This window comes from Exiguobacterium sp. s89 (assembly GCF_018617735.1).
GTDB lineage: Bacteria > Bacillota > Bacilli > Exiguobacteriales > Exiguobacteriaceae > Exiguobacterium > Exiguobacterium marinum.
On sequence record NZ_JACSKS010000001.1, the window covers coordinates 516530 to 574022 of the forward strand.

A 57493-nucleotide genomic window follows, 5' to 3' on the forward strand; every position below is an offset into this window, starting at 1 on the left:
GTTCCTCTTCCTTACCCGATGTCCGGATCGAAGGATTTCCTTATGATGACCCACGTGAAGCGAAAGACATCGCTACACAACTCCTATTTTTTGACGGAGTGTTCTTTTCCGGTTCATTCCCTTATACGTACGCGACAGAGGAGGCGACCCTTCCATACGCCCACCATGTCGTTCAAGATGATGTCGTGTTATTGACGTCACTCTTATACGTGACGTTGACTGAGCAGCTCCGGATCGAAAATCTCTCCATCGATCTCGTCGACACGTCACGACTTGAATCGATTTTAACATCATTTCCAAGTCACATGTCGCCATCGCAAGTGAAAGAGCTCAGTCCGTATATGAATTTCGAAGAGTTGATTGCGTTTCATGAACAGCTTCAACAAAACGGGACGACACGATTCGCCTTGACGAGTGTCGAGCGAGTCCATCGTCACTTAGTGGAAAATGGTTTTGCTAGTCAACTCATGATTGAGCCAAAAGAAAGGATTCTCCACCACTTCCATAATTTTATTCAACAGATTCGTTTGAACAAATCAGATCAGTCACAATTTGCTGTGCTCTGCTACTCGGATGCAAGTAAAGATACGCTCAACCATGTGAGAAAACATCACTGTTTCGGTGGCAAATTGATGGGGACCGCCCAAGACAGTATCGTCCTTCTATCGAATAAAGGAAAGATTGAATCCGCCATTTCAAACGGTTTCATCTTGTCAGAGGACACTCCTGGTCATGTCGGCATCGGGTATGGATCCGATTATCAACGTGCCTTTGACCATGCCGAACTTGCCCTTCATACGACAAGCGATGCCACTATTCGAATCGTCGATGATTCAAAACGAATGACGTTCACCGATCAACCCGCACCGATTCATTTCCGCGTCACGCAAACGCATGTCTATGACATGATGAAACAGACCGGTATGAGTCCGACTAATATCGAAAAGCTCATTCACTTTTCAACGGACCATCTCGAGTTTACAGCGAAAGAGTTGACCGACCATTTAAACGTGACACGTCGTACGACAGAACGACTCATCAAAAAATTGGTTGATGCAAAACTCGTTCATCGGATTGGCGAAGAGAAGAGTTACAGTCAAGGTCGACCGCGCACTGTCTATAAATTTCAATTCCCGGTCGATTGACGACCGGGAATCTTTTATTGAGCCGCTTGTTCCGCGACGGGTTCTTCCTGTTGGATGACCGCCATGCGTTCAATCGTATATCCTGTGAAGGCATATACAATCGAAATGACCGGTACGATGAAGTTCAAGACGGCGTACGGTGCATATTCGAAAGCCCCGACTCCGAGTGTGCCGAGGATGAATACCCCACACGTGTTCCACGGGATAAACACGGATGTCAACGTCCCTCCATCCTCGAGGGCACGAGATAAGTTTTTCGACTGCAGTCCCATTTTTTCATACGCCCCGGCAAACATGCGTGACGGGACGACGATTGAGATGTACTGCTCGGAGCACGTCGCATTCGTCGCAATCCCCGCTAGAATCGTCGAAGCGATCAGCGAACCTGCTGTTTTTGCCAACTTAAGAATTTGATTCATGATTGATTGAAGCATTCCCGAATATTCTAAAATGCCCCCGAACGTCATCGCGACGATGGTCATCGAAACTGTATACATCATCGCATCAAGACCTCCTCGGCTGAAGAGGTTATCGACCAGCTCATTTCCGGTATCAATGACATAGCCACTTTGGAGTGCGCCTACGCTGTCTGCGAGCGTGCCCCCTTGGATGAACACTTGAGCCAAGAAACCGAGTGCAATCCCGACGACGAGTGCCGGAATCGCCGGCACCTTCTTTACAACGAGCAAAATGACAGCGAGTGGCACGACGAGTAACCATGGTGAGATGACAAAACTGTCCTCTAAAATCGTTAGTGTCTGTGTGATTTCGGACGAGTCTGTCGTCGAATCCGCAAATCGTCTACCGAGCCATGCGTAGACCCCTAGCGCAATGATGAGTCCTGGAATCGTCGTATATAACATGTGCCGGATATGTACGAATAAATTAGTATGAGTCAAGCCGGCCGCCAAGTTTGTCGTGTCTGACAATGGTGACATCTTGTCCCCAAAATATGCACCCGAGATGACAGCCCCCGCTACCATCGGCGCTGGTATCCCCATACTCAGCCCGATGCCCATCCCCGCTACTCCAATCGTCCCCATCGTCGACCATGAGCTCCCGATCGAAAGGGCGACGACCGCACAGATGAGGCAAATCGTTAACAAAAAGTATGCCGGCGAAATGATCTTCAGTCCGAAATAGATCATCGTTGCGACAATCCCTCCACCGATCCATGCTCCAATCGTCAACCCGACCAAAATGATGATGACGACTGCCGGCAAGGCGAGTCGAATCCCCTTATACATCATCTCTTCAATTTCTTTCCACTTGAACCCGTGACGCCAGGCGACGATCGAGGCGACTGCCGTCCCAACGATGAGCGGGATATGTGGTCCTTGACCGAGTTGGACGATCGAGATGAGCATGACGACAATCATCACACTGAGTGGCAACAGTGCCCATCCTAGTTTCATGTCTTTTTTGTTCCCCATTGTTTCCATCTAGTTTCCTCCCCTTATAGCGAAAATTCAGAATTGTCGTTATATTGTCGCTAATAACGTTATGATAGCGCTTACAATGGACTGATGCAATAAAAAAATGAGTGGACAGACATCTGTCTATCCCACTCATCCTGATTTATGTCGCTGCAATCCGGAGTGCATCCGCGAGCAGGAGTGCCCCGTCTTCCAAGGCGTCACGGTCAAACGTCATATGAGGATGATGAAGACCTGGACCTAAATCAGCCCCGATTCCAATCATCGTCGCATCCAGCGTCGGTTTCTCAACGGTATAAAAATGAAAATCATCACTACCTGACGTGACAATCCGTTCGACGAGAGCCGACTCACCGAAGCGTTTCTCAATCGCTCGCTTGACGATTTGGCTAGATTCTTCCCCGACAACAGCTCCCGGTGTGAAGTCTTGCCACTCCCATTCCAGTTTCACGTGATGGAGTTGACCGACGTGATGTAGCATGTCTTCGACACGATTGCGCAGTTCGTGCAATTCTTCATTTTGTTGAGCGCGGACATCAATCGAGAACGTCGCATTTCCTGGAATGATGTTCATGTTGTCACTCCCAGCATGGACTTTTGTCAACTTGACGGAATGTGGCTCAAAAGGCGACAAGTAAATGCTTTTTAACATGTGTTGAATCGTAAAGATGACATCGAGTGCGTTCTGCCCTTGATGTGGTCTCGCACCATGAGCATCATCTCCAAGCACTTCTCCCTTCAGGAAGAAGGCAGCCCCATGTTGAATCGCTGCCGCGTATTGTCCCTTTTTCAACTCTTCTTGTGGACGCAAATGGATTCCGAACAGTTGCGTCACGTCTTCTAACGCACCGCGTTCGATCATGGCGAGGGAACCGTTTCCTTGCTCTTCGGCAGGTTGGAAGATGAAACGGATTCGCTTTTGTAACGCTTCGTCTTTCAACTGTTCGAGCGCACCGAGTACCATGCTGATGTTCGCGTCGTGCCCACATGAATGGTTCGCTCGAAACGTACCGTCCACTTGTTGCCATAACGCGTCGATATCGGCTCGGACCGCAATCACCTCTTCTCCCGATCCAATCTCCGCAATCACCCCGGTCACGTCCTCAAACGTTCGATGGGGAATCGACCAGTCTGATAAGATGGATGCGATTGTTCGAGTCGTCTCGACTTCTTTCCAACTGATTTCTGGATGAGCATGGAAATGCTCAAACCACTTGAGTACGCTTGTCATATGTATCTCCACACCTTTATATTTTTTTGACACCTTTGATCAAAACCCATTGAAGCGGGAGTCGTCCCCATGTGATCCATTTCGGAATGACCTTCCCACCGATTTTAGAAGGTTTTACAGCCATGTTGATATTTGCCGGGAAGACGGCGATAAAAAATGCCGGCAACGTCCGTTTTACGAACGACGTCCCCTTGTTCAGTAAGAGCATCGCTCCGAATGTGACTTCAACGACTCCGCTCAGTTGCACCATCAGTCGACGGAACGGCCAAGACTTCGGAATAATCGACATGAACGCCTTCTCTCTGACAAAATGTAACATCCCTGCCCCGAAGAGTAGCACCCCATATAAGTTTCGTACCATATCTCATCCTCCTTTTGTATTAGCATAGCAAAAAAGGCGGGCTTATTGCCCACCTTTTACAATGCAGAACCGTTCGCATTTTGAATCTCGACTTGAACCGTCTCCGTTTTTCCGTCACGGACATATTCGATGTCGACCGTTCCGTCTGTATCTCGAATCAATTCACTACGGAGATCAATGAACGAGCTGACGTCTTTGTCATTGATTTTTACGATGACGTCACGTGCCTCAAGACCCGCTTTCGCAGCTGAACTATTTTGTTGCACTTCCACGATGATCGTTCCGGCAGTCACCGATTCAGGTAAATTAATTTGTTCCGTCAAGTAACCTGGAGGGAACTCTGACACGTCACGAAGCGATACGCCGAGCGAAGGATGATTCACTTCTCCCGTCTGTTCGATTTGATTGATGAGCGGAAGCGCGATGTCGACCGGGATTGAGAATCCGACTCCTTCGACTTCTGCCGTCGCAATCTTCATCGAGTTGATCCCGACGAGTTGTCCTTCTTCGTTGATTAACGCACCACCTGAGTTACCTGGGTTGATGGCCGCATCCGTTTGAATGACCTCGGCGTTGAAATCGGCCTGTCCGTTCTCATCCGTATCGACCGGTACGAGACGTGACGTCGAGGAGACGACACCGCGTGTCACGGAGTTTTCGAATTGTCCGAGCGGATTCCCGATGGCAATAACGGTTTGTCCCGGTTTCAACTCACTCGATTTACCGATTGAGATAACGGCCGGTACCTTATCAGCGTCAACTTTTAAGACGGCCAAGTCATACGTCGCGTCACTTCCCATGAGTGTCGCTTCCGCTGTCGTTCCGTCATTAAAGGTGACCGTCAGCTTGTCCGCTCCATTGACGACGTGGTGGTTCGTTGCGATATATGCCGAGTCGCCTTCTTTTTTATAGATGACGCCCGACCCGACTCCAGCCTCGACGGCTTCACTTGAGAATCCGGTTTGGGCGAAATTGTTCACGGTCACGACGGCAGGTTGGGCGGTCGCGACGGCATTCGTGACCGAAGAATCGGACACGTTTGATGACGTCTGGACCGGAGTCCCTTGCGAGGTCACGTTCGTGTCACTGACACTCGTTGCAGGTTGGTCGATAAACGGGTAAGCAATTGCGCCCGTCAGCAATGCCCCGATGACTCCGCCCACAAGTCCTGGGAACATGCGGCTGACGAATGACGGTTTTGTTTGTGTTCGTACCATTGTCTCTTCTCGGTTGGATGAACCGAGTTCTGTATCTAACCAATCTTTTTGTTGTTCTGATTCATGTAATTGATCGCGTTCATTTGATTGATCGTGACGATCCATAATGATTCATCTCCTCTGTGTTATCTTCTACCCTTACTATAACGAAGAGGAACACTCATTTATAAAATGATAAATGAATTACAAGATTCTTCACATTTTGCGTCATTTCATTCAGACAATCACATTTCTTAACGTACCGAGACCTTCAATCGCCACTTCGACGGTGTCTCCCGTTTGAAGATACGTCGGTGGCGTCATCCCATGCCCGACCCCTGCAGGCGTACCCGTCGCGATGATGTCACCCGCTTCGAGCGTCATGCCTTTCGACAATGTACGAATGAGCTCGTCAATCGGACGAATCATATCGGCTGTCGTCCCGTTTTGACGCGTCTCCCCGTTAACACTTGTTTTGATTTGGAGAGGGAACTGGAGCTCGTCAGGTGTCAAGATGAACGGTCCCATCGGACAAAACGTATCGAACGACTTACCACGGAAGAATTGGACATGTTCTTTTTGTACGTCCCGTGCCGTCACGTCATTTAAAATCGTATACCCGAAAATGTGTTCCTCGACCGCTTCGATGTCTCGTCCCGACTTTCCGATGATGACGGCGAGCTCACCCTCATAGTCTAGTTTATCCGTCAATTCCGGATGACGCTCAATGACAGCCTCCGGACCGACGACCGAGGTCGGCGCTTTCGTGAAGATGACGAGTTTCCCCGCTCCCGCTGTATCCATCTCTTTCACGTGTTCTTCGTAGTTCTTGCCGATACAAATCACGTTTTTTAGCGGACGGTATGGGGCGAGCAATTTCACCTCCGTCACTCGGTATGAGGGCGCCACGTCCAAATCGATATCCGGCTCGAATTCACGCGCGATGACTTCGAGTAAGTTTGTCGTATGTACTTGATTGCTGACATCGTAGACGAAATCACCCTCGACAATTCCCACTCCTTGTTCTTCCTGCATCTCAAAACTACACCATTTCATCAATACTCCCCCTTTTTCATCATTATACAAAAAATCGAGACATCTCTGCCTCGATTACACTTTATTCAAAAAGATGATCCGTTGATTACTCGATCCCCGAAAGCGGAGTCCCATGTCTCGTAGCGACTGCTCAAAGCGACCGTCAACGAGCACATCGGCGTAGTCTAACACGGTTTGAACCGCTTCGTCGTGCATCGCTTCCAACTGTTCAAGCGTATAACCGGTATACACCCACACATTTTTACCGAGCGACTTACATGCCATGACGAGTTCCGCTAACGCTGACGATTGAATAAACGGTTCACCCCCTGAGACAGTCACACCGTCCCAGCCGCTCACCTTGATGCGTTGAACGAGTTCCTCCACTTCGACTTCCTCACCACCGGCTGGATTCCAGGAAGACGGATTGTGACAACCTTTACAGCGATGGGGACAGCCTGCAGTAAAGATGACCGTCCGAATCCCCGGTCCATCGACCACAGACTCTTCAACGACGGATAGAATGCGCATCATGTTTCACCCTCGCTCGTTCTTCTTCTCGCTTTGCCGTATTCCAGCGATCCATCGTCCCGACTAAATAACCGGTGATCCGACGGATTCGTTCGATGTCTTCATCCTCGCCACAAGTCGGACAGGCCGCATCAATCAATCCCTCTAACCCGCAATTCCCGCAACGGTCGACCGGATGATTGATGGAACCATAGCCGATGTCATGCTGACGCATCAAGCGGACAATCGATTCTACCGCTTCCGCATTGTGGGCGAGAGAACCGTCGACCTCGACATATGAAATATGCCCAGCGTCACATAACGCGTGATACGGTGCCTCAATCCGAATTTTCTCACGGATGGATACAGACTGATAGACCGGCACATGGAACGAATTCGTATAGAAGGCACGATTGGTGACACCTTCAATCATCCCGAACTCTTCCTGGTCTCGCGTCACAAATTTACCTGACAGTCCTTCTGCCGGTGTCGCAAGCAACGAAAAATTTAAATCGTACGCTTCGGCTGCCACACGCATTCGATTGGCTAGATGGGTGACGATGTCGAGACCGATTCGTTCCGCCTCACGCGACTCGGCATGTGTACTACCTGTCAACACCTTCAGCGTTTCGGCGAGCCCGATGAAGCCGAGTGAGAGCGTTCCTTGTTTCAATACGTCTCGGACTTCATCTTGCATATGTAACTGCTCACTTCCACGCCAGACACCTTGTGTGTAGAGGAATCGGAATTCTTCAGCGCGACGCGTGCATTGATAGTCGAAACGTTCGACCAACTGTTCGATGCCGATGTCGATATATCGGTTGAGAATGCGGTAAAAGTCAGTGAGCGACTCCGAGACAAGCGCCATTTTCACTAAGTTGAGTGTGGAGAAGGAAAGATTGCCACGTCCGATTGACGTCTCCTCCCCGTGCCGGTTTCCCATGACCCGAGTGCGGCAGCCCATATACGCCACCTCTGATTCATGCGTCCCATCGTAGTATGACGCGTTGAACGGGGCATCGATGAAAGAAAAGTTCGGGAAAAGCCGTTTGCCCGTGACGCGACACGCTTCACGGAAAAGATCGACGTTCGGATCGTCCTCGTGGAAGTTGATGCCTTCTTTTACTTTAAAGATTTGAATGGGAAAAATCGGGGTCTCTCCATTCCCTAACCCACGTTCCGTGGCACGTAGCAACTCCCGAATGAGGATGCGTCCCCACTTTGAGGTGTCCGTCCCGTAATTGATTGAGACGAAGGGCACTTGCCCGCCACCTCGTGAATGCATCGAGTTCGCATTGTGGATGAACGCTTCACACGCCTGATACGTCGCAGAGTTCGTTTCTTCTTCCGCGAGTTGCTCCAATTGCGCATCGTCCCAGTCAACAGGCAATGATTGGAGTCGGCTCAGTTGGCGCTCATATGTCTTCTCGACATACGGTGCCAAATCGACGTCAAACATCGGGAACGCCTGTCCCCCATGCTGCATATTTTGATTCGCTTGAAGGATGATGGACGCGAGTGCCATGGCGGAGCGAATGTCTTTTGGTGACCGAATCGTTCCATGCCCCGTATGGAATCCATCTTTTAATAATTGACCGAGTGGAATTTGACAACATGTCGTTGAGCCTGTGATGTAATAGTCGGCGTCGTGCACGTATAGATAGTTCTCACTTACGGCCTGTTTTGATCGCTCCGACATTAAATACGTCTGCGACAGTTCTTTAGACACTTCTGAAGAGAGTCGTGCTAATTTCCCGAGCGGGGACTTTCCGTCCACGTTCGCATTTTCCTGCACTAAGTCTTGGTCTGGTAAGACGCAGACGTCCTCATACAACTGCAATAATTTCAAAACCTATCACCTCACTATATATGGATTTTAAACATTTAAAATTGTTTTTAAAATCCTATATATAGATTATGACACGTGTTTTTCTCGATGGTCACGAGTCGATATTGTGACAGTTTACCTGTGCCTTTACGACAAAAAAGAACCTCGTCTTCGATAAGACAAGGCTCTACGTTATATGTGATAAACGTCATTTATTTAGCAGCTTTTACGACTTTTAATTCGACTTCTTCCTCGAGTTCTTGTGCCTCACGGAGACCTTTCGAGTTAAGCCATGTATAGATGGCTCCCATGAAGAGCGCTCCACCGATAATGTTACCGAACGTCGCAGGAATCAAGTTGTGAATCGCACCTGCCATGCTGATCGTCTCAGGGTGTGGGACGACGAGCGTCAAGGCGAACAAGACGAAGTTGGCAATGACGTGGTCGAATCCTGAAGCGAAGAAGACCGCGACAAGAAAGATCATCGAGAAGATTTGAGCGAACTCATTTTTCATTTGTTTCGGTAAGAAAATAGCGAGACAGACCATCCAGTTACAGAAGATGGCGCGGAAGAAAATTTCGACCGTCGTATGATGCATTTTTCCCTCGACGACAGCGAACAACCAGTTGTTCATGCCAAGTTCTTGGATGACGCCAGTCGGTGCTAGTAATAATGCGAAAAGGATGCCCCCGAGTGCGTTCCCAACGAAGCAGAGCAACCAGACGAGCATCGTATCACTGAGCGTCGTATAGCCGCGCAATGTGGACGTCGTAAAATACATCGTATTCCCTGTGAACAACTCGGCTCCCCCATAGATGATCATGACGAGCGCGATCCCGAACGAGAAGCCCCCGATGAGTGTCGTGAACGGAGATTCCGCTAAATACATACCGTTAACGACTTTCAACGTAAAGATTGAAGCAAAGCCGATGAAGATCCCGGCTAACATTGCCCGTAAAAAGTATTCCATTGGACGATAATGAATCATTTGCGAGGAAGCCTGTGCTTTTTTCCGTAATGATTCGAGTGCATGGATTTCCATTGATGCCATGTCACAAACCCTTCTTTCTGAATAGTTAAATAGGAAAGTATCAGTTCTAATATGTGAAATCATTAACAATATAAACTGTACAGTCTCTGTTGACAATCACTTCTAGAAGGAATTGACAGAGTGTTCACATCGTAATCGTTTACATATGGCGGATTTGTGACAAACAAAAATGTTAGTGCAATTTGGAATCTGAAAATCGGGTGATGAAAATACTAATAACAACAGAAAGGGTTTTGTTGGAAAGTGTTAAAAGCTAAATCTACATTCAATTTTAAGATGTTTTCTCTAAGCTTTATTATTGTAATGATCCTTTCTTTCATTCCTCAAATCGGGATTAAAGAAGAGGGGCCCTACACATACTATGGATTTCCAGCCCGCTGGTTAGGGAACTTAGGAGAGGGAGATTACAGCTTTGAACTATTTGGACTGTTGTTTAATTTAGCTCTTCTATATTTTTTATTAATTTTCTTCAAAAAAATGATTGGAGCATGTGAACTACTCGCCACTTATTTGCTTCGCAAATTGAAGTGGGAGCTTCTTGGGAAGACCGCACTTTTACTAGCCACGGTTGTTTACCAAGCTCGTCGGATGGTTCCCACCCTGAAGGAATTCGTTTTAGTTTGCCAACATCAACAGGTTGATGCTCGCATTAATGTCGCGGTCATGATGAGCGCCACACGTACACGTCCATTCGCGTACATCCACTGTTTTCTTCTCGCCTTTTTCGCCGCAGGAAGAGCAGATTTGCGTCGATGCGTACCATTGATCCGCCTTGATGAGCGTCCGTCCGTAGAACTTACACTTGTATTCTAGCTGTCGAACGAACTCATACCAACTGACGTCGGCGATCGATTTGGCGACCTTGTGGTTCTTCATCATGTTGTTCGATTTCAATGTCTCCACGACGATGACTTGGTTCTCGTCAACGATTCGTTTCGACAATTTATGAAGAAAGTCTTTGCGTTGGTTTGCGATTTTCTCGTGTCTCCTGGCGAGAATCAGCCTGGCCTTCTCTCGGTTCTTGCTCCCGATCTTCTTTCGTGACAAAGCGCGCTGCGCCTTCTTGACCTTCTCTTCCGACTTGCGAAGGAAGCGAGGATTGTCAATCTTGTTTGAAACCATCTCGTCATTTGTCATGATGGCGAAGTGTTCAAGGCCGAGATCGATACCGATTTTACTTTTGGCAGGAATCCAATTTTTCTCATCTTGATCGACGAGGATGGAGACGAAGAACTTGCCCGTCTTCGTCATCGAGACCGTCACGGACTTGATGATCCCCTCGAAAGGACGATGTTGGTTGAACTTCACGAAGCCGATCTTAGGGAGTTTCACCTTCCCGTCCTCGATCCGGACGCTACCGTTCTGATTGTTGGTCGTGTAGGAGGCGCGGTCACTGTGCTTCGATTTGAACTTCGGGAAACCGACAGACCTGTCCCGGAAGAAGTTGGCGTATGCCTTGTTCAGATCCATCTGGGCGTTGGCAAGGGACAGACTGTCGACCTCTTTCAAGAAAGGGAATTCGGGCTTGTACTTCGCCGGGGTCGGGAGCTTCTGTTTCGCGTCAGGGTTCAGCTTCGACTCTTCATGCAGCCGGATACGCTCTTCGAGCATCTTGTTGTACACGAAACGGACGCAACCGAACGTCTTTATGAAGTATTCTTGTTGTAGCTTTGTCGGATATAGTCGAAACTTGTACGCCTTCAGCAACGTGATCACTCCTTCCCTTGTTTTTCGATGTATTGCCTGATGACGTCGATCGTCACACCGCCGGTCGTCACGAGGCAGTAGCTTCGAGACCAGAACATTTCTTTCCACAGTCGTCTCTTGACGTGTGGAAAGTCTCGTTTGATCAGTCGGCTGCTGGCGCTCTTGTAGGCGTTCAGAAACTTCGACATCTCTGTGTTCGGGTGGGCTTTGAACAACACATGGACATGATCACCGTCATGATTCCATTCGGTCAGTGTGATATGGTATGACGCGCCGATCCGTTCGAACGTTCGTCTCGCGAACTCCGAGACGTCGTCGTCAATCACCTTGCGTCTATATTTGACTACCAAGACGAGGTGATAATTCAGAAGAAAGACTGAATGTTTATTTGTATCCATTTTCATTGATATATCAGTCCTTTTGATTGGTTACACTGATTATATCAAGCCAATACAATTTTGCCAAGACGGGCGATTCATCTCCCACCTACGCTGGGCTTCGCCCCCAGACGCTTAGAGGAAGGAGAATTCTCGCCTACTATTGTTAAAAGGAAATAATAAAAATGGTTTCGACACCTGAAAATCGGTTGCTCAAAAAATGTTCAGTAAACAGAGCTGCTTCATAAACAGAGGAGCATCGCCCCATCTCGGGACGATGCTCCTCTCAATTGAGTCGTGTCATTATTACAGACACAGACGTAACTTTTATTCTTTATCCTCAGTCGATTCTTCTGTTTCTTCAGAAGATCCTTCTGAAGCTTCCCCTTCAGTTGAAGCTTCTTCCGTCTCTTCTTCCTCAGAAGCAACCGGCTCATTCACTGATGCGATATGCATGTCTGACTCTGAGACAATCGTGTACGATTTGTCTTTCGGAAGGTCTGCTACCGTCACCGAATCACCGATTTCGAGGTCTGACACGTCAAGTTCGATGCGTTCAGGAATGTTGGCAGGTGTCGCTGCGACCGTCACTTTATAGAGTGACTGGGCGAGGTATCCGCCTTCTTTGACGCCTTTCGCGTCACCAACAAGGATGATATCCGCTTCGACTTCTGTCTCTTCATCCATCTTCACAGCCATGAACTCAACGTGTTGATAGAAGTTTGTGAACGGGTTCGTTTCCGATCCGTGCACGAGCGTGTTGATTTTGTTTCCATCGTAATGGAGTTCAATCAAGGCATTGTCACCATGGTCTCGAAGAATTTTACGAAGATCCATCTCGTCAAACACGATTGGCGTACTGTCTACTTTATAGCCGTAGACGACGCCTAACGCTTTTCCTTCGTTACGCAACTTCGTGCGTAGTGAGCGTGGGCGTAATTCTCGTTTTGATACTTGAAGTTTGTTCGTCATTTTCTTTTCCTCCTACATGGATATACATTTCATGTCGACATCTTGAGGGTGAGGCAGTGAAAAAGCCACCTCTCAACCTCGATGCGTTGCGTGACATGTGTATAGTTTTCCCATGTGGACTGTTGAATAAACGTTACAGCGTATTAAAAAGAAGTAACAAGACGATTACATGACGCGTTTAAACAACTTCTCGAGTTCATACGTACTCCACTTCACGAGAATCGGTCGACCGTGAGGACATGTGAAAGGAGACGTTGTTCGGCTTAAATCATCAATCAATTGTCGCATCATCTCCATATTAAGTGGATGATTCGCTTTGATCGATCGTTTACACGCCATGAGAATTGATGCTTCCTCACGATATTTCGCAATATCAATCGAACGCTGTTGAATCGCCATCTCTACTAAATCACGAATCGTACCTTCTAAGTCATGTTGCGGATACCATGTCGGAATCTCGCGCACGAGGAACGTGTTGCCGCCAAACGGTTCTAACGTGATGCCGGCATCCGCTAGGAGCGGGAGTACTTCTTCGATGGCGAGCGTCTCTTCTTGTGTGAATTCTAACGTCAACGGAATCAATAGGAGCTGATACTCTTTTTCCGGACGTCCTAACTGCTCATAGAACAACTCATACTTGATGCGTTCCTGGGCGGCATGTTGGTCCATCACGTACATCCCGTCTTCCGCTCCACAGATGATATAACTTGAATGCAGTTGTCCGATGACGTCTAACGCCGGTAAACGCTCCGACTGATGTACAGGCTTTTCGACCTGTTTTGGTTCAATCATCTCTGGCTCCGGTTCATGAACGAGCGGCGCCGGATTCCACTGGGAAGGAGACGTGAGCGTCTCCTTCCGTTCTCTCGGAATCGGATAGTTCCACTCGACCGGATCTGCCTGTTTAGGTTGCGGCTCCATCGAAAAGTCGAGTTTCGACTGTTCAGACGGTGTCTCTCGTTTTGGCTTTAATTCTTGTTTCACAGACGGAATGAGACGTTGCTCACGGAGCGTCAATTGAACGGTCTCTCTGATGAGCTGGCATAGTTCTTTTTCTTTTGACAACCGCACTTCACGTTTCGTCGGATGGACGTTCACGTCAATCAACATCGGGTCCATCTTCACCTCGAGCACGGCAATCGGATAGCGACCGATCGGTAAGAGCGTATGGTAGCCCTCAAGCACACTTTGTGTCAGGGCAAAGTTCTTGATGCTTCGCCCATTTAGAATGAGAGTCACGTATTGTTTGTTCGAACGGGTCACTTCTGGGCGCACGAGATGTGCGCTCAGCGTATAGTCATTCGTCTTACTCGATGCCGTCACGATTTGTGCGGCGACTTGACGACCATAGATGGCGAGCATGACTTGTTTCAAGTCGCCATTCCCGTTCGTTCGCAACAATTCTTTCTCTTCATGGAAGACCGTGAAGCGAATCTCTGGATGAGACAGTGCCAAACGGTTCAACGTATCGGTAATGCTCGCAAGCTCTGTTGCTGACGTCTTCAAATATTTCAGACGGGCCGGTGTGTTGAAGAAGAGCTGGCTGACCGTAATTTCAGTCCCGACGTTCGTCGCTGCCGGATTCGTCGCCTTGACGACACCACCTTCAAGCGTCATTTCAAAACCGTCCTCGTCCGCACGTTTTGACTTCAATGAGACTTGACTGACCGAAGCGATCGAGGCGAGCGCTTCCCCGCGGAAACCAAGCGTCCGAATACGGAACAAGTCGTGCTCGTCCCGGATCTTACTCGTCGCATGTCGCAAGAAGGCTCGCGCCGCATCTTCTTCATGGAATCCATGCCCGTTGTCACGGACTTTGATGAGACGGATCCCCGCTTCTTGTAAGTCGACGTCTACTTTCGTCGCTCCCGCATCAATCGCATTTTCGACTAATTCTTTCACGACGGAAGCCGGTCGTTCGACGACCTCCCCGGCTGCGATTCGGTTCGCGAGTTGTTCCGGTAACTCTCGAATGATTCCCATCGACTCACCCTTTCTTTGCGGTCTGTTGCAGTTCATAAAGTGCCTGCATCGCTTCGATTGGATTCATTGCCAATAAATCGAGTTTAAGCAGTTGTTCCCGTACGGCGTCATTCGACTCGAACAGCGACAACTGGCTGACTTCTTTCACTGGAGGTGGAGCGGGTTGCTCGTTCAAACTCGGTTTTGTTGCTTCGGATTCAAGTTCTGACAGGATCGTCCGGGCCCGGTCAATCAACGAACCTGGGAGTTCGGCCAATTCTGCCACGTGAATCCCATATGACTTGTCGGCACGTCCCGGATGTACTTCATGCAAGAACACGACACGCCCATCCCGCTCAATCGCCCGGACATGGACGTTCTCAAGCGTCGGAATCGAATCTTCGAGCACCGTCAATTCATGATAGTGCGTCGAGAAGAGTGTCTTCGCGCCGATTGACGAGGCGATATATTCAACGATTGCCTGTGCGAGCGCCATTCCATCATACGTTGACGTCCCGCGACCAATCTCATCCAATAGAATCAGACTATTGCTCGTCGCTTCGGTGACGGCTTGTCGTGTCTCGGTCATCTCGACCATGAACGTCGACTGTCCGCTCACCAAATCGTCCGCCGCACCGATTCGTGTAAAGATTCGGTCAAAGAGCGGGAGTTCCGCCGCTTCTGCCGGGACGAATGAACCGATTTGATGCAGGATCGCAATCAAGGCAAACTGACGCATGTACGTCGATTTACCGGACATGTTCGGACCCGTGATAAGCAACATTTGACGTGTGTCGTCAAACGTCAAGTCATTGGCGACATACTCGCCTCTCGGCAGGACCGTCTCAATGACAGGGTGACGTCCGCGTTCGATTTGTACATGCTTCGCTGTAATCGGGCGGACATACTCTCGTCTTTCGGCCACGACGGCAAGGGCAAGGAGCACATCCAACTCGCTGAGTGAACGGGCCAATTGCTGAAGGTCCTTCGTGTACGTCTTCACTTCTTCACGAAGTGCGACAAACAAGTCATATTCAAGCGTACAGCTCTTCTCTTCCGCTCCTAAGATGAGCGCTTCTTTCTCTTTCAGCTCTGGCGTGATGTAACGTTCCGCGTTCGTCAACGTCTGTTTTCGCTCGTATCGTCCTTCTTCGAGCAACTTCGCATTCGCCTTCGTCACTTCCAAGTAGTAACCGAATACACGGTTATACCCGACTTTCAACGACTTGATGCCGGTCGCGATGCGTTCCTGTTGTTCGAGATTGGCGATCCACGATTTCCCGTTCGCTTTTGCCTCTAACAGTTCATTGAGCTCTTCAGAGTAACCGTGACGAATCATCCCACCTTCTTTCGTCGAGATCGGTGGTGAGTCGACAAGGGCAGCCCGAAGCTGATCACTCAACGTCTCGAACGAGTCAAGATTCTGTTCGATTTGCTGTAAGCGATCGGCTTTCACCGTCTGTAAGAGTGACCGGACGGCTGGCATCCGCTCGAGCGTGTCACGTAGTTGGACGAGATCCCGAGCATTCGCCGTCCCGTACCCGACTTTTGCGACAAGGCGTTCGATATCATAGACTCGCTTCAGCTCTTCTTGTAGTTGATCACGCAACATGAAGTCGTCCACTAAGTTCTCGACGGCGTCCTGTCGCTCTTTGATGCCTTGCTCCGTATAAAGGGGCTGTTCGAGCCAACGTTTCAACAACCGACCGCCCATCGCCGTCGTCGTCTCATCAAGGAGTGAAAGGAGTGACCCTTTCCGTTCCCCTGAACGAGCCGAACGGAACAACTCAAGATTTCGGGCCGTATTGGCATCGAGTTGCATATGTTGTTCAACTTCATAGGCGACAGCCGGTTGCAGGTGGTCAAGTGAACGTTTTTGTGTTTTCGTCAAATAGGCAAACAACAATTCAAATGCCGAGCGCTGTGCCTCATCTTTCGCACCTTGTGCGAGCGGACTATCCTGCTTGTCCACTTGAATCGAGAGAGGGATCCCGGTCTGTCGTAACAAATCAGACAGTCGCTCGTCCTCGACGATGACCTCATTCGGGAGTAACCCTTCGATTTCCCGTAAGACGGCCTCTTCTGACGAAAGTGTCGTTAACCACGATTCACCGGTCGTCACGTCACCTCGAGCAATTCCAAAACGTCCCGCGATATTTGAAATGGCGACAAGATAACGGTTCTCTTTCTCGCTAAGTGACGCCATATATGTACCTGGCGTAATCACTTGGATGACTTCCCGATTCACGAGCCCCTTCGTCGCTTTCGGGTCTTCCGTCTGTTCACAGATGGCGACGTTGAATCCTTTTTCAATCAGTTGTTCAATGTAGATTGCCGCCGAATGGTGTGGGACGCCACACATTGGAATTGGGTGTTCGGCCTGCTTCCCATTTTTAGAAGTGAGCGTGAGCTCTAACTCCTTTGCGACAATTTGCGCATCTTCAAAAAACAACTCGTAAAAGTCGCCGAGTCGATAGAATAAAAAGGCGTCCGGATAGTCTGCCTTGATGGAGAAATATTGTTTCATCATTGGTGTCTGATGGACTTCTTGCATGCTGATTCACCTCTAGAAAGTACAACAGCTGACCATCGGCCAGCTGTGTCGTTTTAGTATCCGCAACCGCCGCGTGCTTGTTCAGCCGCCATGCCGCTACCTGTCTTCCCTGCAAGGACGTCTCCGTCCGTCGATTCGATGATGCGATCCGTCACGGAGTTCGCGAGCGTGACCGTCACGTATTGAAGCAAATCGTTCACTTCGACTTGTGTTTCTTGGAATGCTTGAACGACCGGAATCGAGTCGAGTTCTTCCATCGCTTTATCAATCTTTTGCTCGACTTTCGCAAGTGCTTCCGTCTTGCCGTAGTGCTTACAGTTGACCGCTTCTTTTTGTAAGAACTTGATTCGTTTAATCAACGTCTGTACGCGGTCACTTCCGTTTACTTTCGCTTCCGCTTCCTTGAAACGTGCCACTTCTGGTGTTTGTGCTAATACGTCTGCCAATTCTCTTGCTTTTGCAATTACTTGTTGATCGGTCACCATTGTAAACCCCTTTATGTCTATGATGTAATCGTGCTCAATGGCACGTGAATGTTCTTTCTCATTCTAACATGAACGATTCGGAAACGGTACTAGCGGGATTTTAGGATTCACGTAACATATCCACATGTGGAATCCCGTCTTCATTGTAAATTTCACTAGTCCGTTTGAATCCGAACGATGCGTAGAATGGTTCTACATACGTCTGCGCTTGCAGATATAACGTCTCGTGACCGAAGTCCTTAATCGCCGCATCCATCAACGTACGGGAATACCCTTTCCCTCGATGTGTCGCTTTCGTCACGACACGTCCGATGGCGACCGGAGATGCTTCCGTCAACACGCGAAGCGCAGAGACGATCTCTCCATCTTCTTCAATCCAATAATGAATGGCTTGTTCATCTTTCCCGTCGATTTCTTGGTACGGACAGTTCTGTTCGACCACAAAAATCTCAGTCCGTAAAGCCAGCAAGCGATACAATTCTATCGTTGTCAATTCATGAAATGCTTTTTTCTTCATCAATATCCCCCTAATCAATCATCACCCCGAGCGATCGGGCGACATGTAATCCGCTCGTCATCGCGCCAATCGTCCCCGCTCCCGGAAACACGGTATCCCCGCACACAAAAAAGTTTGGCAAGTCGGTGCGATAACTCGCGGCACGAAACAGCGCCTGGCTTGACGTCTGGGCATAACCTCCGACTGCCCCATGTGGACGTTTCGTATATTTTACCCATGCCCCGGGTCCACCGGGAAGGAGAAGTGACGACTCACGATTCCACTCAGGAAATGCAGTCGCGACGACGTCGACGAGACGATTGGTCCAATCTTGTTCTAGTTTCTCATATGCCGCCCGGTCTTTCCAATCTTGCCATTCCGATAAATCAATATGTGTTGATACGGTGATGGTTCGTTCCGGTCGTTCTGTCCGTAACACGTCGCCTGGCGCGGACATCGAGATGAACGCATGCCCACTCGGTAATCGCTCGTGATAGATTTGTTGAAACAACGGTTTCTGTCGACACACATCCTCAGGCAAGACGAGGTACAGACTGAACGTACCCCATTGCGACTGTTTCAATTGTCTCCGATACTGTCGATTGAACCGTCCTCGATCCTTTCCTCTCAGAAGTTCGCTCGTCCGCTCAATCGGGATGGCGGAAACAATCACATCGACCAGTTCAAGTCGTCCTCTTCGATCGGTGACGAGCCACCCATCCGTCACTCGTTCGATGGACTGGACGTCCCTCCCTAATTTCGTCTCGCCACCAAACGTTCGGACGGCGCGCTCTAATGCAAGAGCCAATTGATACAGTCCCCCTTCTACATAATATGCCCCTTCATGATAGATCGATAGCGCCACAGCACTAAGTAAGTGACTCGCGTCTTTCGCTCCTGTCTGTAAACTGTCGAGCAGGACGCCATCGATGAATCGCTCGAACATCGTTCCGTTTAGTCCATGACGGGCTAACGTGTCACCGAGTGGGCGCTGGAGCTTCAGGAGTGCTGTCATTTGGTTCGGTCGGAAACCTTTTAGTGCGTAAACCATGTCCGAGACCGTGCGAAGTGGAAGAGCAGGCAACTGCTGAAACAATGGTCGAATCTTCTCAAAGTCTCCCCACACTTCACTGTAAAACGCATGGATTGCCTCGTAATGCTTTGGGAACACGCGACTGAGCTCATCAAGCAGACGTTCTCGGTCGTGATAATAGGTGATGGTGACGTCAGGCAGATGAATATCCATCACTTCATCGAGTAAGCTGACCTCAACTGATTCCCCCAGCTTATCGAGAACCCGCTGATGGACCCCTCCTCGTTCAAATCCCATTCCAAGCGTCGCGCCTGCCGGGAACAAGTAGTCACCCCGTTGAAACTTCCCGGCACACCCGCCCCATTCACGTGATGCCTCTAAGACGACTACATCATGCCCTTTCTGCTGCGCGAGCGCAGCTGCTGTTAACCCTGCGACACCTCCACCAATGACCCCGATTTTCATGTACATCCCTCCTCTCTGTATCATACCCGCTCTTTCAAAAAATTGAAGAAATGAATCGGTTTTTGAGATTCCAGCGTTCTTTTGAAGGGAACTGATTCTCTTATGCAGAAATAGTTCACATCTGAAAAGGTAAGGTGATGAAAATGCGCAGTCGTGTCATGGTTTATTTATTGATTCCCATCCTCATCTTTATTGGTATACTGATTACCCCGCCTTCTGAGGAGTCGCTCAAGCTCGCGACGATGACGGTCGTCAGCATTCAGGAAATGATTCCTTATGAAAAAGAGTATACGGCGCAAAAAGTGCTAGAAGAACGAACGATAGACGATAAGTCAGCCATCATCGAAGAATGGCGTCTCGAACGTGGGGCGAGAACATCGTACAGTTATGTGCTCAGACTGAGAGGGTTTGACCATGTGACACAGATTGATGCAGGCGCGGCCAACACGAGATCGGACGGATATTACGCGATGCAGGCGCATAGCCCTATTTTTGAGACGGACAAGCCGGTGTCCACGAACTATCCGATTGTCGTGTTCAGTTCGGAACAACGTCTTGTCATCGGACAGATGGATGTCCGGGTCATTTACGAAGAGGACAGTCAATTGAAGAAATGGATTGTATTGGAGGATGAGCAAGAATAGATGAGCAACTTACCGATTAATAGCAATATAAACATGAAACGAATCATGATTATCGGTTCAGGCGGTGCGGGAAAATCCACACTCGCCCGCCAGCTCGGTGAACGATTAAAACTTGATGTCTATCATTTAGATGCCCTCATGTGGAAACCGGGATGGGTGATGGCAACAAGAGAAGAACGAATCAGTATTCAACAGCAACTCGTGAAGAAAGATGAATGGATCATCGATGGAAACTTCGGGAATACGCTTGATTTACGATTGCAGGCAGCGGACACTGTCATCTTGATTGACCTACCACGCACCGTCTGTATATACCGTGTCCTTAAACGAGTAATCCGTTACCGTGGTACGACACGACCGGATATGGGCGCATCCTGTGAGGAAAAACTCGATTTTGCCTTCCTCAAATGGGTTTGGAATTTCCCAAACATTCAACGGCTACAGCTGTTGCAACAGATTGAACAGCATCCGACAAAACTCAATTTGATTCATTTGAAATCGCCACGAGCAGTCAAAAACTTGATTCAATCACTTTAAAACGCTTTCATATCGAAAGTGTTTATTCTTTTAAAAATTTTGTATATTTATTCTTTACAATTAATAATTATGCATATACACTTAGTCTCATCTACAACAGGGAGGCATTATACATATGAAAAAATGGTTATTAGCAGGTTCACTTATGATGAGCGCGGTATTACTCGGTGCATGTAGTCAAGAAACGGAAGGGGAAGCGACAGAACAGAAAACAATCGTTATGGGGACGAGTGCCGATTACTTTCCATACGAATTTGTTGATACAGCGAACGGGAATGCAATCGTCGGATTCGATATTGAAATCGCAGAAACGATCACGGAACGTCTCGGCTACGAATTGAAGATTGAAGATATGGACTTCGGTAGCTTACTCGGAGCCTTGAACAGTGGGCGAATCGACTTTGTCATGGCTGGGATGACACCAACAGAAGAGCGGAAAGAAAATGCAGACTTCTCGGACATTTATTTATCAGCAACAAACTTGATTATGACAAAAGACGAGTCGCTTCAGGCGATTGAAGATTTGTCTGGGAAGAAAATCGGTGTCCAAACGGCTTCGATTCAAGAAAACATCGCAAAAGAACAGGCTCCTGACGCTGAACTCGTATCATTGAACAAAATCCCTGAGATTGTTCAAGAGTTGAATACAGGTCGAATCGATGCGATGGTCATTGAAGACACGGTCGCACAAAAATACTTAGACCAAGATGACAACTTCTATACATTCGCTTTGAAAGAGGATGGCGAAAAAGGATCGGCAGCCGCCTTCAAATTAGATGATGAATTACGCGACCAGTTCAATGAAGAGTTGAACAAAATGATGGAGTCTGGTGAAATCGATGAATTGGTGGAAAAATGGTTCTCGATGGAGCCGACTGAATGAGACAAGTCAAGCTACCGATCTACCCCGTCGTCTATCCGACGGGACATCGGTTGAACCAAAATGAAAGTCAGTTCCCGTTACCTGACCGAATCATGAGCCAACTTGATTCGGTGACGTATCACGACTTACACGAATATCCGGTCGAACCGATCAATGAATTGTTCGAACACTACGCTGCGTACGTCGGCGTCACACCTGAGCAATTACTCGTCGGGTGTGGGAGTGATGAGATGATTCACGTCGTGACGCAAGCACTGCTCGCTCCACATGACATCGTCTTATCTCCTGCACCTGACTTTTCGATGTATCCGATTTTCACGACAATCGCACACGGTCATCATATTCAAGCCGTTGATTTGTCGTATGATGGAATAATAGAGGCGATTGAGATGCATCGTCCGAAGCTTCTCCTTCTCTCGAATCCGAACAATCCAACCAGAAAGCTTTGGAACGTGGAAGAATTGGCGCATCTCGCCTCACTCGTGCCGTACCTCGTGGTAGATGAGGCGTATATGGACTTCACACCAGATGCCAGCATGATCCCGTTCATTGCGAACCATCCGAATCTCATCGTCCTTCGCACGATGTCAAAAGCGTTCGGATTAGCGAACGTCCGAATCGGATTCATGGTGACGAACATCGAACTCGCACAATATTTCCGTCAATTCATCCCGCCATTTAACATTAGCGGGGTGAGCGCGAAGATTTGCAACATCTTCTTAAAAGACGTGACTTATCTTCAAGAAACAATCGAATGGCACGACGAGATGCGGCAAAAGTGGGCATTTGCCTTTGAATCCATCGGCCATGTCCTCCCTGCCACGACGAACTTTTTGTATGTCGAGTTAGAGCAGCCTGAAGCAGTATGGTCCCATTTGACTGCCTTGAACGTACACACGTCGAAACAACCGACGGGGATTCGGGTGACGATCGGTGATGAGGCGGCACTCCAGCTTACACAAGAAGCGATTCATCAGTACGTTGAATCCATGAACGTCAAAAACTCCTGAACCTCGTGTTCAGGAGTTTTTGTCAGTCGATCGTCTTGATCACACGTGCCGGATTACCTCCGACGACCGTTCGAGGCGGTACATCTTTTGTGACGACCGCACCGGATGCGACGACAGCCTCATCCCCAATCGTCACACCCGGGTTGATGATGGCCCCGCCACCGATCCATACGCGTTCCCCGATGGTCACCGGTTTTCCGAATTCATACCCAGAGATTCGCTCAATCGGATCAATGGGGTGTGTCGCCGTATAAATATGTACACCCGGTGCGAGCATGCAGTCATCCCCAAACGTGATGGGACAGATGTCTAGAAAGACACAATCAAAGTTCGCATAGAACCGCTCTCCCAAGTGAATATTGTACCCGTAATCACATTTGAAGTTCGGTTCGATGTAATACGACTCTTTCGTTGAACCAAGTAATGCGCTAAGAATTTCTTTTCGCTCTTCCAAGTCATCGATTCCTGAACGATTGAATCGCTCGGTTAATCGCCGAGCATGTTTCCTGTCGGCGACGAGCGTCTCATCACCAGCTAAATATAATTCGCCACGAATCATCTTTTCTTTTTCCGTCATTTTCATCCCTCCTCAATGAATAGTATAGAGGATTTTCAAATCATTTAGGGAATAGAGAGAGTGATGAGCAGAAGGAGGCAGATGTGATGAAACGAATATTAGACTGTCGGGCAAGTGATTTTATCACGTTTAATCGTCAAGATTTAGTCGAATCAATTCGAAAAGCGGAGGGACGGACGGTCATGGCCGAGGTCATTCCGACGGTGCAGCCGCTTTACCCGGAAGTAACGAACGCAGAACTGGCGCGAGCGTTCGGTGCCGATTTGATTTTATTGAACATGTTGGATGTGTTCCATCCTTATATTAAAGGACTTGAAAGTCATGCGTTGTTCGGCGAGATGCCAGGTGATGAGATGAGCGACCATCCGATTTTGGAACTAAAACGACTGATTGGATTGCCAATTGGAATCAATTTGGAACCTGTCGATTTTTCAGAGAAGTCGTCTGAGATGAATGAAGTGAAACGAGGCAGACTCGCCTCAATCGAAGCGTTCCAAAAAGCATCTGAGCTCGGGATCGATTTCGTCTGTCTGACAGGTAACCCGAATACCGGGGTCACAAATGAAGCAATCGAACAAGCGATCATTCAGGCGCGTCGTGAATTCGCTGGGGTCATCATTGCTGGGAAGATGCATCAGGCCGGTGCCGGCAATGTGTTGGACCGCGACGCATATATTCGCTTCGTCGAAGCTGGCGCAGACATCATCCTACTACCGGCGCCAGGCACGGTACCTGGCGTCCGTGAAGAGGCGTTCCACGAACTTGTACAAGAATTGCAAGCGCTCGGGGCACTCACTCTAGCAGCCATCGGCACGTCTCAAGAAGGGGCTGATGTCGCGACCGTTCGGGACATCGCACTCTCTTCGAAGCGCGGCGGTGCGGACATCGTTCATATCGGTGACGCCGGATTGTCTGGGATCGCCGTACCAGAGAACATTCAGGCACTTTCGATTGCCATTCGTGGAAGACGCCATACATACATTCGCATGGCCGCTTCGGTCAATCGATAACTCAAAAGAGGAAGGAGCACGTCTCCTTCCTCTTTCATTTACCATTCTGTGACGTCGCGACGAGGCTTCGCCGGTGTTGTCGTACCGTGACGTTTGGCGAGTAACGCTTCCACATCCTCTAAGCAGACCCCTTTAGCCGCCAACAAGACGAGCAGGTGATACAGAAGGTCTGCTGACTCTTCGACCAAGTCTTCGTCCGTCATGGCAGCAATGACGACCTCGAACGATTCTTCTCCGAACTTCTTTGCTATTTTTTCGACGCCTTGTTCAAACAAATACGTCGTATAAGAACCTTCTTTCGGTTCATTTTTTCTGGACTCAATCAATTGCTCCAATTCATGAATCATACGTTCACCTCCGTAAAGAAACAGGTTCGATTTCCGGTATGACACGTCGGACCGTTCGCATGAACACGAACGAGAAGTGCATCCTGGTCACAGTCGACGTGGATGCTGACGACATCAAGCGTGTTCCCGCTCGTCTCTCCTTTCATCCAAAGCCGACCTTTTGAACGAGACCAGAACGTGACGACCCGTTCACGAAGCGTCTGTTGAATCGCCTCCTCGTTCATATATCCTAACATGAGGACTGCCCCGTCTTCGTTTGAGACGATGATGGCGGGAATCAGTCCATTTTCGTCGAAACGAACCGCATCGGCAAGTTGTGACTCGTGCATACGTGCTTCACCTCTTCTACTGTCGTTTTTCGGTCATGTAAGATGGAGGCAAGTAAAGCAGCGTCGACTTTCTTAAGTGCCTCGACTACGTGCTCCGCATTCCCTGCCCCACCAGACGCGATAATCGGAATGTCGACGACTTCACGCAGTTGTTCTAAAATTGCCAGGTCATATCCGCTCTGCTTCCCGTCCTGGTTCATGGACGTGACAAGAAGTTCCCCCGCGCCGAGCGCGGCCACTTGTTTCGCCCATTCGACTGCCAACAGCTCGGTTTTCTGTTTGCCGCCATATGTGTACACGTAGTATTCGCCGTCTTCAAACTTTACGTCGATTGCGACAACAATACATTGTGATCCGAAACGGTCCGCGGCTTCACGAATGAGACTCGGTGATTCGACAGCGAGCGTGTTCAACGATACTTTGTCCGCTCCTGCTTTTAACAGTGAAGAGATATCCTCTAGCGAACGAATCCCTCCACCGACCGTCAACGGGATGAATACTTTTCGCGCGACCGCACTGACGACATCGAGCATCGTCTGGCGTCGTTCCGTACTTGCCGTGATGTCGAGAAAGACGAGTTCATCGGCTCCGGACTCATCGTAATATTTCGCGATTTCGACCGGGTCCCCGATATCTCGTAATTGCACGAATTCAATCCCTTTGACGACACGACCTTCCTTCACATCGAGACATGGAATAATTCTGCGTTTAAGCATAACGCGCCTCCCATTCAATCAGTTCTTCGATACTCACTTTACCGGATAGGAGCGCTTTCCCGACGACCGCCTCATCAATCTTGGCCATCTTCAGTTCCTTCACGTCCTCTTCTGTCGTCACACCGCCTGAGGCAATCAGTGTGACGTTGACGATTTGACGTAACGCCTTCATCCGAGAAACGTTCGGTCCGTTCAATTTTCCGTCAGATCCGATGTCCGTATAAAGAATCGTCTCGATGCCCCGTTTGACGAGGTCTTGGGCGACCGAGATGTCATCGAGCTTTGTCGCTTCCTGCCATCCGTTGATGGCGACCTTCCCGTCATAGGCATCGAGTGCCACAGCGACTCGTTTGCCATACTTTTCAATGGCCCGATCCAAAAAGTCAGGATCCGTGAATGCCTTTGTCCCTAAGAGGACACGGTCCGCACCTGTTTCCATGACCGCATCAAGTGAGGACTCTGAACGAATCCCGCCTCCCGTTTGAACGAGAAAGCCAAGAGACTTCGCATAGCGGACAACGTCTAAGTGACGCGGCTCCCCTGCCTTAGCCCCTTCTAAATCAATCAAGTGAATCATCGGGACCTTCCCTTGCCACGCTTTTAATAATTCATACGGGTCCCCGTATTGTTCTTCCGTCGAAAAATCACCTTCCGTCAAACGGACGATCTTGCCTCCAATCAGATCAATGGCGGGTAGTAATCTCACGCTCGACCGCCTCCTTCCATTCTTGAAGTAAACTGAGACCGAACGTCCCACTTTTTTCTGGGTGGAACTGCATGCCCGTGACGAGCCCTTTTTGAACGATTGCCGGAACTTTCTCACCCATATATTCAGCCGCCGCCACGATGTATTCGTCGTCCGTCACGGCATGGTAAGAGTGGACAAAATAGACGTCCTCATCGCGTAGGATCGAGTTCCATCCGACGTGTGGAAGACGCTTCGCACGCATCCGCTCAACCGTTCCCGGAATCAACCCGAGACCTTTCGTCGGCATCCCTTCCGTGCTCGAATCAAACAAGAGTTGCATCCCAAGACAGATCCCTAAAAACGGCTTTTCCGTCGCCATCTTTTGCAATAAGGGGATCAGACCCGTCTGTTCGAGCGATTGCATCGCTTGCGGGAAGGCACCGACCCCAGGAAGTAAAATGGCATCCGCTTCTTCAATTTGATTTGCATCGTTCGTGATCACGACGTAGCAACCGATGGCTTGTAAGGCACGTTCGACGTTGAACACGTTTCCCATGCCATAATCGATGACCGCTACTTTCATCCTTCGATCCATCCTTTCGTAGAAGGGAGTCGGTTCGTCCCATCGCTTGATACCGCCTCGGCAAGCGCTCGACCAAACGCCTTAAACAACCCTTCAATCATGTGATGTGAATTTGACCCGTAAAGGACGGCGAGATGAAGGGTAAGCCTGCCGTTCATGGCAACGGCCCGAAAGAACTCTTCAGCGAGTTCGGTATCAAAATCACCAAGCTTTGGATTACGAATCTCCGCCTGATAGACGAGATAAGGTCGCCCTGACACATCGACGACCGCTCGCGCTAGCGTCTCATCCATCGGCATGTAACTCGACCCGTAGCGGCGAATTCCGACTTTGTCCCCGAGAGACTTGGCGATAAGCTGACCGAGTGCGATCCCGACATCCTCGACCGTATGGTGGGCATCGACCCATGTGTCGCCTTCGACTTTCACGTGTAAATCCATCTGACTGTGAAAGGCGAGTAACGTCAACATGTGGTCAAAAAAACCGACCCCCGTTTGAATAGAACTTTCACCCGTTCCGTCTAGATTTAATCGAATGTCAATTTTCGTCTCTTTCGTCTCACGTTTTAGTTCAGCTGTTCTCAACAGAATTCACCTCTTCAATCGTTTGTCGGATATAGGCATACGCCTCGTCTGTCCCTGCACTGACACGTAATCCATCCGGAAACGCACGTACATGAACTCTTTTTTCAAGGAAGCGCGATGCCCATCCTTCACTATCATCCGTTTTGACATAAATAAAGTTGGCACGACTCGGTAAAATCTCGCCGATTGGACGTAATAAGTCCGTCAATTTTTCACGTTGTGTCGTATGGAACTCGATCGATTCTTGAATATATGATTCATCTCGTAAGACGACGTTCGCGACAGCGGCACTGAGTCCACTGACATTGAACGGCGATCGGAAGCGATCAATCTGCTCAATGATTTCTTCTGACGCAATCATGAAACCAATCCGGAGGTTCGCTAAACCGAACGCCTTCGATAACGTCCGTAAGATGATGACGTTTGGATGTTCGTTCAAGCGAGATACAAATGAGTCCTGCATTGTGAAATCGATATAAGCTTCATCTACGACGAGGTACGGAACACGTGACGCAATATCTGACAATTCGTCAAGTGTCCACATCTTGCCGGTCGGGTTATTCGGATTTGAAATCAGGACGAGCTTCGGTTTGATCGTTTGAATGAGCTCGACGAATGTCTCATAGTTCAATCCGTTCGTATCAGGTTGTGTGAACTGCCCCCTCGCAATTTGTGTGTAGATGCCATACATCGAAAAGTCTGGAGCCGGAGCGAGGACGTGGTCCTCCGTATCTAAGATTGCCTGACTTAAAATCGCCAACAGTTCGTCGCTTCCGCTTCCGACCATGAGTTGTGTCGCCTCAACTACTGCATAGTTGGCATAACTCGCTTTTAAGGCAATCAACTCTTCGACCGGATAACGACTGAGCGCCTCAAGTGACACGTCTCGAATCGATCGCTCTAGTCGTTCTGGTAACGGATATTGGCTTTCGTTTTGATTGAGTGCGAATCCTGACACGGCATGTGGTACATAGCGAGGGATATTTTGATAGTTTCGTCTCATATGCCCTCCATCCGAACAGCCATCGCACGGGCATGTCCTTCTAATTGTTCTTGTTTGGCGATTCGAATCGCAGCCTTTGTGATTGTCTCATCAAGTTCTGTCATCTCAAGGAATGTCTGGCGGCGATAAAAGTCGTCGACCGATAGTCCACTTGAGAATCGAGCCGTTCCACTAGTCGGTAGGACATGATTTGGTCCAGCGATATAGTCTCCGAACGCTTCCGCTGCCTCGTGACCGAGGAAGAACGATCCACCGTGACGAATCGACTTCATCAATTGTTCCGGATCTTTGACGGCCAACTGGACGTGCTCCGCGGCCATCGTATTCGCATACTCGATCGCATCCTCGATTTTCCGATAAAAGACGCCGCCACGTTTCAACGCTTCTCTTGCGATGTCTTGTCGTGGTAAGAGCGCGAGCTGTCGTTCAAGTTCTCGCTCCACTTCATCACGAAGCGTCTCTGTCGTGACGAGCGCAATCGCTGTCGCCTCGACGTCATGTTCCGCTTGTGCGAGCAGGTCAGCCGAGACCCACTTCGGGTTCGCCGTTTCATCGGCAATGATTAACACTTCGGACGGTCCCGCAACGGAGTCGATGCCGACAATGTGGGACACGAGCGCTTTCGCTGTCGCGACATACGCATTTCCTGGTCCGACAATCTTATCGACGGGACGAATCGTTTCCGTTCCGTATGCGAGTGCAGCAACGGCTTGCGCGCCTCCGACAAGAAAACACTCATCAGCACCCGCGATTTTGGCTGCAATCAAGAGCGAGATGTCAATCCCATCTGCTTTCGGCGGCGTGACCATGACGACTCGTTTGACGCCAGCCACTTTCGCCGGAATGATGTTCATGAGCACGCTCGATGGGTAGACGGCTGTCCCACCCGGTACATAGACACCGACCGAATCAAGTGGCATATAGCGTCTTCCAAGTCGAAACATCGTATCTTCAAACACGTCTTCATTCCGTACTTGATGCGCGTGAAACGTACGAATCCGTTCCGCCGCTAACGTCAACGCTTCCGTCAGTTCAGCATACGCTGCTGGCGGGGTAAAGCGGGCTAAATCAACCGATTCAATTTTGTCGACACCGTCGAATTGTTTCGTCCACTCAAGGAGCGCTTCGTCTCCACGGGTTTCGATCGATTCAACGATTGGTTTCACGGCCTCGGCCCATGCTTCGCGCCGTGATCGATTCGTTTCAGTGCTCATGTGTTCTCCTCCTGACTCAGCTTTCGAATCCATGCCTTCAATTCGTCGGGCTGTTCCGCCAAAGCCGTTTCGCTCGTAATGAATTTTGCATTGATTGAAAAGATTGTCTCATATTCTTCTAAGTCGTTCGCGGCAAGTGTCGCCCCTGTCTCAACGATGTCAACGATGCAATCAGCGAGTCCGGTTAAAGGCGCGAGTTCGACTGATCCATTCAACGCGATCACTTCTACGTTTTGTCGTTTCGATGCAAAATGTGAGATGGCGATATTCGGGTATTTACTGGCCACCTTCAATTTTTTCATTCCGTTACGTCGGACTTTTGGACCACAAACAGCCATTCGACAACGTCCGAACGGCAAATCGACGACTTCAAGCACACCCGGCGTTTTTTCCCGTAAAATATCTCCACCGACGATCCCCACATCTGCCGCTCCGTGCATCACATATTTATAGACATCGTCCCCTTTGACGAAAATAAATTCATGATCGCCTGCTTGTACTGTCAGCTCACGTCCACGTGTTTCAGGCCATACGGGTAAATCACGTTCTAAAAAAAATTGACGAGCTGCTTTTTCGATCCGACCTTTCGCGACCGCTACTTTCATTTGATCACCTCATCTAACTGTTCTAAATCAAGGGACATGCCGAACGCTCGTCTCGATTGTCCGAAATGGCCATATAGTGAATCGTATCGTCCTCCTGACAGGACACGCTTCCCTTCGACGCTTCCTGTCACGGTCAAACCAGAGTAATAGTCAAAATCACCAGTTTGACCAAAATCGTATGACACTTCTAAGCCGATTGCGCGCAAGTGTTGTACCGCCTCATCGACATCATCGATTGCCTCTTTTAAAGAAGCCGGTGCTTGAGTGCGCAACTCCTCGAGCGCTGAATTGCCAATTAGAAACGGTAATTTCGCAATCAATGGATAACGATATGTCTCCGCTAATTCACGTAACGATTCTAAATTGCGAATCGCCAAGATTTTACGGAATGTCCGCTCTTGAACGCCTGTTTCTTTTGCAATAAGTGAGATGACGGCCGCAGAACCGATTTTGATCGTTAATCGATTCGTAGGCAGGACTCCTTCCGCCATATCGAGAAATGATTCGATGAGATGATAATCCTTCTCTTCGCCGTCGACCCACTCGAGTCCAAGCTGCTGTCGTTCATGCGGTTGACCGGAATGCTTGACCGTCCGACGATAGACGGCACCCGCATAAGCGACGCGCATCGGTTCATGACCGTCTGCTAATTTTCTCGCAATCTGAAGTGTATAGTCAGGGCGCATGACGAGAAGTTCGCCGTCATTCCCAAATAACCGATAATAGGCCGACTCATCAAAGAGCGCCAAATTTTGATAATGCGAATAGTATTCGAGAAGCGGTGGATCGATGACCGCATAACCGCTCGCCTCTGCTTTTTCTAAAAATGAAAGCATCCACCGTTTTGGTCGAATGACATCTCCTGATTGAAGTTCATACCATCCTTCTGGAATCGAACCTTTCGAATTTGACCAAATCATGATAACCACCCTTTATCTTATTATCACTTTACCAAACTAAAGTAGTGTGTTAAATTTATCAAATACAATCATACCTGTCAACCAATTAACTTATAAAGGACGTGTAACAAAATGTTTGATTTTACCCACGATGGACATGTGCATACTCCATTTTGTCCACACGGTACAAAAGACCCACTTGAACAATATATTCAAGTCGGAATCGAAAAAGGCCTGCAAACAATCACTTTTACAGAACATGCACCATTTCCTGAGTCATTTATCGACCCTGTACCGAATCGAGATTCGGCGATGCCATTTGATTTACTTCCTGATTATCTCGATACGTTGCATCAGATAAAGAAGCAGTATCAAGCGGTTATCGACATTAAAGTCGGATTAGAAGTCGACTTGTTGCCGCATCTGGAGAAGGAAACCATCGCTTTACTGAAACCTTTCGCACCATTGCTTGATGAAGTCATTTTATCGCAGCATTTCCTATATGTAGATGGCACGTATATGCCGATTGATTATTCTGCCGAAACGTTCGATGAACTTGTCTCAGCGCTCGGCTCATTCGAGAACGTCATGAAAGCTTATTATGAATCGATTGAACAGGGTCTCGCATTTTCGTGGAAAGACATCCGTGTCGCTCGGATTGGACACCTTGACCTCCCGATTAAATACCAAAAAAATTATGACTGGAAGCGTTCCGAAGTAAAAAAGGAAGAAGAACGACTCTTACAGGTGATCGCTGACCGAGGATTTGGACTCGACTTCAACACGGCCGGACTCAGAAAACCGGATTGCGGGGAACCTTACATCGCAGGACTCGCAAAAGCTGCCAGCGAGTTACATATCCCATTCACATTGGGATCGGATGCACATCTCGCCAAAGACGTTGGGGCGGATTTCGACATGATTGCACAAAAAAAAGCCACGTTCCTATGAACGTGGCTTTTTGACAGCGATCTAGCTATCTAGATCCCCATGCTTATGGTTGACAACGATATGGCGTTCCATTTCTTCATCTGTAAACATCATACCATAAAGAAAAATAGATGCAATAAAAAATTGGGTGAAATTGTTCACCCAATTGAGATCACATCGCTGCGTACAATGTTTTTATATCGTTCGTAGATGCCTCGTCCATTTGGAGGGCTACGAGCTCAACATATTGTAGTGCTGGGTCCTGATCTTTCGACAAAGCGACAATTTCGGCGGCTGCCTTATCAAGCGCCAACAAGATTCCTGATACACCAAGCGTCGGATAATATCGAAGTAAAGCTCGAACATGTTTAATCTCAGATACTTCATTTCCGTTAATCGTCAACGATTTGACAGCCAACTCTTTACGCATGCCAATCGCAAATTTATCTTCCCACACTTCTTCGAGCGTGATCAAGGCTTCTACTTCATATGCACCATCTGTAAAGCGAACAAGTTTTTCCATAAACAATTTCCCCTCTCCTGAATCTATTTTCATTATATAAGAGATTTCAGAGTATATATTGTGAAATATTGAACATTATGTGTAAAGTTTGTCTCACTTGATTTCGAACAAAAAAAAGGCCCCTCCGAGGAGGGGCGAATAATGGAAGAGTAAAACACCATTGGCAGTACATTAATAATATATCACCTTATGAAAACGTTTACAATGTATTTTTGTACATTTTTTCTAGTGGCATATGTAGCACTTCAATCCCACTGTCACGCATCAATTCTAATCCATCGCCATGCTCGTAACCGACCGCATAGACGACTCGTGCGACTCGTGCGGCGATTAGGGCAAGTGAACAGGCGTGACACGGCGAATGGGTAACATAAGCGGTCGCACCGAAGGCGTTCGTCGAATCAGCAGCCAGTTTTCCAATCGCATTGATTTCGGCATGGATTTCATGTTGTTTCGACCAGTGATGATGATCATACGGGTCCGTACATTTGATATATGTCACACCATCACGGATGAGTCGTGCTGGTTCGTTGATCATATCAACGTCCGTCGACGTCACATAGTTCGCATGCTTATAAAATCCTTCTTCTTTTTTAATATAAATCTCATTACAATTCGTATGACCGGATGGTGTTCCGTTCAAGCCAATCGAAATCGGTTTTTCATCCTTCACAATGACACATGCCACGCTCTTGGACGCACACTTCGAGTGTCGCTCGGCCATCATATCGGCAAACAGCAACCACGTCTCGTCCCACAATCGTTGTTTCTCCACACAAGTCCCTCCTCGTAGAAAAGGAAAGTCTGATTGCTCAGACTTCCCCCCTTAGTATCCAGTGTCTTTTGGCAGTTCTTTATTTTTCGAGGCGATCTCGATGACTTTCTCTTTAAGCTCGTGCTCCATTCGGTCGAGTTCACGCTCGGCGTCGCGACGTTTTTGCTTCCCTTCTTGTTGAATGCGTAATGTTTCATCCAACGTCGAGAGTAAGTTCTCGTGAGCAACTTTCAGTGATTCAACAGAAACAATCCCTTTTTCATTTTCTTGTGCGATTTCAATCGAAGAATCTTTCAACATCTTCGAGTTCTGCTCAAGCAACTGGTTTGTCGTCTTCGTCACGTCCTGCTGCATACGAAGTGCCGTCTTCTGACGCGTTAGGCTGAGCGCAAGAACGACCTGGTTTTTCCAAAGCGGAATCGTGTTGACGACCGCCGATTCAATCTTCTCGGCAAGGATTTGGTTATTCTGCTGAATGACCCGAATTTGCGGTGCCATTTGAAGGCTAATGGTACGACTGAGTTTTAAGTCATGCAATTTCTTCTCAAAACGGTCCGCCAATTGAATCATGTCGTTCAATTGTTGCAATTTTGACTGGTCTTTAGAAACTTCCACTTCATGTCGCAGTGGCGCAATCTCATGCTCACGTACATGATCTAGCTTTGTTTCACCCGCTGCGATATAGACGTTTAATTCTTCGAAATAACGCTTGTTTTTGTCATACATTTGATCGAGCATCGTGATATCTTTCATTAGACCGAACTTGGCACGATCTAAATTGTGGATAACTTCTTCCAAATAGACGTTCATTTTTTCGAATTGAAGTTTATAGTTTTCAGCCTTCTTTTTTGCGCGACCGATGAGCGGGATGTTATCCATGAAACTCTTCTTCTCCGGTTGAAGCATGTCCGGGTCCATCTTTCGGACGTTTTGCATCAAATCTGACAAAAGTTTCCCGGCGTCCCCGCCATCTTTCATTCGGACTTCCGTCAAAATTTGGTCGGAGAATTGTGACAGTTCACGTTGGACATTCGACCCAAACAACATAACCGAATCCGTCTTTTTAATATCGATTGATTCAGCCAATCGCGTGATGCGCTCACGGTGCTCTTGAGGGACGTCTGGCTTCGCTTGGATAGCAGGCACTTCCTCTGCCTGCGAAACAGATGACCACTCTACAGACGGGTCGCTAAACCCCTCTGCCTCAGTTTTTGTTTTTGTATCAGATGTCAGCTCTTCTTCCGGCCATGACTGCCAGTTCGTTTCATTCGATGAAGTCATGCTTTTTTCTCCCTTCCGGCTGATCAGATAAGACTCGCTCCATCATAATCAGTTCACGTTCAAAGTCTACGGCATCATCTTCAAGAAGACGTCCGCGCTGTTCTTTAAATTTATCGACAATTAGCCGCATATTCGTTATTAATTGTTCTCGAGTTTCTTCTTGAATGATGACCCGTTTTCCTTCCAGTTCTTTAAATTTCAAGACGACCGAGACGAGGGAATCTAAGTAGAATGTGAACAAGTCTCGAACATGCTTCGCGTCTTGCGGATTTTCGAAAAGTTCCTCGAACAATTCATGCGCTTCTTTTGACACTGCTTTCATTTCTCGCCTTACTTCTACATCTTTGATTTCAGGCAAGACACGGTCAATCTGCTGCAGTTTCTCATACCCTTGCTCAATCGTCCGTTGCAAGAATTGAAGTTCTAAATCATCCGTCGCCTCGAATTGACGTGCCGGGATAGGATCTTCAATCGGTTTTAGGATTCTTGAGCCTGAGAACGATTCTTCCTCATCAAGCAGCAGTTTTTTCTTCGCCCGTTTTGCGACCGTTGTCGGTGTTCGCTGACGGTTTTTGCGCTTATTCGTTGACCAGACTTCGTTCAAGACGAGCGCCCCTACTATAATGAATAACCAGGAGAAATCGAATACGTTGATGGCAAAGTATATGACTGCCCCAGTCAGGGCCCATTTCATCCATGTTTTCATTCTTTTCACCTCATCTCATGTTACTTCTATTGTACATTACGAAACCGATCAAAAAAAGTTTCGTCACCTCTATCATTTTAGCATAATAAAAGTCTTTGTTTCCTCCGTCCACAGGTGTAGAAACAACTACCTATATCGACTTCATTCCCGTTGCGAGACGAAAAAAACCGTAGACTCGAGAGCCTACGGTTCCTCAATTATGTGTTAAGCCACGTAGATACCATGACGATTCCTACTGTCACCGGTATAACATAGCGTATGAGTGCATGCCAGATTGGATAAAGCTTCATACCTGGTTGAGATGTTTGAATCTCGTCTTTTAAAATACGTTGGTCTACTACATAACCAACAAAAATTGACGTTAAGAAGGCTCCGACCGGCATTAAAATATAACTGACGAGGTAATCCATCGTGTCGAAGAACGTTCGCCCGTTCCAGATTTGTAAATCGCTCAATAACCCAAATGACAGCGCAGAAGGCACACCGACGAGGAAGACGAGCAAGGCAGCTGTAACCGTTACTTGTTTCTTCGACCATGTCGGTTTCTTTTCATTCAGACGATCGGTCACACCCGCGACGACGACCTCTAACATCGCAATCGAAGACGTGATTGAAGCGAATGCGAATAATAAGAAGAACAATACCATGAAAAATCCACCGAGCGGAACTTGATTGAAGACCGCCGGTAGGACGACGAAGAGCAATGCCGGTCCTTCAGCTGGGTCTAATCCTGAAGCAAAAACTGCCGGGAAGATAGCAAGACCTGCTAGGAGCGAAACGGTAATATTCAATAGAACAATCATGTTCGCGGAACGATTCAGCGTCCCTTTCGTCTTAATGTAAGATGCATATGTCAGCATCGCAGCCACCCCTAGAGATAAGGAGAAGAAGGCTTGTCCAAGGGCAAATAAGACCGATTCCCCTGTGAGAGCAGAGAAGTCAGGTTGTAAGAAGAAGCGGACTCCTTCCATCGCCCCGTCGAGTGTCAATGAGCGGACAACGAGGACTATAAAACTGATGAACAATAATGGCATTAAAATCTTGCTCATCCGTTCGATTCCCGCTTCTACCCCACGTAAGACAATCAAAAGCGTAATCGTGAGAAATAAAAACTGTCCGATGACGGCGATTTCAGGTGTTGACACGACACTTCCGAAGACATCACCAAATTCATCAGCACTTCGTCCATTTAATGTTCCGCTCAAACCGAGTCCGATGTAAATGAGGACCCATCCCCCAATAACACTATAGAAGGAAAGCAACAAGAAACAGGCAATGACACCAAGATAGCCGATGATGCTCCATCGTCCATGTCCCAATTGTTTAAAAGCAAGAAGTGCTGTCTTTTGAGTCGAACGTCCAACGATGAACTCCCCAATCAATAATGGTAAACCAAGTAATAACGTGAACGCCAAAAACATGAGTAAAAAGGCACCGCCCCCACTAGTTCCAGTGACATACGGAAATTTCCATATCGCACCTAAACCAATCGCCGAACCTGCGGCAGCTAAAATGAATCCAATTTTTGAGGCGAATGAATTTTGCGCCATGATTACCCCTACTTCCTGTTTTTCATTTCATTTTCATAATAATAGTGAAATACTAACACGGTTCAACAATCAGGACAACAAAAAACAGAGAAAAGTCTGAATACTTTTCTCTGTTGATGCTTTATGGCGTTAAAAATGTTACTGCATTCTCTTGAATCTGGATGGACAATTGTTCAGATTCGAAATGTTCACCATCGATATCGATAATTTGAGGTTGACTCAATTCTACTTTCACATGAGAAGCCTGAAAGTGATTCCACTCGGGGGATTTTTGATCGAGACCGAGTTGCTGCGCCAAAAGTTGTCGAATCATCGGAAACCCGATTGATGAACTGTGAACAACCTCTAACAGTCCATCAGAAAAGGACTGTGTCTCAAGCTTCGTCGGGACTGTCCCGAGGTAGCTACCGTTTCCAATATAGAGAAAACTTACATCGCCTTCATAGAGCAACTCATCTTTTCGATATAACCGGATTTCAAACGGATCCGCTTCACGAAATTGTCGAATCGTCGCTAAAAAGTAGCCGATTGACCCTAGTGATTCCTTTTCATCTGGGTCGATTTGTCGTGATGTATCGGCAATCAATCCAATCCCGACAAAATTGAGAGCATACATCTCATCCACTTGAATGACGTCCACTTGTTGCGTATGTTTCGACTTAATGACATTTGCAGCTTGTGTCGGTTGAATTGGGAGTTCGAGCGCTCGCGCAAAATCATTACATGTCCCGGCCGGAATGATGCCTACGGTAGGTCGCTCCTCGCGCTCTAACGTCATCAATCCGTTCACTACTTCATTCAGCGTACCGTCCCCACCAATCACGATGAGATGGTCGAAAGGTCCACTCTCTGAGGAAAATCGGAGTGCATCCCCAATTTCTTGCGTTTTCTTGATGGTGATTTCTTCATAGAGCGATTCAATCGTTCCAATGACCTCCCCGAGCATCGTCTCGCTCGTACCAGACTTCGGATTCGAAATAATCAAAGCTCTCATAATAACCCTTCCTGTTCTAAGAAGTCTTTCGCTACGTCATATGCACGTTCATTTCCGTAAGCGACACGTCGGTTCAATTCAGACATCTGTTCGTCCGTGATTTTTCCAGCGAGTTGATTAAGGGCATCTTCGATTTCTGGATATTCTTCAAGTGTCTCTTCTTTCAAGAGGGGTGCCCCTTGATAAGGTGGGAAGAACTGTCGATCGTCTTTTAAAACGACCAAGTCATTTTCGGCAATATCAGGGTCAGTTGCGTAGGCATCAACTAGATTGACGTCTCCTCGAGAAATGGCACGATAACGCAACTTTTGCTCCATCGACACAACGGATGGGAAATCAAATCCATACTCATCTTGAAGACCAGGATATCCATCTTCACGATCTGTAAATTCAAGGGTGAACCCTGCTTTAATATCTGATTCCACGTTTCGTAAATCTGAAATCGCAGTAATGTCCTCTGCTTCTGCATATTCACGTGGAATAGCAAGTGCATACGTATTATTAAACTGCATCGGCTCAAGCATCACATACCCGTCTTCTGCAAGTGCATCTCTCGCTTGTTCGTACACCTCGCGTGCATCATTTGACTCAGGTGACTCTTTTACGAGACTAGCGAGTGCCGTACCAGTAAATTCCGGATAGATGTCGACATCACCAGATTTCAGAGCACCCCATACGAATGTCGTTTCACCAAAGTTCGGTTTCACTGATACGGATAGATCCGTTTCTTCTTCAATTAACAACTTATACATATTCATCAAAATTTCAGGCTCAGGTCCAAGTTTTCCGGCGACGACTAAATCCGTCTCCTGTGAGCGACCGAATGCGAGCGGAGTGATGATAATCAAGGCGAGTACGGTTGAGACGGCAATCAATTTCGTTTTGTTGCGAGATGCTGTTGCACCTTCCATCTGACGCAACAAGAAATCAAACAATAGTGCTAAAATAGCAGCCGGTATGGCCCCAAGTAAAATTAAGTAATTGTCATTTCGGTTAATCCCAAGCAAAATTAATGTACCAAGCCCACCCGCTCCAACGAGGGCAGCGAGTGTCGCTGTTCCTACGATAAGGACCATGGCAGTTCGAATACCAGCCATTATGACAGGGAGAGCAAGCGGAAGTTCGACTTTCATCAAACTCTGATTCGGCTTCATTCCACAAGCCCTTGCTGCTTCAAGTAATGATTTATCTACTTCATTCAAACCTGTAAACGTATTCCGTAAAATCGGAAGAAGCGCGTATAAGACGAGCGCAATGATTGCAGGTAATGCACCGATTCCTACGAGCGGAATCATCAACCCGAGCAAAGCAAGAGAAGGAATCGTTTGAATGATGGCAGTAACACCAATAGCGGTTTCAGCAATTTTTTTACGACGCGTCAGCCAGATTCCTAACGGTACGGCAATCAAGACGGCGATTAAAAGTGATACGACAGAGAGCTGTAAGTGCTCAATCAGTGCCTCGACAAGCTGTCCTTGTCTATTTTGGAACGTCTCAAGCATCCAGCTCACCTCTTCCACGTTGTGTAAATTCCAAGACGAATGGGTCATTGCTCGCCAATATCTCTTCTGGCGTACCGATAAGCATCAATTCGCCATCACGCATCAATGCGATACGATCACCGAGCTTCATCGCTTCCTGCATATCATGTGTGACAAAGAGAATCGTCTTTCCTAGTTCATCATTCAATCGTTTGATGTCGTCTTGCAATTGTCCGCGGCTAATCGGGTCAAGTGCTGAGAAAGGTTCGTCCATCAAAATGACTTCTGGGTCTGCCGCTAGGGCACGCAATACACCAACTCGTTGCTGTTGACCTCCTGATAGCTCTGAAGGTTTTTTGGCACGTAATTTCGGATCGAGACCGGCAATTTCCATCAACTCTGTCACGCGGTCTTTTGTTCGATCCTTCTTCCATTTTAATAGTTCAGGAACGACAGAAATATTTTCTTCTACTGTCAAGTGTGGGAATAGTGCGATTTGTTGTAACACATATCCGATATTACGACGTAACTCGTAAATATCAAATTGATAGATTTCTTTTCCATCGATCAATATTTTTCCATCTGTGTGATCGATTAACCGATTCACCATTTTCATTGTTGTAGTCTTGCCACAACCTGAAGGACCAATCAATATAAAGATTTCTCCCTTTTGAACTGTTAAGCTTAACTCTTTGACGGCCAATGTCCCGTCTTCATAACGTTTTGATACATCCCGAAACTCAATCAACGTAATCCCTCCTCGACTATTTCCAAAATGGAAATTCAAATAGTATTTTGCCCTTTTCCATGCATTGTTAAACAAAAAAAGGCTCTCCTGAATAGAGAACCTTCAAAATTAATAAAGAGTGACTTGGATATGTCGACGACCCCATTGGATCGCATCCTGTTTTGAATCGACCAATAAATCAACAATATGTCCTTTGATTCTGCCACCGGTATCAAGGGCGATTGCATCACCAACACCTTGAATATGCACTTTTGAACCTAATGGAATGATAGAAGGATCGACGGCGATAATTCGCATGCCGTTATAATAAATCGAATCAGTCACGTCATGACCAGTCGCAGTCAAAACACGACCTCCATACGCCTTATTGTCAGCAACATCGTTTGAGTAAGCTGTCGATTCGACAGTAATGACTTTTTTACTCGTTGTCGTAGACACTGGTGATGCCGTAGCGTTCTTGTTTAAAGAAGCCGCTGCCTTTTGTGCCGCCACTCTTTCCGCTTCTTTACGTTCTTCTTCTGCCTTACGCTCTGCTTCAAGTTTAGCTAGTCTCGCCTTCTCTGCTTCTTCCTTCGCTTTCTCTGCAGCGAGACGTTCTGCTTCTATACGTTTCTCTTCAGCTAAGCGTTTCTCTTCGGCAATTTTCTTTTGGCGAGCGATTTCCTTTTGCCTCTCTTCTTCAATCGCTTGTCGTTCTAATTCAAGTGGATTTTGAACAATTTTCTGTTCTGTCCCGATTCCGATCTGAGCAGCATCTGCTTGATCCATGAATGTGAACATTCCCATCATCGCGGTTCCAATTACTATCATATATTTAATCAATTTCATCGTAGTAAGGTCATCACCTTTCTCGTTATGTAACGAACAGATGTTAATTTACCACGACACGTCATCTTGGAGTAGCTATTTTATCGAAGTGAAATAATCCTGACATATGACATAAAAAGTGGTTACAGATTGTAACAATTGCGAAAAACGTTGCTATTGCAAGGTTTCACATAAAAATTACAGATTCGTTACAATAACATTTGTAACAAATCTGTAATCTCCCTGTCATGCTCTTCACTTATTCAATTGGCTTCAAATCATGCAATCTGAGCATCCCCCACGGCGCAACATCGACTTGAACCGTAAAAGAATTTTCACCTTCGACCGCATCCACTTCATCTTGAGGGACACGATACGACCCCATTTCTTCTATATAAAGAATACGGTCATAATAGTTCGCCCGTACCCCTCCGAGAAACGGTTTTGACTCAACTCGGTCAATCACAGCAAATCCGTCTTCCCCTTGATCGAACGAGACGTAAACCGTACCCGCCTCCACATTTTGTCGTCCTTCAAACTCGTTATATTCAAGATAAATCGAGTCTCCAAAATATGGATCGAACGGTTCAAACGAAGTCCCCTTAAACGTGTACGTCTCCCCTACCCATGAGATGGCATAGACGAGGATGACAAACAAAATGGCAATCATAACTTGTACGGCCGGAATGACCCACGTAGACAACCGGTTCATGTCGTCACACCCTTTCTTGTACGATTACGCCACCATAATCCGAGTGACAACGCAAAGACGATCAGTGCACCGATTAAGAAGAAGAGGGATACATCCAAACGGTCCCAAACATAAATGAAGTAAATCGTCATTTGGACGACTAAAAAATAGATAAAGGCGAAGATGGTGGGTTGTCTCGTCATATCTTGGCGAACGAGGTACGTGAGTGCAATGACTTCGATCATCACTGCCAATAACACACCTGAATCTTCGAATAGCGCAAATGGGATCACAGCAAGAAAGCTTACCCACAAAAGGTCGTTTCGACGATGGATTAAATAGATCGCAACGAATGAAATAGAAAGGAGCGTTGCCTCAAGAATGGATGGTGGTCTTTGAGAAAGCCAGCTTCCCGTTACATTTACTAAATATCCAATCGACAAAACAGCTGCGACAAACAGATATATAGATTGCCACCCGGCTTGTTTTCGATAAAACAAGAGAAGCACATGGAGGATAACAAGAGACCAAAGTGGCCATAGTCTACCTTCATAGTCCACATATTGACCAAAGATGTTAAATAATCCGTAAAAGGTAAGCCAAGCAAACGTCCGATCTAACGACTCTTCCACAAAATGGAACCATACCCATGTCACGATGAGTGCAAATCCAATTAACGTCAACCCGATGCCTTCGAAACTGTTTATGACAGTCATGAACGCAGTGATAGCGGAGATGATGGAAAAGATGACGTGCTCATACATGATTCGGTGAAGGACTGCCATCGTGAAGAGTATCCAAAACAGCAAGGTCAACTGCCCCGACAGATTATACGTCGTAAAGATGACCGCCATGGTCGCCACAAAAAAGACGAATCCTAACACGCGTAATAATATGACATACCTCGGGGTTTTTAAGCGAACTCGTTCGGCAAACACATAAAATCCAACCATAAAAAGAAGAAATAGTCCAATCTTTAAAAGGTCGGGAATCCTCTGCCAATTGGCTGCGACGAAGCTAAATAGACTGAGCGCTAATAAAATCGACCCGACAATAACTAAAACGGGCGGCTTGTGATTGTTTCGCTCACTAGCCGCCCGTTGTTTATGTTCATAGTCGACTAGTCTTTTACCGGTCGATTCATCTAACAATCCCACCTCTTGCCATTCACGAACTTTTTTGTCAATGGACACCTCAATCATCCCTTTCAAAAAAAAGGTCAGCTGGCGCGTTCAATCAATTCTAATTCTGATTTTAATAAAACTTGTTTTTCAAACTCGAGCCCGAGTTGTTGAAATTCTTCCATAATCGATACGTCTGCGATCACGGTATTGGTCAGTACGGCGGTCACTTCAGCAACCCATCCTTCACGAGTCGACTTCACGATATCACCTACGAGGAATTCTTCAGACACACCCATTCACTTCCAATCTAAATTTGTTTCTATCATTATAACGAAATTATGTCGGTTTGAATACGTTTTCTTTTATGCGTTGAATAAATTGTGTCAAAAATTTTCCAGTAAGCCCCCAAATGATGTAGTCATCGTGTTCATAAAAGGGTTCTTTCATTTTAATTACCCGTTTTTCGTACGCTTTAGCATTTGCCAAGCGATCAAGTGGGATATTTTGATCTGGGTTCATCGTCCACTCCATCTCACCATGGAACGGGTCTATCATAAGTAATGTAGATAAAGGAACGGTAAATAAATGATCAACTTCATCCGTTCCCTGTGCAGTTGGAAGCCGTGACAACATCCCGACAAACGGATAAATCAATTGTCGATGGGGTGTGGCAAGTGGCCTTAATTTACCGATGACTTCAACTTGACCAGAAGTAATCTCTAATTCCTCACACGTTTCTCGAACGGCGGCTTCAACAGGTGTTTCTCCTTTTTCAAGTCGTCCTCCCGGAAAAGAAATTTCGCCGGGCTGCTGCCGCATCGTATGGGCACGTACTTCAAAGACGACATGCCATTCCTTCTCTATTTCTACGAGCGGAATCAAAACCGCTGCTGTCTGTTCGTAATCTTCTTCCATTGTAAAGCTATTTCGAATTTGGTCTTCATTAATCAATGGCTGCACACTGTTCACTCACCTTCCATCATCGAATATCCTATACCGTTCTATACCCTACTTTTCGTTTAATCGCTGCTAATGTCGGAAATATCATTATTAATGATAGGAGTTGATCACTTTGAATGAACAAGTGGATGTACTAATCGTCGGAGCCGGACCTACCGGCCTTACCCTCGGACTGACCTTGGCAAGATATGGCGTCTCATTTCAAATCATCGACCGAAAGACGACCCCGTCAGATAATTCTCGAGCCATCGGGATTCAACCACGGACAATTGAGGTGTTTTCTCGATTAGACGTCGCCCAAGAAGTACTCGAACGGGCCCGTACGATTGAGCGGGGAAATCTCTATTTCTCAGGTCAATGGACGGCAAAGCTCGAATTTTCAAAGCTTGTCACTCCGTATCCGTTCGTGACACTGCTGCGTCAAAATGAAACAGAAGAAATTTTAGAGCGTGCCTTGCTAAAACATGGCCACGCAGTGAGACGCGGAGAGTCACTGTCTTCCATCACACAATATCCATCGCGGACGATCGCACATTTGACTGCTGAAGACGGAGCTCATCGTTCTGTCGAAGCTAAATATGTCGTTGCTGCAGATGGCGCCAATAGTTCAATCCGTCGAATGCTCGCTCTCCCATTCAGTGGGAAGTCGTTTAAAGAGGCGTGGGTATTAGCAGATTTGAAAGCAGATTGGCCCATTTCTCGTGAAGAGGTGCATATTTTCTTCTCGGATCGAGGAGTACTCGAGGTCTTTCCACTCACGGATGAAACGATTCGAATCACGGGAAACTTACGGACCGATGAGTCGTTCGTCGAATCTGACCTTCAACAATTCGTGGAACAACGTAGTCATATGCCAGTTCGCATACACGATGTCGAATGGTTCTCGCTCTTTCGGGTTCATAATCGAATGGTCGATACGTTCATCCATAATCGCATCATCCTAATGGGCGATGCCGCTCATATCAATTCACCGGTCGGGGGACAAGGAATGAACACCGGGATTGCGGATGCATTCAACTTAGGTTGGAAGCTATGGCTCCATTTGAAGACAGGCGCACCGCATCAAGTCGTCTCGACGTATCGGAATGAGCGTGAGTATGTGGCAAGGAATGTTCTACAGACGACGAATTTCGCGACTGAGATGCTCCAGACGACACTCCCGATGCTATTACCGTTTCAAGCAATCGGGGCTGATGTCTTCACACGAGTCAATCTCGTCAATCAAAAGATCACGGAACGAATCTCGCAACTTCATCTATCGTACCCAAAAGCGTTACGTATGCCGTTTCGTCGCGTCGCCGAAGGAAAGATATTCCCAGAGACTGAAATTTTACGAACCGACGATGGATTTCGGACGAAGATTTCAGAGATCGCCGATGGGCGCTTTCAAGTGCTCGTATTTGACGATGGCAAACGTGATTTGACGCCAATCTATGAATACTTAAATGAGTATCACCCGTTCCTTCAGACTATCTCATTGTCCAAGACAAGCCGTCCATTTTTCGACCAAGGGAATGAGCTTGCCAAGTCACTCTTTATGAAACGTGGTATTCTAGTCATCCGTCCGGACGGCTATTTGTTGCACAAGCAACACCACGTCCGTCTAAAACCGTTACAGGACAAGTTGGCTGTCTGGCTTCCACCATCTTAAGGGTGTATAAATGGAGAGCTTCACCAAATTGGTGAAGCTCTCCATGTCATTTACTCTTAAACATTCACATACAGAATACCAGGTTTCGAGAGCGTCAAATCGTAGAATGCTTCGAATGCCTCGATGTCTTCTAGCTTGCGAAAGTCAATCTTGTCAGTCTCTTCATTCGGGATGGCGACGATAATGCCTTCCTCCGTCGACTTGATCATGCCCGTTTGTCCATTATGAATCCGAACGTAGAGTACTTGCTGGTTTTCTAAGAGCGAGATCGCCTCTCGTCTCGATTGAATCGGTTTTTTCATATAATCCCCTCTTTTCCATTTTAGTATAACGTTCCGTTCGTATTGCTTTCAACTCGTCACCCTATTAAACTTGTGTAAAGAAGGGGTTGAATGCGTTGGAAACATTACTCATCATTGTGCTCGCCATCTTGTTCATCATTTTAGTCACGATTCGTACGATTCGCAACTTAAAATGGGTTCGCTTCGGTGAAGCGTTCGGGAAACAGGGCGAAGAGTTATTAGCTGATTATCATTACCTGACAGAACAGGAAATCACATGTCGTATCGAACAAGGACTTCCGACCGGTAAATTGTTAAAACCGCTCGCTAAAAATTTAGACGATCGTGTCGCGCTATTCGTACATCGAGATGATGCCGCAAAAGCAAGAGAACTTTTAAAATAAGAAGATGGCCGAATGCATCTCACTCGGCCATCTTCTTATTTATGTATCTGTCTTTCTGAGCAGTAGTAAGCGATTTGTTTGACGAGAGGCTCCGTCAACGTTTCAAGAGTCGTTTTGCTGATGACCTGATCGACGAGTGTAAAAGAATCGCCACAATTGGCCTTGACCCGCTTCAGCTTCAACTGTTCCGTCTCCGGGAAGATCAAGAAGGAATAGACCGGAATCGCTTGTCCACACTCTTTCTTCAACCGTGCCCGCACTTGTTTAGTCATTCGCTCTAGCTCCGTGACAGGATGTGGATAGATGTGCTTCCATCCCATAGACGTCTCCGTCCGACACTCACGGTTCGTCAAATGGACAGGGGCTGGAGTTCGATTTAATTGAATCAAGAATACACCTTTCGGCCCGACGAGCACGTAATGAACGAGATCCTCGCCAAATTCGACTTGTTCAATCATCATCCAGTCAAATCGACATGTTTGTCTGATGTTCTCGACGAGACAATCTGTATAGCTTGTCGGTGCCTTCATCACTTCTTCTTTCGTACGAAACAGCTTTTTTGTCTGTTGTTTGACAGGTTGTTTCTCCGTGGCCGTTAACACTTGCAACATTGATTCCACCCCCTATTCATTATTGATTATTCACTCGGCCCTACTTGCTTACCAAAGACCGCTTTTTCTAAATTTGAGATACGGCGCAGCATGTCATAGTTAGACGCAACCGGCTGTGCCGGTTTAGCAGGTTCCGCAACAGGTGTAGGCTCGCGACGCAATGAGTCATTTTCTTTTTGAAGACGTTCGATTTCTTTCATCATTTTTTCATAATCCCGGATGACCACGTCTAAAAATTGATCAACTTCTTCTTGCGAATAACCTCGTAGTGCCGTTTTAAATTCTTGTTTATAAATTGCTTCTGCCGTTAATTCGGTTTGCATCATATCACTCCCATTGTTGTTCCCATTGTTTTTCTTCCTCGATGACACGTAAATCTTCCTGTGTGATGAGAAAGACCTCCATAGTGGACTTTCGCCGAGCCCCATCGACTAAAAAGCGGGGACTTCCTTCCGTTTCTTCGTCGTATAAGGTAATCAATCCTTCTGCTTTGTCTAAAAAGAATGCAGTTTTAGCGCGTAGTTGACTCGGATCTTCGTATGGCCGCTGTGTCAACGGTTCAAAAAAGTCCGCTTCAAGTTGCAGCTGTGCAAACAATTCCTGTTCGAACGGCTTATACCGTTCATCCATATTTAAGAACGGAGGAAATACTGCAATTTTAATCGGGTACGTTTCTCTTAACTCTAACAATACTTGTCCAGCCCATAATTCACAACCATTCGTTCCACTAAAAATAAACCACTCGGCGCCCAGTTCGATGACTTCGAGTATCTTTTTACGATAAGCTTCCTGAATGATTTCAATTCCTGGATGGTCCGCTTTAAAGATGCCCAGTTCATGAGGACGATATCCTGTAACGGCTACTACTTTCATAATCGCTTCCTTTCTAAACGGGCACGGCGATGTTCTAGCTCGTCTTTCTCTCGTACAATCGTTTGACGCAAAACCGTACGTTTTTTCTCGAGCAGTTCCATGGCCCGCTCCGTATAATCAATCGCGAGTTCCACGTCCTTTTGCTTGTGCTCTGCATACTTGGCAAGTTCGACATAGCCTTCGATCGTCTGCAGCGACTCAAATAACGGGATTGCTTGCTCCATGCGACTCGTTCGCTTCAATAACATCGCTTGCCGCATGACGGCTCGCTTCGAAGGACTCGAAAGTTGTTCAAACTCTTTGAGTGCACTTTCCTGATCCCCAAGGTCATGTAACCAATGCGCACGTTCTTCTCCGAAATCTGTCTCGGGAGTCGTGACGAGTTGACTGAGTCGTGTGTAAAGAGAAACAAGGCTCAAACAGTCCGCATGATGGTGCTCAAGGACCGGCGATAGTATCTCTGGGTTCCGTTCTTTGACGTACTGAAAATAATGCATCGGGGCTAAAAAACCAGGTAAATCGTCTGTCCGTCCGTGACCGAAATACGTTTCAACTGCTTTGAGCGACACCGATTCTAATCTCGGTTTCAACAACCGTCTTGCCGCATGTAGTAGATCAACATGCCCGACGGAAGGCAATGCTTTTACCCGTGATTTGACAAACGTATGTCTCATTTTGATTTGTGGCCAGTCAAAGGACTTCCCGTTATAAGTGACGAACCGCACCTCATCCCCGATATCCTGTAAAAAATGATAGTAGAAGGCAGTCTCAAAGGCAGGATGAGGCAAGACATATTGAATCATTTCAAGTTGATCCGCTTGAATTCTCGCGAATCCGATTAAAAAAATCGACGTCCCAGACCCACGCAACCCGGTCGTCTCCGTATCCATAAACAGGACTTGTTCAGGCTCTAGGTCGACCGTAAAGAAAGGATGCTCGGTTCGATGCATCATAAGTCTTGCATCTCCGAACGCAAAGTCGTGGTACATCTCATCAAGCGGATACGTAGTTCGGAGACGAACACACCATTCTCCTTCGAACGTTAAAATTTCTCCACCCTGTTCAATCCATTTTTGCTGCTCCACTTCGTCAGGTGAGGAGACGCGTGATGGTTCGACAGGTTCTTTCGTTTTAATTAATCTAGATAACTTTGCTTTCATAACGATCCTTTCAATGCTTGTAACTGACGGATGACTTGCTGTTTGAAGTCCCCGTATCCAATCATACCGACACAGCGAGGGCATCCGCTCTCACACGGACAGTCGGATACCGTTCGTTCCGCTGCTTCAAGTACCTCGTCTGCATCTTTATAGAGTGCCTCACTAAGACCGATGCCACCCGGATAGCGGTCGTATAAATAAACGGTCGGTTTAGTCGTGTGAGTCGACTTCATTTGAATGGTTGTAAATAAATCGAGCGTATCACACATGAGATAGAGCGGCGCAAGCCGTCTGAGTAAATCACTGACCGCTTCAAGTTGATCTTCGAGATCAGCCTCCGAATAGGCAAAGCGTTCATCCAATGTGAACCATGTCGCCGTCGTATGCAGTTCTCGCTCCGGAAGATGAATCGGGCCAGACCCGATATTCTCATGCGTCCCGAACTTAATTTTTTTAAAGAGAGTGGCCATCGCGATGACAGAAACTTCTCCGAACGTTTTCACACCATCTGTCTTGTTCTCTTCTAGCACTTTTAATTCCACGGCCAAATTCGCATCCGTATAGTAATCGACATCGACTCGGCGTACAAATGCCTTTTTTTCTTCAAAATCTAACTTCTCGACTTGATACTGCTCGGCACCATGCAAATAGATCGCCTCATCGTGCAATAGTGTCATCGCACTGAACGTGTCCATTTCGCCGATCACTTGATGTTTTGCGGTTTGATCGACAATGACGACATTTTCTTGATCGCTCGTCCGAAGCGAGATGTCATGCGCTGGGAAGGAATCCGTCATCCAATAATATTTATCGGCCCGCTCATGTAACACTTGTGCATCCGCTAAAAACTTTAAAATATCTTCCGGGTCGACCGTCCCGAACCGTTCACTTTTATGAAACGGCAATTCGAATGCGGCACATTTCATATGGTCGACTAAAATAATGAGGTTGTTCGGGTCTAAACGGGCAGCTTCCGGTGAACGGTCTAAAATCATATCTGGTTGTTCGACGACAAGCTGGTCAAGGGAAGAAGATGATGCCACAAACACCACAAGCGACTCCGAATGACGTCGTCCGGCCCGACCTGCCTGTTGCCATAGCGAAGCGACAGTGCCTGGATAACCATTCAGGACACACGCTTGCAATTGACCGATATCAACACCGAGTTCTAGCGCATTTGTTGAAACAACAGCTTTTATTTCACCATTCCGTAAGCGCCGTTCAATCTCACGGCGTTCAGACGGAAGATACCCCCCTCGATAGCCGACAATCGATTTTGGACCAAGTTCTCGTCGCGTCAGTTCCTGTAAATAAGTCAATAATACCTCGACACGTACACGTGATCGGGCGAACACAATCGTTTGAATGTTCGCTTCCACGAATTTTGAGGCGATGCGTTTCGTCTCGAGCGTCGCACTCCGACGAATCCCAAGCGCTTCATTGACGACAGGTGGATTATAGAAGACAAGATGTTTCTTACCTTGTGGTGCGCCGTTCCGGTCAACCAATACAACTTCTTCTTCCGTTAACAATTCAGCAAGTTCACGCGGGTTCGCGATAGTCGCTGATGTCATAATCCATTTCGGATAACTTCCATAGTAGGCACAAATTCGTTTTAAGCGGCGAAACAGGTTCGCCACATGACTGCCGAATACGCCACGATACGTATGCAACTCATCGACAACGATGTATTCTAAGTTTTCGAATAGACGAATCCACTTCGTATGGTGTGGTAAAATTCCCGAATGTAACATATCAGGATTGGTAATAACGATATTCCCTGCATCTCTAACTTTCGTGCGGGCGGCCGGAGATGTATCTCCATCATACGTGAAGCATCGTAAGTTGCCTTCGAGTGCCTCGACCATCTCCATTAAATCACTATTCTGATCTTGGGCAAGGGCTTTTGTCGGATACAGATATAGTGCGCGTGCAGTCGGTTTTTCAATCATCTTTGACAAGACAGGCAAGTTATAACAGAGCGTCTTACCAGAGGCAGTAGGCGTTACAATCACAGTCGAATGACCGGCAGCCGTTTGTTTCACAGCTTCAGCTTGGTGCGTGTACAGTTGCTCAATTCCCCGACTTTTCAATACGTTTGTCAATTGTTCTGGTACTTGCTCCGGGATGGGCGCATATTGTGCTGGGCGCGCATCGACCGTATGCCAATGTCGTACGTTTTTCGCAAAGCTCGGGTCTTCTTTTAATTCTTTAACCATCTCTTCTACAGAGCGCGATTTCCGCATCAGTTCACCTTCTTTTTTTTAAGAATTCGAAGGTGCAAGTTCTACTACGACTTCTCGGATATGATTAATCCGTTCATCTCGTATCATTCTTGATACAGCGGGCATGTGAAACAAAGTCATGCTTTGAAACGTAGCGGCAACATGCTCATTTTCTTCTTCAAGACGGGTCAGCGCGTCTTGAAACAGACGTTGCGTTGACCGCCCAAATAAGACAATGGTATGTAGTTTCGTACATTTCGAATGAACCGCTAAAAGATGTTTCGCATAGCGTTGCACCGTTTTATAGTAATCTTCGTCTGTCGACAACGTTTGGCGATTGCCACGAAGTAAGTCAGGATAATATGATTCCTCGCCCGTAAACATCGTTTCGACACCGATTCTTTTTACATAAGAATGTCCAGTCGCCTTAGCAACCGATCGGTCTTGGATGAGACGTCCGAATGGAATCGACTCTTTTAACAGCAAATGTGAAAGCTTCAGTCCGAGATGTCCACCAAGAGGCACTCCAAAATCGTCGTCTTGCAGTCGATCAATGACAAATAACACTTTCATCTTGCGTTTTAAAGAGAGTTGAACCATGTGTCACCATCCTGTTCCCTTTCTTTTCATTATAACAAAGTCGCACGAAAAACAGGGCGCACAATGTCGCCCTGTCCTCCTTAGTTATCAGTGTTGTCAGAATTGCCATCCTCACGATTCGTGTCAGGCGATTCTTCATTCGATTGACCTTCTAACGGAGCTCCTGAATCCTCTCCATCAGTCGGCTCGTCGGTTCCTTCATCAGTGCCATCATCCGTCGCTGGTTCGTCAGGATTTTGTTCGTCAGTGGTGTCTTCGTTGTTTCCGTTACCATTGCCGTTGTTATCTTCATTCCCGTTGCCGTTGTTCTCGTCTGACGGGTTATCTTCATTGCTCTCGTCTTCAGAAGGATTTTCTTCCTCCTCTTTTGGTTCTTCTTTCGGTTCAATCGAGTAGGTCGCTTGCGCTGGTCCGGATTGCTGTTCACCCGTCAACGGGTTCGCGGCGTTCGCCACAATCGTGAACGTCGTCTCACCTTCAGGCAAGTTTGTAATATCCACACTCGTCTCACCTGTCGTACCCACGACTTTTTCAGTGCCGTCAGCAGATTTCTGCGTCACTGTGAACGTGATGTCATTATATCCGTCCGCTTTCACAGCGTCGAAATCATATGACCATGAGACTGAACCAGATTGTGAATCTATATCATAGTTGACGCTTGCGCCCGTAGGAGCATCCAATTTCTCTGGTTGAAGGTCTTTCGGTTTCGTCCCTTTTACATAGAGCTCATTGCCAAGTGATAAAACGGAGTCCGGACGCTGGAAACGGTCTGGTTGTCCCGTCGCATTCGTCACTTGTTGCATCATATACTCGAAATAGTATTGAGCGTAGTCTGGATCAAAAGAAGCGACTGTCGACTCTTTCGTTTTTCCTGTCCACACAGAAATCGAGTAATCTGTGGAGTAACCAGTAAACCATTTATCTTTCGGGTTTGTCGAGTTAGGCTCGTTCGTTGTTCCAGTTTTACCGGCTACGTCCCAAGGAAATGCACCTGGGACATATGTTCCACCTTCAGCACTGACGACGTCACGGAGCATATCCGTCAACATGTATGCTGTATAGTCTTCCATCGCTTGCTTCGCTTTGATTGGAGAGTTGATACTTGAACCGTCATTGAATTCAATCTTTTGAATCAAATGAGGTTTCGTATACATACCGTTTGCGCCAAGTGTTGCGTAAGCAGCAGCCATCTGTGTCGTGCTCGCTTCGGCAGTACCAAGTGCGTTAGACTCATTTAGTTGATCTCCGGAATAAGAAGGCTCAATACCAACGTTTTTCACGAACGATTCGATTGCATCTTGTCCGTATTCATCACGTACTTCTTGGAATGCACGAACAGCTGGCGTATTCGCAGAAATTTTCAAATATTGACGCATCGTATTTGGACCACGGAAACCAGTGTAATAGTTGTTTGGACTGTACGTACCTTCTAACTCGGCGTCAAGCAATATTTTCCCCGTCGACCATTGTCCGTTTTCAATTCCTGGACCATAGTCGAAGAACGGTTTCGCCGTCGATCCAATTTGATATTTTTCATTTGAGTAGTCACGATACGTCGTATCACCTTGTTTCGCTTGCTGGCTATCGACGATGGCGACAATCTCACCTGTTTTCGTATTCAGTACGGTCGCACCCATTCTCAAGTCCTCAGGGAAACCATTTGTTTGTAAATTGACGTTGTTCGATTTAATGTCGCTATTGATTTTTGTATGCAACTCTTTATTGATTGACGTATACACTTTCAGACCTGTGCCATAAATATCTGACTGGTCAAGCCCATAATCATCTTCTAACTCTTGAAGCACACGTGAGTATATCGCACGCGTGAACGCTTCCTCTTCCGTCTCTTCACCCGGTGAGATGACGTCAGCAATCGCGACATCAAGTGCTTCGTTATACTGTTCTTCAGAAATATGACCGTCTCGTTTCATCGCAGACAAGACCTGTTCCTGCCGATAACGTGTCAACTCCTGGTCACCATTGATTGGATCATAGGCACTTGGACGTTGCGGGAGACCGGCAAGAATCGCGGCCTCCTGATAATTGACCTCCGAGACCGGCTTGTTGAAGTAGCGTTTCGATGCGGTTTGAACACCGTATCCACCACTACCATAGTAGTTTTTGTTCAAATACATTTCTAAAATCTGTTCTTTCTTATACTCACGTTCGAGCTTAAGCGCAAGCCACTGTTCTTGAAGCTTCCGCTTCAACTTCTTATCTGTTGAAAGAAACGACTGTTTCACCAACTGCTGCGTGATGGTAGATCCACCCTCTGCACCGAAACCGTCAGTCAAGTTGGCCACAACTGCACCACCGATTCGACGCAAATCGATTCCGTTATGTTCATAAAAGCGACGATCTTCAATTGAGACAACCGCTTGTTGCATCACTTGTGAAATATCGTCGATGGAGACGTACTCCCGAATTTGACCGGCGCCTTCGAGCGGTTCACCTTCAGCCGAAATCAGCTGAATTGGATACGTATCAACGAGTTTTTCTTCGTCAAGCTCTGGTGCCGTCGCAATCGCATATACGGTATATGCTCCAAATGCAATGACTGCTGCAATAAATAGCATGAAACCTAATAAAAAGATGCGTTTCCACATCGGTTTCTTACCTTTAGTCTTTGGTTGTTTAACAGTTTTTTTACGTTTATTCGTCGTCGAATCTTGTCGACGTGCGACCCTACTTCGCTCCATTCATGGTTCACTCCTTCTATTCAATCGAGCCATTGATCGAGCACCGTCAAATAATCAATCGACGGTAAGGCTCTCGTCGGAACTTCAATCGCGTCCTGTTCAATAAAACTGAGCGGAATCGATTTTCGTCCCGTCAGTCGTTGTTCCCACCACTGAACAAGTTGTTCCGTGGTCAATACATATTGCGTATTATAGCGACTAAAGCGGATGATGACAAAACAAATCCCTCCGTGACGTTCACACTCGCGCATATGTTCAATCTGATGTTCATGAAAATTTCCGAGCGGAAACGACGTCTTATTATTCGTTTCTTTCGCTTCAAAGTCAATGTACTTACCGCGATACACTCCGTTATAGTCGGTCGTGGATGCCTGCTTGAAATAGGCTTCCGTCACTTTAGCGGCACTGCGCTTCGGATAGTCGACTTTGACAATTTGTAACGGTGTCGGTTTCTTATGAATGACAGCTCGTTGATGAATCCGATAGAATTCATTCGTTTCATTTAACAACGTCTCTAAATTCATTCCGCGATTCGCATAGGTTGGAGAATTCGATACTTCTCTCGAAATTCCTTCCCCCTTTGGTTCCTTTGTCACTTTTGCTTTCTTACCGTTTGGATAATGGAACAATGTCGTCACCCCATACATACATATTAACAGGTCGGTCCACTCGTTCCTTCCGTCTCAGGTCTGATTGTCGACTTCTGTCGGTCGACACTTGTGTGGATTTACCGCAACACATATCGTACCAAACTCCCGTATGTTAAACTAGTATGTAAGCGATTGTGTATCCAAATTGAAAAGCTCTCGTCACGTAAGACCCGATTGTTTCTCTATGATAATAGCACCTCTTCTGTTTAGCCAAGATTGTACATCGATAAACCTAATTGATGTCATTCTGAAAAAAAGTGTGCAATTTCTGTGCAATTGATTGACCGTATCACCATTTGGAAATAAAATAGGTAGCTTAAAAAACGTAGACGTTAAGCCGTTTTGGAGGGATTGGATGGAAAGTGGAAAGAAGTATGTCATGTTCGTCGATGAGACAGGTACACCGAAAGGCAACACACAGTTCAATTTGACTGGTGTTCTGATGGAGTACAAATATTCAATCGATGCGGATGAGACTGGATTACCTTGTGTATTAAAGCGACGCCTTCAAGCGTTTAAGCGAGATGTTTTTAAAACCGAACAGATCCCGCTACATCTAAAAGAAATTTTAAAGGCTGAACATCCTTATGGAAAAGAAGACGGCATCACAATCGACATGTTGCGTGATTTTTGGGATAAACTACCTGATTTTTTACGTGGCATCGATTGTACAATCGTTAGCGTCGAGGTCGATAAGCAGAAATTACATGATTTTTACTCGACGCCAAAAGATCCATATGTAGTCGCCTTTGCTCATCTCATGAAATCATTTTATGCTTTTTTAGAAGAAACAGAAGCAGTCAGTGCTCGTGTCGTCCTCGAATCTAGAGATGATTACCAGAACTTATTGATTCAAAAAGCATTTTTCGATATTTTCAACTCGGGTACGGTCCATCTCGATGTCGAAAAAAGTCGTCAAAAGATTAAAGGATTCATCTTCTCTGAGAAGCAGAACACAATGTATCAATCCGGTCTAGAGATTGCAGACCTCGTCTGTCTCCCGTTGTCACGTGTTCGTCGAGGTGTGATTGAGGTAAAACCACGGTTCGTCCATTATGGGGACGAGAACCGAATTTTCAAAGCGATTAAGGACAAAATTTACATTCGTAAAGAAAGTCCGGACCAAGACTTCCGCAACTGGGGCTTCAAGAAAGTACCCATCACGAAAAAGCGTCGTGAATGGAGCGACCACCCTTGGAATCATTAAAGCGAAAATGCATCGACACAGAACGTGTCGATGCATTTTTATGTGGTGACTTTCGTCGATTTCATCCGTTTCTTACCTTCCCGGCACATATGAAGCAGCGGACAAGTCTCACAAGCCGGTCGCTGCGCTTTACAATGGTAGCGTCCAAAGAAAATAAATTGATGATGAAGTTGCGACCACTCATCGCGCGGGAACTTTTTCATCAATGTCTCTTCAACTTGACGGACGTTATCTTTCCAACGACAGATACCGAGACGTTTCGAGACACGCTCTACATGTGTATCTACCGCAAATGCCGGTTCATGGAAGGCGACTGACAAGACGACGTTAGCCGTTTTGCGGCCGACACCTGGAAGTGCCTCGAGTGACGTCCGGTCTGACGGCACAATCCCGTCATGCTCGTTCACGATTTTCTCAGAGAGCGCCTTCACATTCTTCGCTTTATTCCGATACAGTCCAATGCGTTTAATCAACGTCTCAATCTCCGAAACTTCTGCCGTAGCCATCGCTTCAACAGTCGGAAACGCTTCAAACAAACCTGGTGTCACCTTGTTGACTAGGGCATCTGTCGCTTGCGCAGATAGCGCGACAGCGACTACTAATTCGAATGGATTTTGATGCGTCAATTCGCAATGTGCATCCGGGAACATTTGCTTCATCGTGTCCGCTATTTCTTGCAGCTGAACTCTCGTCAACATCACTTATTCCTCCGTTGATATTCCACGACATCCTCGAGCGATTCGACTTGATGATCCTGCCAAACACGTAAGATTTTGTCCATGTATTTGAAATTTCGCACATTCCGTAATTTCGCTTCACGGAGTGCCGCCATGATGAGTTCTTCACTGAAACCATCCTCCGTCATCCATCCGACGATTTGTTCAATCTCAAACGGGGTGATCGTCCCGAATTCCCGTTCGAATGTATGAATGATGTTTTCATTCAATGTCTGTTGCGGCGTAATCTTCTCTTCAGCTTGCAATGCCTCGAAAAGTGGTAGCAAACTATATCGCTCGCTATTACTTGATGCATCGATTGCAATCAATTCTTTTTGCAACAGCCCAAGTAGCACTGACCGGGCCTCATTT

The 57493-nt window shown here is 47.1% G+C and carries 58 protein-coding genes and 2 pseudogenes (2 of these 60 cut by a window edge); 10 read left to right on the forward strand and 50 right to left on the reverse strand.

Annotated features, from left to right (window positions below):
• Positions 1–1145 carry the 3' portion of a helix-turn-helix domain-containing protein gene (locus tag KNO96_RS02645; RefSeq protein ID WP_214702146.1) on the forward strand. It extends 58 nt beyond the left edge of the window, so 1145 of the gene's 1203 nt are visible here — the last part of the coding sequence; its start codon lies off the left edge, out of view; it ends in the stop codon at positions 1143–1145.
• A 14-nt stretch (positions 1146–1159) separates the two neighbouring features.
• Here KNO96_RS02645 and nhaC read toward each other — a convergent pair whose 3' ends face one another.
• From nhaC to KNO96_RS02725, 16 genes are all read right to left on the reverse strand, one after another.
• Positions 1160–2587, reverse strand: coding sequence for a Na+/H+ antiporter NhaC (gene nhaC, locus KNO96_RS02650; RefSeq protein WP_214702147.1), 1428 nt, complete (start codon positions 2585–2587; stop codon positions 1160–1162).
• A gap of 136 nt (positions 2588–2723) precedes the next feature.
• Entirely contained in the window at positions 2724–3812 is a 1089-nt protein-coding gene (locus KNO96_RS02655; protein WP_214702148.1) for an amidohydrolase, read from the reverse strand.
• 16 nt (positions 3813–3828) lie between these two features.
• Positions 3829–4173 (reverse strand): DoxX family protein, encoded by a 345-nt coding sequence (locus KNO96_RS02660; RefSeq protein WP_214702150.1) that lies wholly within the window; start codon positions 4171–4173, stop codon positions 3829–3831.
• A 56-nt stretch (positions 4174–4229) separates the two neighbouring features.
• On the reverse strand, positions 4230–5495 hold the full coding sequence (locus KNO96_RS02665) for a S1C family serine protease (protein WP_026826093.1): 1266 nt from the start codon (positions 5493–5495) through the stop codon (positions 4230–4232).
• A 111-nt stretch (positions 5496–5606) separates the two neighbouring features.
• Complete coding sequence (locus KNO96_RS02670) at positions 5607–6425, reverse strand: fumarylacetoacetate hydrolase family protein (RefSeq protein ID WP_214702152.1); 819 nt, start codon at positions 6423–6425, stop codon at positions 5607–5609.
• A 54-nt stretch (positions 6426–6479) separates the two neighbouring features.
• Positions 6480–6935 carry an anaerobic ribonucleoside-triphosphate reductase activating protein gene (gene nrdG / locus KNO96_RS02675; protein WP_214702154.1) on the reverse strand — a complete coding sequence of 152 codons (456 nt, stop codon included), beginning with the start codon at positions 6933–6935 and terminating at the stop codon, positions 6480–6482.
• On the reverse strand, positions 6913–8763 hold the full coding sequence (locus KNO96_RS02680) for an anaerobic ribonucleoside triphosphate reductase (protein ID WP_214702155.1): 1851 nt from the start codon (positions 8761–8763) through the stop codon (positions 6913–6915). Before KNO96_RS02680 ends, nrdG begins: the two co-directional genes overlap by 23 nt.
• Before the next feature lie 191 nt (positions 8764–8954).
• Positions 8955–9785 (reverse strand): formate/nitrite transporter family protein, encoded by an 831-nt coding sequence (locus KNO96_RS02685; RefSeq protein WP_034771482.1) that lies wholly within the window; start codon positions 9783–9785, stop codon positions 8955–8957.
• A gap of 624 nt (positions 9786–10409) precedes the next feature.
• A complete protein-coding gene (tnpB, locus tag KNO96_RS02690; RefSeq protein WP_214702157.1) occupies positions 10410–11501 on the reverse strand; it encodes an IS200/IS605 family element RNA-guided endonuclease TnpB in 1092 nt (363 codons plus the stop codon).
• A gap of 5 nt (positions 11502–11506) precedes the next feature.
• Complete coding sequence (gene tnpA, locus KNO96_RS02695) at positions 11507–11905, reverse strand: IS200/IS605 family transposase (RefSeq protein WP_214702159.1); 399 nt, start codon at positions 11903–11905, stop codon at positions 11507–11509.
• Positions 11906–12205: 300 nt separating this feature from the next.
• Entirely contained in the window at positions 12206–12850 is a 645-nt protein-coding gene (locus tag KNO96_RS02700; RefSeq protein WP_214702161.1) for a 50S ribosomal protein L25/general stress protein Ctc, read from the reverse strand.
• A 165-nt stretch (positions 12851–13015) separates the two neighbouring features.
• Positions 13016–14833, reverse strand: a complete 1818-nt coding sequence (mutL, locus tag KNO96_RS02705; RefSeq protein WP_214702162.1) for a DNA mismatch repair endonuclease MutL — start codon at positions 14831–14833, stop codon at positions 13016–13018.
• A gap of 4 nt (positions 14834–14837) precedes the next feature.
• Complete coding sequence (gene mutS / locus KNO96_RS02710) at positions 14838–17366, reverse strand: DNA mismatch repair protein MutS (RefSeq protein ID WP_214702163.1); 2529 nt, start codon at positions 17364–17366, stop codon at positions 14838–14840.
• Between the two features lie 53 nt (positions 17367–17419).
• Positions 17420–17851, reverse strand: coding sequence for a YlbF/YmcA family competence regulator (locus KNO96_RS02715; RefSeq protein WP_012726155.1), 432 nt, complete (start codon positions 17849–17851; stop codon positions 17420–17422).
• Positions 17852–17951: 100 nt separating this feature from the next.
• Positions 17952–18368, reverse strand: coding sequence for a GNAT family N-acetyltransferase (locus KNO96_RS02720; RefSeq protein ID WP_214702164.1), 417 nt, complete (start codon positions 18366–18368; stop codon positions 17952–17954).
• A gap of 10 nt (positions 18369–18378) precedes the next feature.
• Positions 18379–19845: a phytoene desaturase family protein gene (locus KNO96_RS02725; RefSeq protein WP_214702165.1), complete on the reverse strand. Its 1467-nt coding sequence runs from the start codon at positions 19843–19845 to the stop codon at positions 18379–18381.
• A gap of 137 nt (positions 19846–19982) precedes the next feature.
• Here KNO96_RS02725 and KNO96_RS02730 point away from each other — a divergent pair, with 137 nt between their 5' ends.
• The 4 genes from KNO96_RS02730 (at position 19983) to KNO96_RS02745 (ending at position 22919) form a co-directional block, all read left to right on the forward strand.
• Positions 19983–20489, forward strand: a complete 507-nt coding sequence (locus tag KNO96_RS02730; RefSeq protein WP_214702166.1) for a hypothetical protein — start codon at positions 19983–19985, stop codon at positions 20487–20489.
• A 33-nt stretch (positions 20490–20522) separates the two neighbouring features.
• The gene (locus KNO96_RS02735; protein ID WP_214702850.1) at positions 20523–21026 is read left to right on the forward strand and encodes a DNA topology modulation protein; all 504 of its coding nucleotides are present in this window, start codon (positions 20523–20525) and stop codon (positions 21024–21026) included.
• Positions 21027–21141: 115 nt separating this feature from the next.
• Positions 21142–21909 (forward strand): transporter substrate-binding domain-containing protein, encoded by a 768-nt coding sequence (locus KNO96_RS02740; protein WP_214702168.1) that lies wholly within the window; start codon positions 21142–21144, stop codon positions 21907–21909.
• Positions 21906–22919, forward strand: a complete 1014-nt coding sequence (locus KNO96_RS02745) for a pyridoxal phosphate-dependent aminotransferase (RefSeq protein ID WP_214702169.1) — start codon at positions 21906–21908, stop codon at positions 22917–22919. The genes KNO96_RS02740 and KNO96_RS02745 overlap by 4 nt, the downstream gene beginning before the upstream one ends.
• Positions 22920–22941: 22 nt before the next feature.
• On the opposite strand, the gene KNO96_RS02750 is transcribed toward KNO96_RS02745, so the two are convergent.
• The gene (locus tag KNO96_RS02750) at positions 22942–23496 is read right to left on the reverse strand and encodes a maltose acetyltransferase domain-containing protein (RefSeq protein WP_285800471.1); all 555 of its coding nucleotides are present in this window, start codon (positions 23494–23496) and stop codon (positions 22942–22944) included.
• A gap of 86 nt (positions 23497–23582) precedes the next feature.
• Between KNO96_RS02750 and KNO96_RS02755 the strand changes: the two genes are divergently transcribed.
• The gene (locus tag KNO96_RS02755; RefSeq protein WP_214698338.1) at positions 23583–24506 is read left to right on the forward strand and encodes a DUF7916 family protein; all 924 of its coding nucleotides are present in this window, start codon (positions 23583–23585) and stop codon (positions 24504–24506) included.
• Between the two features lie 38 nt (positions 24507–24544).
• Here KNO96_RS02755 and hisIE read toward each other — a convergent pair.
• The 9 genes and pseudogenes from hisIE to KNO96_RS02805 all read right to left on the reverse strand — a co-directional run bounded on the left by hisIE (position 24545) and on the right by KNO96_RS02805 (position 31495).
• Positions 24545–25182, reverse strand: a pseudogene (gene hisIE / locus KNO96_RS14405) (bifunctional phosphoribosyl-AMP cyclohydrolase/phosphoribosyl-ATP diphosphatase HisIE).
• Positions 25131–25898: an imidazole glycerol phosphate synthase subunit HisF gene (gene hisF / locus KNO96_RS02770; RefSeq protein WP_026826110.1), complete on the reverse strand. Its 768-nt coding sequence runs from the start codon at positions 25896–25898 to the stop codon at positions 25131–25133. The pseudogene hisIE and the gene hisF overlap by 52 nt, the downstream one beginning before the upstream one ends.
• Positions 25891–26604 (reverse strand): 1-(5-phosphoribosyl)-5-[(5-phosphoribosylamino)methylideneamino]imidazole-4-carboxamide isomerase, encoded by a 714-nt coding sequence (gene hisA / locus KNO96_RS02775; RefSeq protein WP_214702174.1) that lies wholly within the window; start codon positions 26602–26604, stop codon positions 25891–25893. The genes hisF and hisA overlap by 8 nt, the downstream gene beginning before the upstream one ends.
• Positions 26582–27169, reverse strand: coding sequence for an imidazole glycerol phosphate synthase subunit HisH (hisH, locus tag KNO96_RS02780; protein ID WP_026826112.1), 588 nt, complete (start codon positions 27167–27169; stop codon positions 26582–26584). Before hisH ends, hisA begins: the two co-directional genes overlap by 23 nt.
• Positions 27166–27753 (reverse strand): imidazoleglycerol-phosphate dehydratase HisB, encoded by a 588-nt coding sequence (hisB, locus tag KNO96_RS02785; RefSeq protein ID WP_214702176.1) that lies wholly within the window; start codon positions 27751–27753, stop codon positions 27166–27168. The genes hisH and hisB overlap by 4 nt, the downstream gene beginning before the upstream one ends.
• Positions 27740–28756: a pyridoxal phosphate-dependent aminotransferase gene (locus tag KNO96_RS02790; protein ID WP_214702177.1), complete on the reverse strand. Its 1017-nt coding sequence runs from the start codon at positions 28754–28756 to the stop codon at positions 27740–27742. Before KNO96_RS02790 ends, hisB begins: the two co-directional genes overlap by 14 nt.
• A complete protein-coding gene (gene hisD / locus KNO96_RS02795; protein ID WP_214702178.1) occupies positions 28753–29970 on the reverse strand; it encodes a histidinol dehydrogenase in 1218 nt (405 codons plus the stop codon). Before hisD ends, KNO96_RS02790 begins: the two co-directional genes overlap by 4 nt.
• Positions 29967–30575 (reverse strand): ATP phosphoribosyltransferase, encoded by a 609-nt coding sequence (gene hisG, locus KNO96_RS02800; RefSeq protein WP_214702179.1) that lies wholly within the window; start codon positions 30573–30575, stop codon positions 29967–29969. Before hisG ends, hisD begins: the two co-directional genes overlap by 4 nt.
• Complete coding sequence (locus KNO96_RS02805; protein ID WP_214702180.1) at positions 30572–31495, reverse strand: ATP phosphoribosyltransferase regulatory subunit; 924 nt, start codon at positions 31493–31495, stop codon at positions 30572–30574. The genes hisG and KNO96_RS02805 overlap by 4 nt, the downstream gene beginning before the upstream one ends.
• Before the next feature lie 111 nt (positions 31496–31606).
• Here KNO96_RS02805 and hisJ point away from each other — a divergent pair, with 111 nt between their 5' ends.
• The gene (hisJ, locus tag KNO96_RS02810) at positions 31607–32425 is read left to right on the forward strand and encodes a histidinol-phosphatase HisJ (RefSeq protein ID WP_214702182.1); all 819 of its coding nucleotides are present in this window, start codon (positions 31607–31609) and stop codon (positions 32423–32425) included.
• Between the two features lie 151 nt (positions 32426–32576).
• Here the strand turns inward: hisJ and KNO96_RS02815 are convergent, their stop codons facing one another.
• From KNO96_RS02815 to KNO96_RS02875, 13 genes and pseudogenes are all read right to left on the reverse strand, one after another.
• Complete coding sequence (locus tag KNO96_RS02815) at positions 32577–32927, reverse strand: hypothetical protein (RefSeq protein ID WP_026826119.1); 351 nt, start codon at positions 32925–32927, stop codon at positions 32577–32579.
• 199 nt (positions 32928–33126) lie between these two features.
• A complete protein-coding gene (locus tag KNO96_RS02820) occupies positions 33127–33702 on the reverse strand; it encodes a deoxycytidylate deaminase (protein WP_026826120.1) in 576 nt (191 codons plus the stop codon).
• A 51-nt stretch (positions 33703–33753) separates the two neighbouring features.
• Complete coding sequence (locus KNO96_RS02825; RefSeq protein ID WP_026826121.1) at positions 33754–34983, reverse strand: toxic anion resistance protein; 1230 nt, start codon at positions 34981–34983, stop codon at positions 33754–33756.
• Positions 34967–35689 (reverse strand): 5-bromo-4-chloroindolyl phosphate hydrolysis family protein, encoded by a 723-nt coding sequence (locus tag KNO96_RS02830; protein WP_214698322.1) that lies wholly within the window; start codon positions 35687–35689, stop codon positions 34967–34969. The genes KNO96_RS02825 and KNO96_RS02830 overlap by 17 nt, the downstream gene beginning before the upstream one ends.
• 197 nt (positions 35690–35886) lie before the next feature.
• Complete coding sequence (locus KNO96_RS02835) at positions 35887–37239, reverse strand: sodium-dependent transporter (protein ID WP_214702184.1); 1353 nt, start codon at positions 37237–37239, stop codon at positions 35887–35889.
• A 121-nt stretch (positions 37240–37360) separates the two neighbouring features.
• Positions 37361–38233 carry a diacylglycerol/lipid kinase family protein gene (locus KNO96_RS02840; protein ID WP_026826124.1) on the reverse strand — a complete coding sequence of 291 codons (873 nt, stop codon included), beginning with the start codon at positions 38231–38233 and terminating at the stop codon, positions 37361–37363.
• Positions 38230–39735, reverse strand: a complete 1506-nt coding sequence (locus KNO96_RS02845) for an ABC transporter permease/substrate-binding protein (protein WP_034771093.1) — start codon at positions 39733–39735, stop codon at positions 38230–38232. Before KNO96_RS02845 ends, KNO96_RS02840 begins: the two co-directional genes overlap by 4 nt.
• A 10-nt stretch (positions 39736–39745) precedes the next feature.
• Positions 39746–40462, reverse strand: a pseudogene (locus KNO96_RS02850) (ABC transporter ATP-binding protein); the annotation flags it as partial.
• A gap of 108 nt (positions 40463–40570) precedes the next feature.
• The gene (locus KNO96_RS02855; RefSeq protein WP_251125013.1) at positions 40571–41290 is read right to left on the reverse strand and encodes a 3D domain-containing protein; all 720 of its coding nucleotides are present in this window, start codon (positions 41288–41290) and stop codon (positions 40571–40573) included.
• A 238-nt stretch (positions 41291–41528) separates the two neighbouring features.
• A complete protein-coding gene (locus KNO96_RS02860) occupies positions 41529–41981 on the reverse strand; it encodes a GDYXXLXY domain-containing protein (RefSeq protein WP_214702188.1) in 453 nt (150 codons plus the stop codon).
• The gene (locus KNO96_RS02865; protein WP_214702854.1) at positions 41978–43162 is read right to left on the reverse strand and encodes a DUF2157 domain-containing protein; all 1185 of its coding nucleotides are present in this window, start codon (positions 43160–43162) and stop codon (positions 41978–41980) included. The genes KNO96_RS02860 and KNO96_RS02865 overlap by 4 nt, the downstream gene beginning before the upstream one ends.
• 17 nt (positions 43163–43179) lie before the next feature.
• The gene (locus tag KNO96_RS02870) at positions 43180–43380 is read right to left on the reverse strand and encodes a DUF2187 family protein (RefSeq protein ID WP_026826130.1); all 201 of its coding nucleotides are present in this window, start codon (positions 43378–43380) and stop codon (positions 43180–43182) included.
• A 40-nt stretch (positions 43381–43420) separates the two neighbouring features.
• On the reverse strand, positions 43421–44044 hold the full coding sequence (locus tag KNO96_RS02875) for an NUDIX hydrolase (RefSeq protein WP_235181848.1): 624 nt from the start codon (positions 44042–44044) through the stop codon (positions 43421–43423).
• A gap of 112 nt (positions 44045–44156) precedes the next feature.
• On the opposite strand from KNO96_RS02875, the gene KNO96_RS02880 reads away from it, so the two are divergent.
• On the forward strand, positions 44157–45695 hold the full coding sequence (locus tag KNO96_RS02880) for an FAD-dependent monooxygenase (protein WP_214702189.1): 1539 nt from the start codon (positions 44157–44159) through the stop codon (positions 45693–45695).
• 56 nt (positions 45696–45751) lie between these two features.
• Here KNO96_RS02880 and KNO96_RS02885 read toward each other — a convergent pair whose 3' ends face one another.
• The gene (locus KNO96_RS02885; RefSeq protein WP_214702190.1) at positions 45752–45997 is read right to left on the reverse strand and encodes a hypothetical protein; all 246 of its coding nucleotides are present in this window, start codon (positions 45995–45997) and stop codon (positions 45752–45754) included.
• A 95-nt stretch (positions 45998–46092) separates the two neighbouring features.
• Here KNO96_RS02885 and KNO96_RS02890 point away from each other — a divergent pair, with 95 nt between their 5' ends.
• The gene (locus KNO96_RS02890) at positions 46093–46380 is read left to right on the forward strand and encodes a hypothetical protein (protein WP_026826134.1); all 288 of its coding nucleotides are present in this window, start codon (positions 46093–46095) and stop codon (positions 46378–46380) included.
• Between the two features lie 35 nt (positions 46381–46415).
• Here the strand turns inward: KNO96_RS02890 and KNO96_RS02895 are convergent, their stop codons facing one another.
• The 8 genes from KNO96_RS02895 to recU all read right to left on the reverse strand — a co-directional run bounded on the left by KNO96_RS02895 (position 46416) and on the right by recU (position 55195).
• Positions 46416–46991, reverse strand: a complete 576-nt coding sequence (locus tag KNO96_RS02895; RefSeq protein ID WP_214702191.1) for an NERD domain-containing protein — start codon at positions 46989–46991, stop codon at positions 46416–46418.
• A 26-nt stretch (positions 46992–47017) separates the two neighbouring features.
• Positions 47018–47314 (reverse strand): cell division regulator GpsB, encoded by a 297-nt coding sequence (gene gpsB, locus KNO96_RS02900; RefSeq protein ID WP_483297745.1) that lies wholly within the window; start codon positions 47312–47314, stop codon positions 47018–47020.
• A 4-nt stretch (positions 47315–47318) separates the two neighbouring features.
• Positions 47319–47864: an SLOG family protein gene (locus KNO96_RS02905; protein WP_026826137.1), complete on the reverse strand. Its 546-nt coding sequence runs from the start codon at positions 47862–47864 to the stop codon at positions 47319–47321.
• Positions 47861–49024: a ribonuclease H-like domain-containing protein gene (locus KNO96_RS02910; protein ID WP_214702193.1), complete on the reverse strand. Its 1164-nt coding sequence runs from the start codon at positions 49022–49024 to the stop codon at positions 47861–47863. The genes KNO96_RS02905 and KNO96_RS02910 overlap by 4 nt, the downstream gene beginning before the upstream one ends.
• Positions 49021–51270: a DEAD/DEAH box helicase gene (locus KNO96_RS02915; RefSeq protein WP_214702194.1), complete on the reverse strand. Its 2250-nt coding sequence runs from the start codon at positions 51268–51270 to the stop codon at positions 49021–49023. Before KNO96_RS02915 ends, KNO96_RS02910 begins: the two co-directional genes overlap by 4 nt.
• Positions 51271–51288: 18 nt before the next feature.
• The gene (locus tag KNO96_RS02920; RefSeq protein WP_214702195.1) at positions 51289–51849 is read right to left on the reverse strand and encodes a hypothetical protein; all 561 of its coding nucleotides are present in this window, start codon (positions 51847–51849) and stop codon (positions 51289–51291) included.
• 80 nt (positions 51850–51929) lie between these two features.
• Entirely contained in the window at positions 51930–54548 is a 2619-nt protein-coding gene (locus KNO96_RS02925) for a transglycosylase domain-containing protein (protein WP_214702196.1), read from the reverse strand.
• A gap of 20 nt (positions 54549–54568) precedes the next feature.
• Positions 54569–55195, reverse strand: a complete 627-nt coding sequence (gene recU, locus KNO96_RS02930; RefSeq protein ID WP_026826142.1) for a Holliday junction resolvase RecU — start codon at positions 55193–55195, stop codon at positions 54569–54571.
• Between the two features lie 358 nt (positions 55196–55553).
• Here recU and KNO96_RS02935 point away from each other — a divergent pair, with 358 nt between their 5' ends.
• Complete coding sequence (locus tag KNO96_RS02935) at positions 55554–56405, forward strand: DUF3800 domain-containing protein (protein WP_034771101.1); 852 nt, start codon at positions 55554–55556, stop codon at positions 56403–56405.
• A gap of 38 nt (positions 56406–56443) precedes the next feature.
• Here the strand turns inward: KNO96_RS02935 and nth are convergent, their stop codons facing one another.
• Both nth and KNO96_RS02945 read right to left on the reverse strand, forming a co-directional pair.
• Positions 56444–57103, reverse strand: coding sequence for an endonuclease III (gene nth / locus KNO96_RS02940; protein ID WP_026826144.1), 660 nt, complete (start codon positions 57101–57103; stop codon positions 56444–56446).
• Positions 57103–57493, reverse strand: the 3' portion of a protein-coding gene (locus tag KNO96_RS02945; RefSeq protein ID WP_026826145.1) for a DnaD domain-containing protein. The gene runs 194 nt beyond the window's last position; 391 of the gene's 585 nt are visible here — the last part of the coding sequence; its start codon lies beyond the right edge, outside the window; it ends in the stop codon at positions 57103–57105. The genes nth and KNO96_RS02945 overlap by 1 nt, the downstream gene beginning before the upstream one ends.

What these genes read in the sequence shown, in the direction of transcription:
- KNO96_RS02745 (WP_214702169.1), top strand. Translation starts at nt 21,906, where the DNA reads ATGAGACAAGTCAAGCTACCGATCTACCCCGTCGTCTATCCGACGGGA.
- KNO96_RS02755 (WP_214698338.1), top strand. Translation starts at nt 23,583, where the DNA reads ATGAAACGAATATTAGACTGTCGGGCAAGTGATTTTATCACGTTTAAT.
- KNO96_RS02730 (WP_214702166.1), top strand. Translation starts at nt 19,983, where the DNA reads ATGAAAATGCGCAGTCGTGTCATGGTTTATTTATTGATTCCCATCCTC.
- KNO96_RS02860 (WP_214702188.1), bottom strand. Translation starts at nt 41,981, where the DNA reads ATGAACCGGTTGTCTACGTGGGTCATTCCGGCCGTACAAGTTATGATT.
- KNO96_RS02700 (WP_214702161.1), bottom strand. Translation starts at nt 12,850, where the DNA reads ATGACGAACAAACTTCAAGTATCAAAACGAGAATTACGCCCACGCTCA.
- KNO96_RS02790 (WP_214702177.1), bottom strand. Translation starts at nt 28,756, where the DNA reads ATGAGACGAAACTATCAAAATATCCCTCGCTATGTACCACATGCCGTG.
- KNO96_RS02735 (WP_214702850.1), top strand. Translation starts at nt 20,523, where the DNA reads ATGAAACGAATCATGATTATCGGTTCAGGCGGTGCGGGAAAATCCACA.
- KNO96_RS02905 (WP_026826137.1), bottom strand. Translation starts at nt 47,864, where the DNA reads ATGAAAGTAGTAGCCGTTACAGGATATCGTCCTCATGAACTGGGCATC.
- KNO96_RS02895 (WP_214702191.1), bottom strand. Translation starts at nt 46,991, where the DNA reads ATGTTGCAAGTGTTAACGGCCACGGAGAAACAACCTGTCAAACAACAG.
- KNO96_RS02665 (WP_026826093.1), bottom strand. Translation starts at nt 5,495, where the DNA reads ATGGATCGTCACGATCAATCAAATGAACGCGATCAATTACATGAATCA.
- KNO96_RS02845 (WP_034771093.1), bottom strand. Translation starts at nt 39,735, where the DNA reads ATGCTTGAGACGTTCCAAAATAGACAAGGACAGCTTGTCGAGGCACTG.
- KNO96_RS02915 (WP_214702194.1), bottom strand. Translation starts at nt 51,270, where the DNA reads ATGCGGAAATCGCGCTCTGTAGAAGAGATGGTTAAAGAATTAAAAGAA.
- KNO96_RS02670 (WP_214702152.1), bottom strand. Translation starts at nt 6,425, where the DNA reads ATGAAATGGTGTAGTTTTGAGATGCAGGAAGAACAAGGAGTGGGAATT.
- KNO96_RS02835 (WP_214702184.1), bottom strand. Translation starts at nt 37,239, where the DNA reads ATGGCGCAAAATTCATTCGCCTCAAAAATTGGATTCATTTTAGCTGCC.
- nrdG (WP_214702154.1), bottom strand. Translation starts at nt 6,935, where the DNA reads ATGCGCATTCTATCCGTCGTTGAAGAGTCTGTGGTCGATGGACCGGGG.
- KNO96_RS02720 (WP_214702164.1), bottom strand. Translation starts at nt 18,368, where the DNA reads ATGAAGAAAAAAGCATTTCATGAATTGACAACGATAGAATTGTATCGC.
- mutL (WP_214702162.1), bottom strand. Translation starts at nt 14,833, where the DNA reads ATGGGAATCATTCGAGAGTTACCGGAACAACTCGCGAACCGAATCGCA.
- nhaC (WP_214702147.1), bottom strand. Translation starts at nt 2,587, where the DNA reads ATGGAAACAATGGGGAACAAAAAAGACATGAAACTAGGATGGGCACTG.
- KNO96_RS02660 (WP_214702150.1), bottom strand. Translation starts at nt 4,173, where the DNA reads ATGGTACGAAACTTATATGGGGTGCTACTCTTCGGGGCAGGGATGTTA.
- KNO96_RS02655 (WP_214702148.1), bottom strand. Translation starts at nt 3,812, where the DNA reads ATGACAAGCGTACTCAAGTGGTTTGAGCATTTCCATGCTCATCCAGAA.
- KNO96_RS02815 (WP_026826119.1), bottom strand. Translation starts at nt 32,927, where the DNA reads ATGGAAAAACTTGTTCGCTTTACAGATGGTGCATATGAAGTAGAAGCC.
- mutS (WP_214702163.1), bottom strand. Translation starts at nt 17,366, where the DNA reads ATGCAAGAAGTCCATCAGACACCAATGATGAAACAATATTTCTCCATC.
- hisD (WP_214702178.1), bottom strand. Translation starts at nt 29,970, where the DNA reads ATGAGCACTGAAACGAATCGATCACGGCGCGAAGCATGGGCCGAGGCC.
- hisH (WP_026826112.1), bottom strand. Translation starts at nt 27,169, where the DNA reads ATGAAAGTAGCGGTCATCGATTATGGCATGGGAAACGTGTTCAACGTC.
- KNO96_RS02750 (WP_285800471.1), bottom strand. Translation starts at nt 23,496, where the DNA reads ATGACGGAAAAAGAAAAGATGATTCGTGGCGAATTATATTTAGCTGGT.
- KNO96_RS02685 (WP_034771482.1), bottom strand. Translation starts at nt 9,785, where the DNA reads ATGGAAATCCATGCACTCGAATCATTACGGAAAAAAGCACAGGCTTCC.
- KNO96_RS02725 (WP_214702165.1), bottom strand. Translation starts at nt 19,845, where the DNA reads ATGAAAATCGGGGTCATTGGTGGAGGTGTCGCAGGGTTAACAGCAGCT.
- KNO96_RS02920 (WP_214702195.1), bottom strand. Translation starts at nt 51,849, where the DNA reads ATGGTTCAACTCTCTTTAAAACGCAAGATGAAAGTGTTATTTGTCATT.
- hisG (WP_214702179.1), bottom strand. Translation starts at nt 30,575, where the DNA reads ATGAAAGTAGCGGTCGCGAAAGGTCGGATCGAAAAAGCAGCTCGTCAA.
- KNO96_RS02870 (WP_026826130.1), bottom strand. Translation starts at nt 43,380, where the DNA reads ATGGGTGTGTCTGAAGAATTCCTCGTAGGTGATATCGTGAAGTCGACT.
- nth (WP_026826144.1), bottom strand. Translation starts at nt 57,103, where the DNA reads ATGTTGACGAGAGTTCAGCTGCAAGAAATAGCGGACACGATGAAGCAA.
- KNO96_RS02805 (WP_214702180.1), bottom strand. Translation starts at nt 31,495, where the DNA reads ATGATTTGGTCAAATTCGAAAGGTTCGATTCCAGAAGGATGGTATGAA.
- KNO96_RS02840 (WP_026826124.1), bottom strand. Translation starts at nt 38,233, where the DNA reads ATGAGAGCTTTGATTATTTCGAATCCGAAGTCTGGTACGAGCGAGACG.
- KNO96_RS02740 (WP_214702168.1), top strand. Translation starts at nt 21,142, where the DNA reads ATGAAAAAATGGTTATTAGCAGGTTCACTTATGATGAGCGCGGTATTA.
- KNO96_RS02830 (WP_214698322.1), bottom strand. Translation starts at nt 35,689, where the DNA reads ATGAAAACATGGATGAAATGGGCCCTGACTGGGGCAGTCATATACTTT.
- KNO96_RS02825 (WP_026826121.1), bottom strand. Translation starts at nt 34,983, where the DNA reads ATGACTTCATCGAATGAAACGAACTGGCAGTCATGGCCGGAAGAAGAG.
- gpsB (WP_483297745.1), bottom strand. Translation starts at nt 47,314, where the DNA reads ATGCAAACCGAATTAACGGCAGAAGCAATTTATAAACAAGAATTTAAA.
- hisF (WP_026826110.1), bottom strand. Translation starts at nt 25,898, where the DNA reads ATGCTTAAACGCAGAATTATTCCATGTCTCGATGTGAAGGAAGGTCGT.
- KNO96_RS02865 (WP_214702854.1), bottom strand. Translation starts at nt 43,162, where the DNA reads ATGATTGAGGTGTCCATTGACAAAAAAGTTCGTGAATGGCAAGAGGTG.
- KNO96_RS02910 (WP_214702193.1), bottom strand. Translation starts at nt 49,024, where the DNA reads ATGAAAGCAAAGTTATCTAGATTAATTAAAACGAAAGAACCTGTCGAA.
- recU (WP_026826142.1), bottom strand. Translation starts at nt 55,195, where the DNA reads ATGTATGGGGTGACGACATTGTTCCATTATCCAAACGGTAAGAAAGCA.
- KNO96_RS02855 (WP_251125013.1), bottom strand. Translation starts at nt 41,290, where the DNA reads ATGAAATTGATTAAATATATGATAGTAATTGGAACCGCGATGATGGGA.
- KNO96_RS02925 (WP_214702196.1), bottom strand. Translation starts at nt 54,548, where the DNA reads ATGGAGCGAAGTAGGGTCGCACGTCGACAAGATTCGACGACGAATAAA.
- KNO96_RS02885 (WP_214702190.1), bottom strand. Translation starts at nt 45,997, where the DNA reads ATGAAAAAACCGATTCAATCGAGACGAGAGGCGATCTCGCTCTTAGAA.
- KNO96_RS02715 (WP_012726155.1), bottom strand. Translation starts at nt 17,851, where the DNA reads ATGGTGACCGATCAACAAGTAATTGCAAAAGCAAGAGAATTGGCAGAC.
- KNO96_RS02935 (WP_034771101.1), top strand. Translation starts at nt 55,554, where the DNA reads ATGGAAAGTGGAAAGAAGTATGTCATGTTCGTCGATGAGACAGGTACA.
- hisJ (WP_214702182.1), top strand. Translation starts at nt 31,607, where the DNA reads ATGTTTGATTTTACCCACGATGGACATGTGCATACTCCATTTTGTCCA.
- tnpA (WP_214702159.1), bottom strand. Translation starts at nt 11,905, where the DNA reads ATGAAAATGGATACAAATAAACATTCAGTCTTTCTTCTGAATTATCAC.